The organism is Microbulbifer maximicatervae (SeqCode), from assembly GCF_052467955.1.
Genome location: NZ_CP174329.1, coordinates 402,865 through 459,921 on the forward strand (window position 1 = coordinate 402,865; position 57,057 = coordinate 459,921).

54 protein-coding genes (2 of these 54 cut by a window edge) are annotated in these 57,057 nt (G+C 52.7%); 27 read left to right on the forward strand and 27 right to left on the reverse strand.

The features are described 5' to 3' along the window. Nucleotides 1-435, forward strand: partial view of a glutathione transferase GstA gene (gene gstA, locus ACJJI5_RS01670; RefSeq protein ID WP_445355367.1) — the 3' portion only. Its footprint begins 171 nt before the window's first position; 435 of the gene's 606 nt are visible here — the last part of the coding sequence; its start codon lies beyond the left edge, outside the window; it ends in the stop codon at nucleotides 433-435. Between the two features lie 10 nt (nucleotides 436-445). Here gstA and ACJJI5_RS01675 read toward each other — a convergent pair whose 3' ends face one another. Continuing rightward, complete coding sequence (locus ACJJI5_RS01675; RefSeq protein WP_282930601.1) at nucleotides 446-1,705, reverse strand: multidrug effflux MFS transporter; 1,260 nt, start codon at nucleotides 1,703-1,705, stop codon at nucleotides 446-448. Between the two features lie 117 nt (nucleotides 1,706-1,822). Next, entirely contained in the window at nucleotides 1,823-2,677 is an 855-nt protein-coding gene (gene hexR / locus ACJJI5_RS01680; protein ID WP_282930602.1) for a transcriptional regulator HexR, read from the reverse strand. Nucleotides 2,678-2,821: 144 nt separating this feature from the next. Between hexR and uvrD the strand changes: the two genes are divergently transcribed. Beyond that, complete coding sequence (gene uvrD, locus ACJJI5_RS01685) at nucleotides 2,822-5,026, forward strand: DNA helicase II (protein WP_445355368.1); 2,205 nt, start codon at nucleotides 2,822-2,824, stop codon at nucleotides 5,024-5,026. A gap of 232 nt (nucleotides 5,027-5,258) precedes the next feature. Then, on the forward strand, nucleotides 5,259-6,392 hold the full coding sequence (locus ACJJI5_RS01690; protein WP_445355369.1) for a TRAP transporter substrate-binding protein: 1,134 nt from the start codon (nucleotides 5,259-5,261) through the stop codon (nucleotides 6,390-6,392). Nucleotides 6,393-6,461: 69 nt separating this feature from the next. Here ACJJI5_RS01690 and ACJJI5_RS01695 read toward each other — a convergent pair whose 3' ends face one another. The 5 genes from ACJJI5_RS01695 to ACJJI5_RS01715 form a co-directional block, all read right to left on the reverse strand. Continuing rightward, the gene (locus ACJJI5_RS01695; RefSeq protein ID WP_445355370.1) at nucleotides 6,462-6,860 is read right to left on the reverse strand and encodes an acyl-CoA thioesterase; all 399 of its coding nucleotides are present in this window, start codon (nucleotides 6,858-6,860) and stop codon (nucleotides 6,462-6,464) included. Between the two features lie 152 nt (nucleotides 6,861-7,012). Beyond that, entirely contained in the window at nucleotides 7,013-10,594 is a 3,582-nt protein-coding gene (locus ACJJI5_RS01700; RefSeq protein WP_445355371.1) for an ABC transporter permease/M1 family aminopeptidase, read from the reverse strand. Nucleotides 10,595-10,613: 19 nt separating this feature from the next. Further along, entirely contained in the window at nucleotides 10,614-11,507 is an 894-nt protein-coding gene (locus ACJJI5_RS01705; protein ID WP_445355372.1) for an ABC transporter ATP-binding protein, read from the reverse strand. 298 nt (nucleotides 11,508-11,805) lie between these two features. Continuing rightward, on the reverse strand, nucleotides 11,806-13,167 hold the full coding sequence (locus ACJJI5_RS01710) for a TRAP transporter large permease (protein ID WP_444926290.1): 1,362 nt from the start codon (nucleotides 13,165-13,167) through the stop codon (nucleotides 11,806-11,808). Beyond that, entirely contained in the window at nucleotides 13,164-13,736 is a 573-nt protein-coding gene (locus ACJJI5_RS01715) for a TRAP transporter small permease subunit (RefSeq protein ID WP_444926289.1), read from the reverse strand. The genes ACJJI5_RS01710 and ACJJI5_RS01715 overlap by 4 nt, the downstream gene beginning before the upstream one ends. Before the next feature lie 183 nt (nucleotides 13,737-13,919). On the opposite strand from ACJJI5_RS01715, the gene ACJJI5_RS01720 reads away from it, so the two are divergent. From ACJJI5_RS01720 to ACJJI5_RS01750, 7 genes are all read left to right on the forward strand, one after another. Continuing rightward, nucleotides 13,920-14,972: a PstS family phosphate ABC transporter substrate-binding protein gene (locus tag ACJJI5_RS01720; protein WP_282930607.1), complete on the forward strand. Its 1,053-nt coding sequence runs from the start codon at nucleotides 13,920-13,922 to the stop codon at nucleotides 14,970-14,972. 161 nt (nucleotides 14,973-15,133) lie between these two features. After that, the gene (gene pstC / locus ACJJI5_RS01725) at nucleotides 15,134-16,513 is read left to right on the forward strand and encodes a phosphate ABC transporter permease subunit PstC (RefSeq protein ID WP_444892394.1); all 1,380 of its coding nucleotides are present in this window, start codon (nucleotides 15,134-15,136) and stop codon (nucleotides 16,511-16,513) included. After that, nucleotides 16,506-17,792 carry a phosphate ABC transporter permease PstA gene (gene pstA, locus ACJJI5_RS01730; RefSeq protein ID WP_282930609.1) on the forward strand — a complete coding sequence of 429 codons (1,287 nt, stop codon included), beginning with the start codon at nucleotides 16,506-16,508 and terminating at the stop codon, nucleotides 17,790-17,792. Before pstC ends, pstA begins: the two co-directional genes overlap by 8 nt. 102 nt (nucleotides 17,793-17,894) lie before the next feature. Then, nucleotides 17,895-18,704 carry a phosphate ABC transporter ATP-binding protein PstB gene (gene pstB, locus ACJJI5_RS01735; RefSeq protein ID WP_282934617.1) on the forward strand — a complete coding sequence of 270 codons (810 nt, stop codon included), beginning with the start codon at nucleotides 17,895-17,897 and terminating at the stop codon, nucleotides 18,702-18,704. Between the two features lie 23 nt (nucleotides 18,705-18,727). After that, the gene (phoU, locus tag ACJJI5_RS01740; RefSeq protein ID WP_282930610.1) at nucleotides 18,728-19,429 is read left to right on the forward strand and encodes a phosphate signaling complex protein PhoU; all 702 of its coding nucleotides are present in this window, start codon (nucleotides 18,728-18,730) and stop codon (nucleotides 19,427-19,429) included. An 84-nt stretch (nucleotides 19,430-19,513) separates the two neighbouring features. Beyond that, a complete protein-coding gene (locus tag ACJJI5_RS01745; RefSeq protein WP_444895645.1) occupies nucleotides 19,514-19,828 on the forward strand; it encodes an antibiotic biosynthesis monooxygenase family protein in 315 nt (104 codons plus the stop codon). 290 nt (nucleotides 19,829-20,118) lie between these two features. Further along, a complete protein-coding gene (locus ACJJI5_RS01750; protein ID WP_444895646.1) occupies nucleotides 20,119-20,970 on the forward strand; it encodes a putative porin in 852 nt (283 codons plus the stop codon). A gap of 89 nt (nucleotides 20,971-21,059) precedes the next feature. Here the strand turns inward: ACJJI5_RS01750 and ACJJI5_RS01755 are convergent, their stop codons facing one another. After that, a complete protein-coding gene (locus tag ACJJI5_RS01755; RefSeq protein WP_444895647.1) occupies nucleotides 21,060-22,346 on the reverse strand; it encodes a M48 family metalloprotease in 1,287 nt (428 codons plus the stop codon). 72 nt (nucleotides 22,347-22,418) lie between these two features. On the opposite strand from ACJJI5_RS01755, the gene ACJJI5_RS01760 reads away from it, so the two are divergent. The 4 genes from ACJJI5_RS01760 (at nucleotide 22,419) to ACJJI5_RS01775 (ending at nucleotide 24,724) form a co-directional block, all read left to right on the forward strand. Then, nucleotides 22,419-22,898, forward strand: a complete 480-nt coding sequence (locus ACJJI5_RS01760) for a DUF4265 domain-containing protein (protein WP_108735048.1) — start codon at nucleotides 22,419-22,421, stop codon at nucleotides 22,896-22,898. Nucleotides 22,899-22,977: 79 nt separating this feature from the next. After that, nucleotides 22,978-23,754, forward strand: a complete 777-nt coding sequence (gene yaaA, locus ACJJI5_RS01765) for a peroxide stress protein YaaA (RefSeq protein ID WP_282930617.1) — start codon at nucleotides 22,978-22,980, stop codon at nucleotides 23,752-23,754. After that, complete coding sequence (locus tag ACJJI5_RS01770) at nucleotides 23,751-24,362, forward strand: DUF938 domain-containing protein (protein ID WP_445355373.1); 612 nt, start codon at nucleotides 23,751-23,753, stop codon at nucleotides 24,360-24,362. The genes yaaA and ACJJI5_RS01770 overlap by 4 nt, the downstream gene beginning before the upstream one ends. A 2-nt stretch (nucleotides 24,363-24,364) precedes the next feature. Continuing rightward, complete coding sequence (locus ACJJI5_RS01775) at nucleotides 24,365-24,724, forward strand: hypothetical protein (protein WP_444915156.1); 360 nt, start codon at nucleotides 24,365-24,367, stop codon at nucleotides 24,722-24,724. A 12-nt stretch (nucleotides 24,725-24,736) separates the two neighbouring features. Here the strand turns inward: ACJJI5_RS01775 and phoR are convergent, their stop codons facing one another. From phoR to ACJJI5_RS01795, 4 genes are all read right to left on the reverse strand, one after another. Further along, complete coding sequence (gene phoR, locus ACJJI5_RS01780; RefSeq protein WP_445355374.1) at nucleotides 24,737-26,116, reverse strand: phosphate regulon sensor histidine kinase PhoR; 1,380 nt, start codon at nucleotides 26,114-26,116, stop codon at nucleotides 24,737-24,739. Between the two features lie 84 nt (nucleotides 26,117-26,200). Next, the gene (gene phoB, locus ACJJI5_RS01785; RefSeq protein ID WP_108735044.1) at nucleotides 26,201-26,905 is read right to left on the reverse strand and encodes a phosphate regulon transcriptional regulator PhoB; all 705 of its coding nucleotides are present in this window, start codon (nucleotides 26,903-26,905) and stop codon (nucleotides 26,201-26,203) included. Nucleotides 26,906-27,015: 110 nt separating this feature from the next. Next, nucleotides 27,016-27,897: a 4-hydroxybenzoate octaprenyltransferase gene (gene ubiA, locus ACJJI5_RS01790; RefSeq protein WP_445355375.1), complete on the reverse strand. Its 882-nt coding sequence runs from the start codon at nucleotides 27,895-27,897 to the stop codon at nucleotides 27,016-27,018. Beyond that, entirely contained in the window at nucleotides 27,894-28,571 is a 678-nt protein-coding gene (locus ACJJI5_RS01795; RefSeq protein WP_445355376.1) for a chorismate--pyruvate lyase family protein, read from the reverse strand. Before ACJJI5_RS01795 ends, ubiA begins: the two co-directional genes overlap by 4 nt. Nucleotides 28,572-28,645: 74 nt before the next feature. Here ACJJI5_RS01795 and ACJJI5_RS01800 point away from each other — a divergent pair, with 74 nt between their 5' ends. Beyond that, a complete protein-coding gene (locus ACJJI5_RS01800) occupies nucleotides 28,646-29,962 on the forward strand; it encodes a dicarboxylate/amino acid:cation symporter (protein ID WP_445356295.1) in 1,317 nt (438 codons plus the stop codon). Nucleotides 29,963-29,972: 10 nt separating this feature from the next. Here ACJJI5_RS01800 and recG read toward each other — a convergent pair whose 3' ends face one another. Both recG and ACJJI5_RS01810 read right to left on the reverse strand, forming a co-directional pair. Beyond that, nucleotides 29,973-32,078: an ATP-dependent DNA helicase RecG gene (gene recG, locus ACJJI5_RS01805; RefSeq protein ID WP_445355377.1), complete on the reverse strand. Its 2,106-nt coding sequence runs from the start codon at nucleotides 32,076-32,078 to the stop codon at nucleotides 29,973-29,975. Next, entirely contained in the window at nucleotides 32,057-32,980 is a 924-nt protein-coding gene (locus tag ACJJI5_RS01810; RefSeq protein ID WP_282930624.1) for a hydrogen peroxide-inducible genes activator, read from the reverse strand. Before ACJJI5_RS01810 ends, recG begins: the two co-directional genes overlap by 22 nt. A gap of 189 nt (nucleotides 32,981-33,169) precedes the next feature. Between ACJJI5_RS01810 and ACJJI5_RS01815 the strand changes: the two genes are divergently transcribed. Beyond that, nucleotides 33,170-33,430 carry a GlsB/YeaQ/YmgE family stress response membrane protein gene (locus tag ACJJI5_RS01815; RefSeq protein WP_108735039.1) on the forward strand — a complete coding sequence of 87 codons (261 nt, stop codon included), beginning with the start codon at nucleotides 33,170-33,172 and terminating at the stop codon, nucleotides 33,428-33,430. A 142-nt stretch (nucleotides 33,431-33,572) separates the two neighbouring features. Then, nucleotides 33,573-34,457: a sugar nucleotide-binding protein gene (locus ACJJI5_RS01820; protein ID WP_445355378.1), complete on the forward strand. Its 885-nt coding sequence runs from the start codon at nucleotides 33,573-33,575 to the stop codon at nucleotides 34,455-34,457. A 47-nt stretch (nucleotides 34,458-34,504) separates the two neighbouring features. On the opposite strand, the gene ACJJI5_RS01825 is transcribed toward ACJJI5_RS01820, so the two are convergent. The 8 genes from ACJJI5_RS01825 to ACJJI5_RS01860 all read right to left on the reverse strand — a co-directional run bounded on the left by ACJJI5_RS01825 (nucleotide 34,505) and on the right by ACJJI5_RS01860 (nucleotide 43,796). Beyond that, complete coding sequence (locus ACJJI5_RS01825) at nucleotides 34,505-34,888, reverse strand: Rid family detoxifying hydrolase (protein ID WP_282930626.1); 384 nt, start codon at nucleotides 34,886-34,888, stop codon at nucleotides 34,505-34,507. 155 nt (nucleotides 34,889-35,043) lie between these two features. Beyond that, nucleotides 35,044-37,161 (reverse strand): bifunctional GTP diphosphokinase/guanosine-3',5'-bis pyrophosphate 3'-pyrophosphohydrolase, encoded by a 2,118-nt coding sequence (gene spoT, locus ACJJI5_RS01830; RefSeq protein WP_282930627.1) that lies wholly within the window; start codon nucleotides 37,159-37,161, stop codon nucleotides 35,044-35,046. A gap of 51 nt (nucleotides 37,162-37,212) precedes the next feature. Then, on the reverse strand, nucleotides 37,213-37,476 hold the full coding sequence (gene rpoZ / locus ACJJI5_RS01835) for a DNA-directed RNA polymerase subunit omega (RefSeq protein ID WP_413663830.1): 264 nt from the start codon (nucleotides 37,474-37,476) through the stop codon (nucleotides 37,213-37,215). Between the two features lie 98 nt (nucleotides 37,477-37,574). After that, entirely contained in the window at nucleotides 37,575-38,195 is a 621-nt protein-coding gene (gmk, locus tag ACJJI5_RS01840; RefSeq protein ID WP_413663829.1) for a guanylate kinase, read from the reverse strand. A 223-nt stretch (nucleotides 38,196-38,418) separates the two neighbouring features. Then, nucleotides 38,419-39,663: a sterol desaturase family protein gene (locus tag ACJJI5_RS01845; protein ID WP_445355379.1), complete on the reverse strand. Its 1,245-nt coding sequence runs from the start codon at nucleotides 39,661-39,663 to the stop codon at nucleotides 38,419-38,421. A gap of 334 nt (nucleotides 39,664-39,997) precedes the next feature. Next, complete coding sequence (locus ACJJI5_RS01850; protein ID WP_445355380.1) at nucleotides 39,998-41,737, reverse strand: S8 family peptidase; 1,740 nt, start codon at nucleotides 41,735-41,737, stop codon at nucleotides 39,998-40,000. Between the two features lie 528 nt (nucleotides 41,738-42,265). Continuing rightward, nucleotides 42,266-42,820 (reverse strand): rhomboid family intramembrane serine protease, encoded by a 555-nt coding sequence (locus ACJJI5_RS01855; RefSeq protein ID WP_445355381.1) that lies wholly within the window; start codon nucleotides 42,818-42,820, stop codon nucleotides 42,266-42,268. An 88-nt stretch (nucleotides 42,821-42,908) separates the two neighbouring features. Beyond that, complete coding sequence (locus ACJJI5_RS01860) at nucleotides 42,909-43,796, reverse strand: YicC/YloC family endoribonuclease (RefSeq protein WP_445355382.1); 888 nt, start codon at nucleotides 43,794-43,796, stop codon at nucleotides 42,909-42,911. 109 nt (nucleotides 43,797-43,905) lie between these two features. Between ACJJI5_RS01860 and rph the strand changes: the two genes are divergently transcribed. Continuing rightward, nucleotides 43,906-44,625, forward strand: coding sequence for a ribonuclease PH (rph, locus tag ACJJI5_RS01865; RefSeq protein ID WP_413663824.1), 720 nt, complete (start codon nucleotides 43,906-43,908; stop codon nucleotides 44,623-44,625). A gap of 66 nt (nucleotides 44,626-44,691) precedes the next feature. On the opposite strand, the gene ACJJI5_RS01870 is transcribed toward rph, so the two are convergent. Then, nucleotides 44,692-45,459: an exodeoxyribonuclease III gene (locus ACJJI5_RS01870; protein WP_413663823.1), complete on the reverse strand. Its 768-nt coding sequence runs from the start codon at nucleotides 45,457-45,459 to the stop codon at nucleotides 44,692-44,694. A gap of 114 nt (nucleotides 45,460-45,573) precedes the next feature. Here ACJJI5_RS01870 and pyrE point away from each other — a divergent pair, with 114 nt between their 5' ends. Further along, nucleotides 45,574-46,227: an orotate phosphoribosyltransferase gene (gene pyrE / locus ACJJI5_RS01875; protein WP_413663822.1), complete on the forward strand. Its 654-nt coding sequence runs from the start codon at nucleotides 45,574-45,576 to the stop codon at nucleotides 46,225-46,227. A gap of 47 nt (nucleotides 46,228-46,274) precedes the next feature. Then, a complete protein-coding gene (locus ACJJI5_RS01880; RefSeq protein WP_445355383.1) occupies nucleotides 46,275-46,871 on the forward strand; it encodes a hypothetical protein in 597 nt (198 codons plus the stop codon). Nucleotides 46,872-46,935: 64 nt separating this feature from the next. Here the strand turns inward: ACJJI5_RS01880 and slmA are convergent, their stop codons facing one another. The 4 genes from slmA to coaBC all read right to left on the reverse strand — a co-directional run bounded on the left by slmA (nucleotide 46,936) and on the right by coaBC (nucleotide 52,366). After that, entirely contained in the window at nucleotides 46,936-47,544 is a 609-nt protein-coding gene (gene slmA, locus ACJJI5_RS01885; protein ID WP_108735025.1) for a nucleoid occlusion factor SlmA, read from the reverse strand. Nucleotides 47,545-47,655: 111 nt separating this feature from the next. Then, entirely contained in the window at nucleotides 47,656-48,573 is a 918-nt protein-coding gene (gene argB / locus ACJJI5_RS01890; protein WP_413663820.1) for an acetylglutamate kinase, read from the reverse strand. A 146-nt stretch (nucleotides 48,574-48,719) separates the two neighbouring features. After that, nucleotides 48,720-51,095, reverse strand: coding sequence for a phosphomannomutase/phosphoglucomutase (locus tag ACJJI5_RS01895; RefSeq protein ID WP_445355384.1), 2,376 nt, complete (start codon nucleotides 51,093-51,095; stop codon nucleotides 48,720-48,722). Between the two features lie 65 nt (nucleotides 51,096-51,160). After that, nucleotides 51,161-52,366, reverse strand: coding sequence for a bifunctional phosphopantothenoylcysteine decarboxylase/phosphopantothenate--cysteine ligase CoaBC (coaBC, locus tag ACJJI5_RS01900; protein ID WP_413665903.1), 1,206 nt, complete (start codon nucleotides 52,364-52,366; stop codon nucleotides 51,161-51,163). 148 nt (nucleotides 52,367-52,514) lie between these two features. Between coaBC and radC the strand changes: the two genes are divergently transcribed. From radC to ACJJI5_RS01935, 7 genes are all read left to right on the forward strand, one after another. Further along, nucleotides 52,515-53,189 carry a RadC family protein gene (gene radC / locus ACJJI5_RS01905; protein WP_413663818.1) on the forward strand — a complete coding sequence of 225 codons (675 nt, stop codon included), beginning with the start codon at nucleotides 52,515-52,517 and terminating at the stop codon, nucleotides 53,187-53,189. Between the two features lie 215 nt (nucleotides 53,190-53,404). Then, the gene (gene rpmB / locus ACJJI5_RS01910; protein WP_020413982.1) at nucleotides 53,405-53,641 is read left to right on the forward strand and encodes a 50S ribosomal protein L28; all 237 of its coding nucleotides are present in this window, start codon (nucleotides 53,405-53,407) and stop codon (nucleotides 53,639-53,641) included. Nucleotides 53,642-53,677: 36 nt separating this feature from the next. Then, nucleotides 53,678-53,833, forward strand: a complete 156-nt coding sequence (gene rpmG, locus ACJJI5_RS01915) for a 50S ribosomal protein L33 (RefSeq protein WP_020413983.1) — start codon at nucleotides 53,678-53,680, stop codon at nucleotides 53,831-53,833. Between the two features lie 97 nt (nucleotides 53,834-53,930). After that, nucleotides 53,931-54,746, forward strand: coding sequence for a bifunctional DNA-formamidopyrimidine glycosylase/DNA-(apurinic or apyrimidinic site) lyase (mutM, locus tag ACJJI5_RS01920; protein ID WP_444911810.1), 816 nt, complete (start codon nucleotides 53,931-53,933; stop codon nucleotides 54,744-54,746). Nucleotides 54,747-54,817: 71 nt separating this feature from the next. After that, complete coding sequence (locus ACJJI5_RS01925; RefSeq protein WP_444895664.1) at nucleotides 54,818-54,970, forward strand: DUF5993 family protein; 153 nt, start codon at nucleotides 54,818-54,820, stop codon at nucleotides 54,968-54,970. Between the two features lie 11 nt (nucleotides 54,971-54,981). Then, nucleotides 54,982-55,530, forward strand: a complete 549-nt coding sequence (locus ACJJI5_RS01930) for a disulfide bond formation protein B (RefSeq protein ID WP_445355385.1) — start codon at nucleotides 54,982-54,984, stop codon at nucleotides 55,528-55,530. A gap of 237 nt (nucleotides 55,531-55,767) precedes the next feature. Further along, nucleotides 55,768-57,057: the 5' portion of an amidohydrolase family protein gene (locus ACJJI5_RS01935; protein ID WP_445356296.1), read on the forward strand. Its footprint extends 150 nt past the window's final position; 1,290 of the gene's 1,440 nt are visible here — the first part of the coding sequence; it begins with the start codon at nucleotides 55,768-55,770; its stop codon lies off the right edge, out of view.

A 57,057-nucleotide genomic window follows, 5' to 3' on the forward strand; every position in this document is an offset into this window, starting at 1 on the left:
GAAGGTGGGGAAGTGCTGACAGAAGGCCCGGCAATCGTCCAGTTTTTAGCGGAGCAAAAGCCCGACGCGCAACTGGCGCCACCAGTGGGCACCCTGGCCCATTACCGGCTTCTCGAATGGCTCAACTTCCTCAGTGCTGAAGTCCACAAGCTATTCAAACCACTGTTTTGGCATGGTACAGAAGAAGAACAGGAGGATTCCCGGGTTAGGCTTATCCGCTGGTTTGACTATATCGAAGGGCAGCTTGATAAAGACTACTTAATGGGAGACGGTTTCACGGTTGCCGATGCCTACCTGTATGTTCTCTCTCGCTGGCTAAAACATCAGCAGTTTGATATGCCCCGGTGGCCCCGGCTTCAAGCATTCCAAAATAGAATGGAAGAAAGGCCCGCAGTGCAGCGGGCGCTTCAGGAGGAAAGTTTAGAGCCGGTGTAAAGAGCTGCCATTAACGCGGGGTAAAGCGCCGGGTTGCAGGGATATCGGACTCGATCGGTTGGCGAACCTTGGCGACAAATAGTGCAGACAGCAGCGCTACAAAAGCACAGCCCGCCATAGATCCTGCAATAGGTGTCAGGGTTCCGGTGTGCAGGCTGCTCGCCAGTCCACCCAGTATCCCCCCGGTAATAAACAGGGCGGCGCCGTATAGCGCATTGGCACTACCGCTGATTTTGGGGAAGAATTCCAAATAACAGGCGGCGGCATTGGGGCCGGTAATACCGATACAGCTCATCACCAGTACCAGGGGAATCATCCACAGGGTAAGTTCTTTGACTCCTGTCATAGTTCCCAGCAGCAGCAGGCCGCAACCCAATAGCTGCAACACAATACCCGCCAGCAGGATATTGCGCGGCTCAAAAAAGTTCAGCAGGCGGATGTTCACCTGAACCATGCAAATAAGCCCGAGCACGCAGATACCGAAAAACAGTGGAAACTGATTTGCACTAACACCGAAGTAATCCATAAACACAAAGGGAGCGGTGGTGATGTAGATAAACATCGAACCGCTGACACAGGCCTGTGCAATCAGGAACCCAATAGCGCGGGGATTGCGCAAAACCTGGCCGTAGCTGCCCACGAGAGACTTTAGCGGCATCATCTGGCGGCGTGCGCGGGTAAAGCGGGAGACGGTCTCTGGTAGCAGCAACTGTACTAGTACGAGCATTGCAAGAGCGTACAGTAACAAAAAGACGAAAATACTTTGCCAGCCGCCAACGGCTAGTAGTGCAGAGCCGATCACCGGGGCGATCAGCGGTGCAATCAGCATGATGGTGCTAATCAGGGAAATAATTTTTGCCGCCTCACGGCCACTGTGTAGGTCGCGCACAATTGCAGCACATATTACTGTGGCAAAGCCGCCGCCAACTGCCTGGCAGAAGCGCAGGATAATCAGTTGGTCTACATGGTCGGTAAACAGGACTAACAGGGAGCTGGCTATATAGATACTGAGGCCGATGGTTCCTACAAGGCGCCGTCCCCAGCGATCTGATAATGGTCCGCCAAACAGTTGTCCGAGGGCAAAGCCCAGCAGAAAACTGGACACTGAGTACTGCATCCGCTCGACTTCTGTATCCAGGGCCGCCGCCATCGCCGGAATGGCCGGCAGGTAGCTGTCGATGGAAAAAGGTGTCAGAGAAACGAGTGCGGCCAGCCACACCACTAGCCAGCGCGGGGCTTTCTCGTCCGGGTTAGAAGCGATGGATGTCATTATGTTGCTCAGGTACAGCCTGGAAGGATCTTCCCGGCAAAGCCCAATTGGCGGGAAATGGCTTTGGTAGAAACGGGCGGGCACATTGTCCCTTGCCCGCTTTGGATATCAGGGAGTTTAGTGCTTGTCTTCCCGCAATGTGTACAGTCCCTGTTTCAGTTTCAACAGGTGCTCCTGTAGCTGAGGACCTTTGCGCTGGGCTACGCCGATAGCGAGGACATCGATTACCACCAGGTGGGCGATGCGCGAGGACAGCGGCGTATAGATCTCAATATCCTCTTCTACATCCACTTCCAGTGGGATGCTGGCTTGTTGTGCCACCGGCGAGCCGCTGGGTGCCAAACCAACCACCAGAGCGCCCTGCTCTTTTGCCATGCTCATGGAGCGAAGTAACGCCTTGGTGCGACCGCTCTGGGAGATAGCTACTACTACATCCCCCGCTTGCATGGACATGGCCGACATATTCTGGATGTGGTGGTCTGAGTGAGCAGCGGTGGCCAACTGTAGGCGGAAGAACTTGTGCTGGGCATCGGCAGCGACGGCACCGGAGGCGCCAAAACCGAAGAATTCCACCCGCTTGGAAGCGGCCATCGCAGTGACAGCGGCCTCGAGGGCACGGTCGTCAATTCTATCGCGGACTTTCAGCAGGGTATCCACCGTGGAGTCGAAAACCTTGCGCTTGTACTCGGCAATGGTATCCGTTTCCGTAACCGCAATCTGGCCGAAGCTGGGGCTGGAAGCCAGCTGCTGCGCCAGGTTCAGCTTGAACTCCTGGAATCCGGAGCAGCCCACGGCGCGACAAAAGCGCACCACGGTAGGTTCACTCACCTGGGCTTCAGTAGCCAGGTCGACGATGCGCATATGAATGATTTCATCGGGGTTGGCGAGAATATACTCCGCCACCTTGCGCTCTGATTTGCGCATGGATGACAGTTGTTCACTGATTCGTTGCGTTACTTCCGCCGGTTTCACAGGACTTCCTTCTCTATGCCAGATGGCGCAGTTTAGCCGCTGTGCCCTCTGCTGGCGAGCGACATCACATTACATTGTCAGGCGGGACAAAATCCTGTTTATTTACACAGGTCTTGTGCATCAGCTCTGGTACAATCTTCGCCCATGGACGTATCTCAGATTTTAGACCCCCTCAACGACGCCCAGCGCGAAGCAGTAGCTGCCGCGCCCGGCAATCAATTGGTTCTGGCCGGTGCCGGCTCGGGCAAGACCCGGGTGCTGGTACACCGCATCGCCTGGCTGATGCAGGTGGAGGGCGCCTCGCCCTACTCCATTATGGCGGTAACCTTTACCAACAAGGCGGCCCGCGAGATGCGCGCCCGTATCGAAGAGCTGCTGGGGGTGAATACCTTTGGCATGTGGGTGGGCACCTTCCACGGCCTGGCTCACCGCCTGCTCAAGGCTCACTGGCAAGAAGCCAAGTTGCCGCAGAACTTCCAGATTCTGGATTCCGATGACCAGCTGCGTCTGATCAAGCGGGTACAGGCAGATCTGGGGCTGGATGATAAAAAGTGGTCACCGCGTGAAACCCAGTGGTGGATTGGTGCGCAGAAAGATGAAGGTCTGCGCCCGCAATATATCAATGCCGGCGCCGATCCCTGGTTGCAGACCATGGTGCGAATCTATTTCGCCTATGAAGAGGCCTGTCAGCGCGGTGGATTGGTGGATTTCGGCGAGCTGCTGCTGCGGGCCCACGAGCTCTGGCTGAATAACGACGCTATTCTGGCCCACTACCGCCGGCGCTTCCCCCATATTCTGGTGGATGAGTTCCAGGACACCAACACGATTCAATATGCCTGGCTGCGCCTACTTGCCGGTGAGCAGTGCCATATCACCGCCGTGGGTGACGATGATCAGTCCATCTACGGTTGGCGCGGTGCCAAGATCGAGAATATCCAGCACTTTTCCACAGATTTACGAGAAGTGCAGACGGTGCGACTGGAGCAGAACTACAGATCCACCTCCACCATTCTGAACGCGGCTAATGCGGTGATCGCTAATAACAGTGGCCGCTTGGGCAAGGAGTTGTGGACCAAGGGTGAAGAGGGTGAGCCCATCGCCGTCTACGCGGCCTACAACGAACAGGATGAATCGCGCTTTATTGTCGAGCGCATCAATGACTGGGTGCGCGACGGTAATCGCCGCGACAGCATCGCTATCCTCTACCGCTCCAATGCCCAATCCCGGGTACTTGAAGAGGGGCTTTTGCGCGAGCAGGTGCCCTACCGTATCTATGGCGGCCAGCGCTTCTACGAGCGCCTGGAAATCAAGAATGCCCTGTCTTATTTACGCCTGATTACCAACCGCGATGATGATACTGCGTTTGAACGGGTGGTGAATACACCCACCCGTGGCATCGGTGCGCGCACTGTAGAGATGGTGCGTTCTTATGCCCGGGAGCAGGGCTGCTCCCTGTGGCAGGCGGCCAAGCTGATGTTGCAGCAACGGGTATTGGCTGCTCGCGCCGGCAATGCCCTGCAGAGCTTCCTGGACCTGATTAACCAGCTGGCAGCAAATGCAGAAGATAAAGAGTTGGATGCTATTGCTGAGGATGTGATCGAAAACAGCGGTTTGCTGGAGTTTCACGGCAAAGAGAAAGGCGAGAAAGGCCAAACACGGGTGGAGAACTTGCAGGAACTGGTCACTGCCTGTCGCGGCTTTACCGGTGCAGGCCTGCCCGAAGGAGAGGAAGATGAAGAGGAAATTCCGCTTCTTAACCAGTTCCTCGACAGCGCTGCCCTCGATGCCGGTGAAGGTCAGGCGGATGAGTTTGAGGATGCCGTCCAGCTGATGACCCTGCACTCCGCCAAAGGCTTGGAGTTTCCCCTGGTATTTATGGCGGGTGTGGAGGAAAACCTGTTCCCCCACAAGATGTCGGCGCAGGAGCCCGGCCGCATGGAGGAGGAGAGACGCCTCTGCTACGTGGGTATCACCCGCGCCATGCGCAAGCTATACATTACCTACGCGGAAAACCGGCGTCTGTTTGGCAGCGAAACCTATAACAGCCCTTCCCGCTTTATCGGCGAAATTCCGCCCAAGTTTGTACAAGAAGTGCGCCTGAAGACCGAAATTTCCCGTCCTCTCTATCAGGCGGACTACGGCAAGGTAGGCCAGTTTTCCGACCCGGCGCCAGACTTCGATGATTTGCCCCCGCTGGTCCTGGGCGGGCGAGTGGACCATGCCAAGTTTGGTGAAGGAACTGTCATTGAGTTTGAGGGAACGGGTCCTCGAATGCGGGTGCTGGTTAATTTTGACGATGTTGGCGACAAGAGGCTGATACTTTCAATGGCCAAGTTGCAGCCGCTTTGAGTGATGGCTTGAGCTGGCACTAAGCATTAAATACTGAGTGCGGGAGCATGTCGGTACTGAGAGGCATGCAGAATTGAAAGTTAGATAGTGGTGAATGGATTCCAGCGATAGCGGGAATCCATTCAAAATACCAGGGTCAGATCACAGGGAACTTCCCCTGAGGACCTAAGTTGGCGACCAAAGCGTCTGCCGATAATTTGTACAATACAAAAATAACGATAATTTAGTAGCAATGAAAAAACTCAATTGGTACCCGGCCATCATTCTCGGGCTCTTAGCCCTGCTCGCCATTACCTTCGCCGCCCTGGTAGCTTCCCGTGCATCAATGGGTCCTGCCCAGCACTTTTCCGCAGAGGGCAATAAAGAGCTGTTCGAGTGGAAATTAGTTACTACCTGGCCCAAGAACTTCCCTGGCCTCGGCAGTGCGCCGGAGCGTTTTGCCAAGAAAGTCGAGGCGATGTCAGCCGGGCGTCTCAGGATCAAAGTGTACGGTGCCGGTGAATTGGTACCTGCCCTGGGCGTATTTGGTGCTGTATCGGAAGGCGCCGCGCAGATGGGACACGGTGCTGCTTATTACTGGAAAGGCAAGGTGCCTGCAGCCCAGTTTTTTACTGCGGTGCCTTTTGGCTTGAATGCCCAGGAAATGAATGGTTGGTTGCATCACGGCGGTGGTCTCGAACTCTGGGAGGAGATCTACGAGCCCTTTAATCTGATTCCACTTGCGGGGGGCTCCACCGGCGTGCAGATGGCGGGCTGGTTTAACAAACCGATTGAGTCGGTGAAGGATTTAAAGGGCCTAAAGATGCGTATTCCCGGCCTGGGTGGTGAGGTTTTAAACCGCGCAGGCGGTACTGCGGTGACCATTCCCGGTGGAGAACTCTACACCGCCCTCCAGACTGGAGTGATCGATGCTACCGAATGGGTGGGGCCCTACAACGATCTCGCTTTTGGTTTCCACCAGGTCGCTGAGTATTACTACTACCCCGGGTGGCATGAGCCGGGCTCTATCCTGGAATTTATCGTTAATAAAAAGGCGTTCGAAAAACTGCCTGCTGATTTGCAGGAAATAGTGCGAGTCGCCGCCCGTGAAGCTAACCAGGATATGCTGGACGAATATACGGCACGCAATAACCGGGCCCTCAAGGAGCTGGTAGAAGTGCACGGGGTAAAAGTGGAGCGCTTGCCGGAGGATGTTCTGTCTCACCTGAAGAAGATCAACAACGAAATTATGCAGGAGACGGCGCAGCAGGACCCGGAGTTTGCCCGTGTTTACAAAGCCTTTAAGGAGTTTGAACGGGATGTGAAGCCCTACCACGAGATCAGTGAAGAGGCTTACTACCAGGCGAGAGAGTTAAAGGAAGATTAGCGCCCAACTACTGGGCCGATGATATTGCCGGCTGTGTTGCTCTACAGCCGGCGAACTCGAAACCTACAATCAGGGCAGCGGCCTGGTACGGCCGGCATCGTCGATAGCGACAAATACAAACTCACCTTCAGTGACCTTGACCTGCTCACCGGAATCCACCCGCGTCAGCCAAACCTCAACCATGGTGCGAATCGAGGAGCGCCCTTCTTCGATAGCTTCCGCATAGCAGCTGACTGTTGAGCCAACCGGAACCGGGCGCAGGAAAACCATGCTGCCCACCGCAACAGTTGTGACACGGCCGCGCGCCATGGTTTGCGCGAGAATGGCGCCAGCGAGGTCCATCTGCGACATCAGCCAACCGGCAAAAACATCCCCCTGCGGATTGGTATCGCGGGGCATAGCCAGGGTTTGCAGGGTTAGCGTGCCTGTGGGTTGCGGATCTTCATCGAGAGCTGAAAGTGCGGACATCAGGTACTCACAGATTGTTAGAGTTATTGGTTTCCACTACTGGAATGGTGGCGCATTCTAGCACAATTTGACCAGTAATTGACCAGAATAAATTTAGGCCTTCAGTCTCCCTCGGTGCAGTTAAGGCACCGGGGGAGACTGGGCCTGTGGAACTAAAGAGTCTCGATAGCCAGCAAGTTATCGTCCGGGTTTTTGTCGATCATCTTGATGTAGGGATCAAAGCCGGCAATGCTCGGTTTACCCTTCACCTCAAACTCCAGCAAGGTGGTTTCTTCACTGATCTCCTGTTTGGCGAAGTAGAGCACATTATCTGAACTGGTATTTTTGTCAGGATCTTCTACAAAAATGGCGACATCTATCCAGTTCTTCATGGGTATCTCTTTTTCCTGACCATCTCCATCGGCTTCGTATTTACGTGCCTCCAGTTCCAACAAGACGTGATAATTGCCATTTTCCAATAGCTCGGAGGTGGCACTTGCGACCTGAAGGTCAAAGAGGACCACTCGCTCCAGCATATCGGTGATCAGCTCTTGCTGAGAGGCTTCGGCTCGGGCCCGGAGTCTCGCCACTAAATCCATGCTGGTGGGGTAGGGGTCGCTGGAGAAGCCCTTTTCTTTTAACAGGGAAGCCAGAACCCCATTGACGGCGTCTTCACCCATCGCATCCTTAAGGGCGTACATCGCCAGGGAGCCCTTGCGGTAGTGGATATAGGATTGGTTCTCGTTGTGGGTTAAGGGCAGCTCTTCGAGCAACTCGGTACCCCGCGCACTCAGATAGCTATCCAGCTCATACTTGAGGAAGCGGCGCATCTTTTCCGGGCCGTATTCCCGCTCCATCACCATCAGTGCAGAGTACTGCGCGAGGGTTTCTGATAATAGGGTTGCACCCTGCACATTGGCGCCAATCAATTGGTGTGCCCACCACTGGTGTGCCACCTCGTGAGCGGTGACATAGAAGACGTAATCAATTTCATTCGGGTCCCGCAGGTCGGCGACAAAGCCGATAGATTCAGAGAAGGGCACGGTGTTGGGGAATGCCTGGGCAAAGGTTTCATAGCCCGGAAACTCGACGATACGCAGCTGGCGATACTGGTAGGGGCTGAATGCCTCGCTGAAGTATTCCAGAGACTTTTTTACCCCCTCGACCATGCGATCCACGTTGTAGTCGTGGGGCTTGTGGTGGTAAACCTCGATCGCGACATCCTGCCAGCGGTCTTTGACCACGGTGTAGTCTGCTGAAAGGTAGGAGAAAAAGTTGTGAATGGGCGCGTCCATCTTGTAATGGAAATAGTGGCGCTGTCCCTCCTGCCAGTCTTTTTGCAGGTAGCCGGGCGCCAGAGCTATCTGCCCCAGGGAAGTACTGACGGTGGTTTCAAAATTGATCCAGTCGGAGTCGCTGCGCAAATAGGACTCCCGGTAGTGGCCCTTGTCCTCCAGTTTGGGCATACGCTGCGGCGGCGGTAGGTCGTGCTTCCTGCGTAGGTGGCGGTCGGTCAGCTCAGCATTGCCGTTGTAACCAATAAACGGCAGCGCTTCATCGTTATTAAAGAAGGTACCGTTTTGTACCAAGGTGGTGGAGGAGCCGGAGTTCATAAAGCCGCGATTGATCCTGCTTAAATCAAACTCCAAGGTGAGAGATTCACCGGGTTGCAGAGGCCGATCCAAGTTAAAGAAATAGTGGCCGAACTGCTCGTCCTTGTCGCGCAATGTGGCCTGATCCAGGGATAGCTGGTTCACCCTAAGGCCGCGATCCAGCCCGACAACCACCTCTTCGATCGATTCGTTGCGTTTATTAACCAGGAAGTAACGGCCGCGCACTTCATAGCGACGCTCATCGGGGAAGATATCCACATCGACTTTGACATCGGTGATATGTGGTGCGGGTTTGTCCTCCAGGGCTTTGTACTTCTTCTCGTAGTCTGCGGCCAGCTGCTCCCGATCCTTGCTGGTTTCGTAGTGATTGAGAATATTGGTATTGTAGAAAATAAAGGCGCCACTGCTGATAAACAGCACTAGGGCGGTGGCGGCAGTTAAGCGGCTGGATAGCCCCAGTTGGCAGCGCAGGGCCTTGATCCGGCTCACGAGTGGAGCCAGAGTACCGCGCTGCCAGAGTCCGTAGCTCAAGATTGCCAGTATCAGGCTGAAGTTGATCCAGTAAAATGCAAACCAAGCCCGCCCCTGCTCAAAGTGACCATAGCCATTCATGTCTGAATAAGGTGCCGCGTTCCAACCGGCGAACTGATAGAGATTGTGCTCGAAACCGAGGCCATCGAGAATACTGGAGCTAATCAGGTAGCCCACCATCAGTAACATACCGAGGAATTTGTTGCGGGTTATTACTTGGGCAAAGATCGATAGGATTGCCATCAGGTAGAAAGGCATCGCGAACTGGTACCAGACACCGTAAAAGTACAGGCCCGGCTCAAGCGTTGTGTACCCCTTGCTCAGCTGTACAGCGACAGTGGTGAGCATGCAAGCAATCAGGATGCCAGCCAGAACCACCAACATCGCAATAAACTTGCTCGCGACAAAAATCCAACTGGGTGTGGGCACAGCATCCATAATTTCATGGCAGCCGGCCTGGCGCTCCCGCCATACCAATTCAGCTCCGTAGTAGATCAGGATAATCAGCATAATCAGGCTGAAGGCGCCCTGGATCAGACTGACCATAGAGCGGGTTACCGGGTATACCGCAGTGCCAAATATCGCTTCCAAATTTAGGGATGCGCTCAATACATTGAGAATACCCAGTGCCAGGATTACCCAAAAGGCCAGGCTTTTTACCACCGCTGTGACTTCAAAGCCGCAGCGAGCGCGAAATTGCTGCCAAACTGCAGCCGTGCCAAACCTGGGAGTGACTCGCGGTAGGGGCTTGTTATAGCGAGGTGCCTCATTCTCTTCTGCTTCCACAGTGCGTCGGCGCGACCAAAGCGGTTTGCGTTCGGTAAATGAAAAACATTTATAGCCCAAACCTATAAATAGTAAGCTGGCCCCCAGCCATATTAGGCGGTTGATAAGATAGTTTCCCTCCAGCGCGATCATGGACGTATTGCGATCGAAAGCGGTCCAGTAGCGAGTTGCTTCCTGGAAGGCCGCGAGACCAAAGGGGTCGGCCAGTGCTGCGGCACTGTGATAGGCGGGTTCATCCATCATTCCCTGACTGGTGAAATAGAGCACCAGGAAGGCGATCAACCCCACGTAAGTGGCCATCATGCTGCGAGTTATGGCTGCCAGGCTAAAAAACATGGCGCTGCAAAACAGCATGCTGGGAAGGATAAGTATGAATAAGGTGTGCAGATAGTGGGAGATTTGGGTGGGCCCCAGGCGCTCTGGGTCCAGCCAGGGCATCCAGGAGCCGAGCAGCATACCCAGCGCCGCAGTTGAGAAAGCCAGGAAGGCCACGATAAATGATCCAGTGAAGCGACCCAATAAATAGTCGCGCTTACTGATCGGGGTACTGAAGACAATACCTTCCATTTTTATATCGCGATCGCGTAGCACCGGGTTGGCTGCGAAGGCGGCAGTAATAAAAATGCTGAAAACGCACATTATTAATAGGGTCAGCATAATCGCGTAGGGGGAGTTGATCAGGGTGTTACCCCCACCGCCGCCGATCTGTATGTTGTCGACGGTCATAGCACCAAAAGTCAGTAGAAAAAATACCAGGCTGGTCACATAAAATAGCGGCTGGCGCAGCTGGTACTTAAGTTCAAACTTGGCAACCGATAAAAACATGTTGATATCCTCCCCTGTCTCAGGCGGCGCTAGCCATACGAGAGGCTTGATTGCTGAACAGGGTGGAGAAATAGACATCTTCGAGGTCGGGTTGCAGCAGCTCGAAGCCCTCGGCCGGTTGGCTATCTGCCAGTGCGTGTACAACATGGCGCCCAGCTAATAGGCGAGTGGAAATCACATCCAAACTATTGCGGTATTCTTCCAGTGCAGATTTGTCGACGGTACGCCGCCATACACGCCCTGCTAGTTTAGAGGTCAGCTCTTCAGGTTTGCCCTGGGCCACAATTTGGCCTGCGGCGAGGATAGCCATATTGGGGCATAAATCGGCAACATCCTCGACGATATGGGTGGAGAGAATTACCACTACGTTCTCGCCAATTTCACTGAGCAGGTTGTGAAAGCGGTTGCGCTCCTGTGGGTCGAGACCGGCGGTGGGTTCGTCGACAATAATCAGGCGTGGATCGCCGATCAGGGCTTGGGCGATACCAAAGCGCTGGCGCATACCGCCGGAGTAACCGCTGAGGCTTTTCTTGCGATCCTTAAATAAATTGGTTTGGTGCAGTAATTCCGCCACCATCTCGCGGCGTTCTTTGCGGTTGCCAATGCCTTTTAGTACCGCCATATGATCGAGCATATCCTCGGCATTGATTCTCGGGTAAACCCCAAAATCCTGGGGTAGATAACCCAGGGTACTGCGGATTTTCTGTGGATTGCTGGCCACATCGATGCCATCGAAAGTAATGGTGCCGCTGTCGGCAAATTGCAGCGTGGCAATAGTGCGCATGAGTGAGGACTTGCCGGCGCCATTGGGACCGAGCAACCCAAACATCCCCTTGGGAATCTCCAAGTTGACGTTATTGAGAGCGTGTACACCGTTATCGTAGGTTTTGGAAAGGTTGGCAATCTTTAGCATTTCTTAATTCCCTTTTATTTTTTATTCGCCCTTGAATATCGCCAATAGTAGTTAATACCTTTTGATATTTAAGAACAGATACCCACAGAAAAGTTTCGATGGATTGGCGAGAGAGTTAAATGTCGAGCGCCAAAGTAACAGGAGGTGGTGGCTTGCTGGGGGGAATCAAGGTGCGTTGATAAATTTAAGGGGTGAAGGGTTTATAGAGTGTCTGTGTTGGTACAGTCGTCTGAGGCTGGAGATTGGCTGCAAGCGGTAGTGATTCAAAATGCTATCGTACCATTTGCAGCCTCAGGGGTTACTGTTGAACCACCCCCGGCAGCCAAGTGGCCAGGGCCGGCCATATCGCCAGCAGGCACAGCAGTAAAAGTTGGATGGCAATAAAAGGCGCTACCCCGCGATAGATGGCCGATGTGGCCACAGAACTGGGGGCCACCCCGCGCAGGTAAAAGAGAGCAAACCCAAATGGAGGCGTTAGGAAAGAGGTTTGCAAATTGATGGCAATCATAATGCCGAGCCACACCGGATCGACGCCCATTGCCAGCAGTACCGGGCCCACAATTGGTACCACTACAAAGGTGATCTCGATAAAGTCGAGGATAAAGCCCAGCAGGAAGATTACCAGCATCACCAACAGGGTCGCGCCGATTACCCCTCCGGGCAGGCTGTGGAAAAATCCTGTCACTAGTTCTTCGCCGTTGTAACCGCGAAATACCAGAGAAAATAATGAAGCGCCAATCAATATGGCGAAAACCATTGCCGAGACCTGAAGTGTACTGCGGCCGATTTCCCCTGCGCGTTTGAAGTTGAGTGCTCCGCGACTGGACGCCAGTAACGCCGCCCCCAGTGCGCCGACGGCGGCCGCTTCTGTGGGGGTGGCAGCGCCAACGATGATTGATCCGAGCACAATCAGCATTAAGGCAATCGGGGGCAAAAGACTGCGAAGCAGTTGGGCCTTATCCACTTCTGGAGGCTCGCTGCTCCCTGTGGGTTTGGGGCGACGGGCAATAAATAATAGATAAATGATATAGGCGGCCACCAGCAGTAAGCCGGGAATAATTGCCCCTACAAACAGATCCCCTACGCTGACTGGCTTGGGATTGAAAATGCCTGCAGACAGTTGTGCCTGTTGATAGGCATTGGAGAGGGTATCCCCCAGTAGAACCAGGGCAATAGAGGGTGGAATGATTTGCCCGAGAGTACCAGTGGCGCAGATAGTGCCGGTGGCCAGTTTGGGGGAGTAGCCATTTTTTAACATGGTGGGCAGTGACATCAGCCCCATGGTGACTACAGTTGCACCGACGATGCCAGTACTGGCGGCGAGCAGCGCGCCTACTACCACTACGGAAATGGCGAGTCCCGAGGGAGCCCCCATAAAGGCTTTGCTCAGATTAACCAACAAATCCTCGGCAATCTTGGCTCGCTCCAGTATTACCCCCATCAGCACAAATAGCGGAACGGCAACCAGGGTGCCGTTTTGCATAATGCCGTAGAGGCGATCGGGGAAGGCGCGCAGCAACTCAGCATCAAATACGCCATACACAATACCCAGGCCCGCTGATAGCAGGGCGGTACCCGCGAGGGTAAAAGCTACTGGGTAGCCGAACATAAGCAGAGCGCAGACGGCTGCAAACATCAGAAAGGGGATTAGCTCAATCACACTTCGGCCCCTTCTACCTGCTTCAGTACAGCTTTTGACGACGACATTGGAGTGGACTGTTGTTGGGGCAGCATCAATTGCACCAGGGCGCGAATAAACTGGGCCAGCCCCGCCAGAGCCAAGGTGACTGCAGACAGAGGAATCAGGCTCTTCAGTAAAAATACCCCCGGCAGGCCGCCGGCGTTCGCACTGTCTTCAAAAACTGACCAGCTATTCAGTACAAAGTGCCAGCTGCTTATAAATAGAAAGACGCAAAGCGGTAAGAGAAATATCAGATAGCCAATTGCATTGACCCAGGCTTTGGCCCTGGCGCTCATCCTGCGGTAGAAGACATCCACCCGCACATGGGCATCGGTCTGCAACGCATAGGCCAGCCCCAGCATAAAGGCGGCACCGTGCAGGTAAATCACAGATTCCTGTAGGGCGATAGAACCGGTATTGAAGCCGTGGCGCATCACCACAACACAGCTTTGTAACAGGACCATGGCCCATGTGAACCAGGACAGCAGTTGCCCGGTATGACTGGTCAGGCGCTCGAGTGCCTGCGCGCTGCACAGCAGAAAACGCATGGGGGCTTCTCTCTTTACATCTTATTGTTATTTATGTTGCTCGAAGGTTAACCCTTTGCCCGCTCTCATGCCAGCAGGGTAAAAATACAGCTGTAACCTTTTTGTAATCTTTTGTTCATAGAATCGTCACCCGTTGTTCCTAGCATCGCCGCGTGAAATAAAAACACTCATCGGAGTTACACAATGAACAAGCAAATTCTGGCGACTTCTCTGGCAGCCCTGACCCTGGCAACTTCACAGGTTGCTATGGCAGCGCGCGATTACATTAGTGTTGTAGGTTCCTCTACTGTTTACCCGTTTACTACGACTGTGGCGGAGCGTTTTAGCCGAGCAACCCAGTTTAAAACTCCAGTCGTTGAGTCCACTGGTACTGGTGGTGGCATGAAGTTGTTCTGCCAGGGTGTTGGAGAAAGCACTGCGGATATCACCGGTGCCTCCCGTCGCATTAAGCAATCCGAATTGGAAATGTGTAACAGCAACGGTGTTGATGTTGTTGAAGTACAGATCGGTTACGACGGCATCGTTCTTGCGAATGCTAAGAAAGCAGCTCCCTTTAAGCTGACCCGCAAGGACATCTTCCTGGCCCTGGCTAAGGAAGTACCTAACCCAGATGGTTCTGAAACTCTGGTAGCCAACCCCTACAAGACCTGGAAGGACGTAAATCCAGCCCTGCCCAACACCAAAATCGAAGTTTTGGGCCCGCCCCCCACTTCCGGTACCCGCGATGCTTTCGCCGAGCTGGCAATGGAAGGTGGCTGTAAGAAGTTTGGCTGGATCAAAGCCATGAAGAAAACAGACAAGAGCGCTTACAAAGCGATCTGTCACAACGTTCGCGAAGACGGCGCTTATGTTGAGGCCGGTGAGAACGACAACCTGATCGTGAACAAGCTGGTTGCCAACCCGAACGCCCTGGGTATCTTCGGCTTTAGTTTCCTCGACCAGAATGCTGACAAGGTACAGGGCTCTCTAATCGAAGATCAGGCTCCTACTTTCGACTCCATCGCTGACCAGAGCTACCCGGTTTCCCGTCCGCTGTTTATCTACGTCAAGAAGCAGCACGCTGACGTGGTTCCTGGTGTTAAGCAGTTCCTGGCTGAATTCACCAATGAGCGCGCTTGGGGTGAAGATGGCTACCTGGCTGACAAAGGTATGATTCCTCTGCCCACCGAGAAGCGTCAAAAGATTGCTACTGATGTGCGCAAGCTGAACGCACTGAGTAATCTCGCAGCCAAGTAAAAAAATTCTGGAGTTGTACTGTCAAAGGGAATTGACGGCCAAGCTCGAAAGGGCTTGGCCGTTCTTTATAAGAAGACTCACAAATTGTCGCCCCCCTGTGATGGAACGCGGGGATAAAGTCTGGATAATGCCAGCGACGATATTTTTAGTACGGTAATTCAATGCAAACCCCCACACTGTTCGCACTTTTGCTGCTCCTGATATTAGTGGCCTACGGCACTGGCTTTCGCCGTGCAGTGAACGCTGCTCGCAGTCTTGGCGGCGTTCGCAATCTGGCCGCCCTGCCCAGTTACTACGGATTACTCACCGCCCTTTGGTGTGGTTTGCCAGCACTGATATTACTCTGTGGCTGGTTGGTGTTTGACGATTCGATCATCCGTGCGATGGTCATGAATAGTATTGCCGATAAGCCGGAGAGCATCTCCGGGCAGAACCTTCTCTACGCGCAGATCCAGAATCTCGCGGCGGGCCACCTGATAGGTGAAAAGTCGCCACAATTGCAGAGTGCTGCGGACTACCTCAGTCAGTTGCGTTCCAGCTCCAATAATTTACAGGCTTTCCTGAGTTTGGTGTTGGCCAGCGGCCTTGCCGCTTTTGCACTGCTGCGCTTTTCTCCCAAGCTGCGCGCTCGCGAAAAAGTTGAAAAAGTGCTGCGCACGGTGCTGATTGCCTGTGCCAGCGCCGCGATTCTAACCACTGTCGGTATTTTGTTATCGGTATTGTTTGAATCCCTGCGTTTCTTCCAGTCCGTGCCGGTGAGTGAATTCCTGTTTGGATTGCACTGGAGCCCACAGATGGCCCTGCGCGCAGACCAGGTGGGATCGAGCGGTGCTTTTGGTGCTGTCCCGCTGTTTACCGGAACCCTGATGGTGTCCGCGATCGCCATGTTTGTGGCGGTACCTGTGGGATTGATGGCGGCTATTTATCTGGCCGAGTACGCCAGTAAGCGCGTGCGTTCTCTGGCCAAGCCGGTACTCGAAATTCTCGCCGGTGTACCCACCGTGGTATACGGATTTTTTGCTGCCTTAACCGTTGCTCCATTTATTCGCGAGTTGGCCACTTCTATGGGCCTACAGGCCTCCAGTGAAAGTGCACTGGCCGCTGGCCTGGTGATGGGAATCATGATCATTCCCTTTGTTTCCTCTCTGTCCGATGACGTGATCAACGCGGTGCCCCAGTCCCTGCGCGATGGCGCCCTGGGTTTGGGTTCCACCCAGTCCGAGACGGTGCGCAAAGTTGTGATTCCTGCGGCACTGCCTGGCATCGTCGGCGGTGTATTACTGGCGGTTTCCCGCGCAATTGGTGAAACCATGATTGTGGTGATGGCCGCCGGACTCGCGGCGAACCTCACCGCAAACCCGCTCGAATCGGTCACGACTGTGACGGTGCAGATTGTGACTCTGTTGGTTGGCGACCAGGAATTTGACAGTCCCAAGACCCTCGCCGCTTTTGCTTTGGGCCTGATGTTGTTTATCTCCACTTTGGTGCTGAACTTTATTGCCTTGCACGTAGTGAAAAAATACCGGGAGCAGTATGACTGATCTTACTCAGGCGCAGGTTCGCGAGCGCATAGAAAAAAGCCTCGCCAGCCGTCATCGCAAAGAAAAGCTGTTTCGTGGGTTGGGTATCGGCAGTATTGCCTTTGGTGTACTCGCCGTACTGATTTTGTTCACTGACATTATCAGCAAAGGCAGTGGTGCCTTTGTGCAGACAGCTATCCAACTGGAGGTGCACTACGACGAGCAGGTTCTGGGCATCGATAAGGTCGATGATGAAAGTCTGACCTGGGCAAACTTCACCGGTGTTATTCGTCAGTCCCTGCGCGAACGCTTTCCCACTGTGACTGGTCGCAGTGACAAGCGCGAGCTCTACAGCCTGGTCTCCTCCGGAGCACCGTTTACCCTGCGCGATCGCTTAGCTGCGAATCCGGAACTGTTGGGTAAATCCGAGAAAGTCTGGCTGTCAGTCGATGACGATGTGGATACTTTCGTCAAAAGCCTGAAGGACTCCAAAGAGGGATTCCGTGGTCGCACCTCGGACCAGAAGGCCGGTTGGATTGAACAGCTGCTGGACAGCGGTGAACTGAAGAAGCGGTTCAATACCATCTTCTTTACCAATGGCGACTCCCGTGAACCAGAGCAGGCGGGCATCCGCGCAGCCTTGATGGGCTCCCTGTTTACCCTGTTGGTAACTCTGGCACTGTCATTCCCTATCGGTGTGGCGGCGGCGATTTACTTGGAAGAGTATGCGCCCAAAAACCGTTGGACCGATTTGATTGAGGTGAATATAAACAACCTCGCGGCAGTGCCTTCTATTGTTTTCGGTCTTTTGGGCCTGGCGATATTTATTAATTTCTTTGAGTTGCCGCGTTCGGCACCCCTGGTAGGGGGCTTGGTACTGACACTGATGACCTTGCCCACGATTATTATTTCCAGCCGCGCGGCTTTGAAGGCGGTGCCACCCTCAATTCGCGAGGCGGCAATGGGTATGGGGGCTTCACGTATGCAGGTGGTTTTCCACCATGTGCTGCCCCTGGCGATGCCGGGTATGTTGACCGGCGCGATTATCGGTATGGCCCAGGCCCTCGGTGAGACGGCGCCCCTATTGATGATTGGTATGGTCGCTTTTATTGTCGACGTACCTGCTGGGGTAACCGACCCGGCCACCGTGCTGCCTGTGCAGATTTTCCTGTGGGCAGACAGCCCGGAGCGCGCCTTTGTCGAGCGCACCTCCGCAGCCATTATGGTGTTGCTGAGTGTGTTGATTGTGATGAATACCAGCGCGGTATTGCTGCGCAAGAAACTTGAGCGCCGCTGGTAACAGAGCGCGGATTATCAGAAAGCGGGATATTATATGAGTACCATGACCCTGGATGCCGCCAGCCAAACTGATGCGGCGCAATCCGATGTTGCGGGTAGGCAAATGATGAATGATCGGGCTGATGTTAGAGAAACAGTTGGCCAACCCTTCTGTGACACCGCCAAGTTGCGTATGCGCAATGTGAATGTTTTCTATGGTGAAACCCAGGCGATCCACTCGGTCGGCCTCGATATTGGAAAAAATGAAGTGGTTGCCATGATCGGCCCTTCGGGCTGTGGCAAGTCGACGTTTTTGCGTTGCCTCAACCGCATGAATGACACCATTGAAGGTTGTCGCGTCGAGGGCGAGTTAAGTCTGGATGGTGACCCCATCTATGGCCCCAAAGTGGATGTGGTACCCCTGCGCGCCCGCGTCGGTATGGTATTCCAGAAACCAAACCCTTTTCCCAAGTCCATATACGAGAATGTGGCCTACGGCCCAAAAATCCACGGCATTGCCAGCCGCCGTGCCGATCTGGATGAGATCGTAGAGAACAGCCTGCGCCGCGCCGGTCTGTGGAATGAGGTTAAAGATCGTTTGGACAAGCCGGGCACGGGTCTGTCCGGTGGTCAGCAGCAGCGTCTGTGTATCGCCCGCGCTATTGCGGTGAGTCCGGAAGTAATCCTAATGGATGAGCCCTGCTCTGCCCTGGACCCGATTGCAACGGCGCGAATCGAAGAGCTGATCGATGAGCTGCGCCAGAACTACACTATCGCAATCGTTACTCACTCGATGCAGCAGGCTGCGCGGGTGAGTCAGCGTACGGCTTACTTCCATTTGGGGCATTTGGTGGAAGTTAACGATACTGAAACGGTGTTCACCAACCCCGAGCACGAACTCACTGAAGCCTATATCACCGGCCGCTTCGGCTAAGGTTCCTGCTCGGAGGGAAAACTATGGAAATGCATTTCGATCAACATATCTCACGCCAATTTAATGAAGACCTGGAAAGCTTAAAGACAGAGATGCTGGAAATGGGCGGTATGGTCGCCCGCCAGGTTGCCGATGCGGTTGATGCCCTGGCCAATGCGGACAGTGAGCTGGCCGAGGAAGTGCTGCGTATTGAAGAAGTCATCGATAAAAGTGAGATGGCCCTGGATGAGCATGCCACGCTAATTATTGCCAAGCGCCAACCGGCAGCATCCGACCTCCGTATGGTGCTGTCTGTCATTCGAATTGCCCGCGACCTGGAGCGCATTGGGGATGAGGCGAGCAAGATTGCCAAGATGGCCATAGCACTGACGGATGAAGGTACGTCGCCGCGCGGGTATACCGAAATCCGTCATATTGCCAATGCCGTGCGGAAAATGCTCAATGACGCCCTGGATGCCTATACTCGTTTCGATGTGCAGTCGGCTCTGCAAACTCTTGCTGAGGACCAGCAGGTTGATATGGACTACCGTACGGCCGTACGTGAGCTGGTGACTTACATGATGGAAGACCCGCGTAGTATTTCCCGGGTCATTAATGTGTTGTGGACCCTGCGCTCACTGGAGCGGATCGGTGACCATGCGAAGAATATTTGTGAGCAGGTTGTTTACTTGGTGGAAGGTGCTGATATCCGGCATGGGCACCAGGAAAATCTGCGCAAGTCCTAAAGGGCTTTGCTAATTTAAAAAGGTCGCCTAGCGCGGCCTTTTTTTTGTTGGAATCTAATTCTTAGTCGTCAGGTAGTACAGGGAATGAAATTTATCTTCGAAGTTCATCTACAAGATGGGTTTAAAGCTGAGGATTATGCCGATGCCTGGGTGCGTGCTTCCGAGATCATACAGCGCTCCCCGGGAGCGATGGGCACAGAACTTCATCGAAAAATTGATGACCCCAATGTGTTGATAGCCATTGCTAGCTGGCGATGTAAAAAAGATCGGGATGCTATGCAAACTGAACACAGTAAAAAAATTGATGAAATCATTGCCAGCGTGGCCCCTTTTGTAAAAATTAATCTAGTAGGGGAATTTTATGACCCGCAATGGGTCGTAAAAAATATAGAGGATTGATGTTAATCAGTTGAACCTGAATGAAGCCTGAATAAGTTTGCTTATTATAATTAAAATAAAATTTTTTATTTTAATGCTTTTAATAGATATGTTTGCGTTTCATGTATTACAGGTGATTACAGTTTTTATTTTTTGTTTTAAAAAAGTTATTCGTCGAAAAATAATATTCACTTTGCCGCAAATTTGACCTTAATTGCTTACCGTGTAATTTGCTGTTGTTGCGCACTTAAAAACTTTTGTTACAATCCGCAGCCCAATTTGGATCGCTACGTTAACGAAGGATTTATTCAATGAGATTCAAGCTTGCTGCTCTTCCCTTAATGCTTCTTGCCGCAACTGCTGGTGCCGAGGAGTATAATTCCATCACTACTTTGGATTATTCAAACCTGGATTTCGATGGAGCTGATGGCAATCAGTTTTCTGCTGAAACCACCTATTACTTCTCTGGTAAAGAGGCACTAGGTCCTCTAAAAGAGTTTGAATATATCAATAAGGCTAGCAATATATCTGCTGCTTACACTCACTACGATGTATCTAGCGAAGATTTAGATAACATTGCCATCGCAGGTGAATACTTCACTAGCTTTGGTCTGGTTTTAGGTGCGAGCCTAACTGAAACTGATGATGAAGGTGTTAATACAGCTTCTATCGGATACTTGTTTACTCCAAATTTCTTGGTAGAGCTGTCCCATACAGATTTTGATGGCACTGACGAGACTTTTGTTGAGCTTCGCTATAACCACCAATTGAGTGGTTCCGATTACATCGGTTTTGATTTTATCGCTGGCGATGATGCAGGTGTTTTTTCAACCAAGTACTTTGCTAACTTGGGTGGCGATCAATATGTGACCGCAGAATTTGCTTATGCCGATTATGACGATGGTGGCGACTACTGGCAGCTGGGTGCAGACTACTTCTTCTCCCAGAATACTTCTTTTGGTGCGAAGATTGACGAGAATGAAGATGTAAAAGTTGGATTCTCGCACTTCTTTAGCCGCAATGTTGCTGTTGAAGCTGGTTACAGCACTATGTTTGCAGATGGTCTGAATATCCGTAGCTTTGGTTTAAATACCTACGGTGTAGGTGGTAATGCAGATATTGATGTAGACAAGTTTGAGCTGGGTTTGACAGTTCAGCTGTAATTTGGCATAGAAAAGGGCTATCGTCGATAGCCCTTTTTGTGTCCATAGGTTTCTGAAAAAATAGGCAAATAAAATTTTTTGCTTAAAATTTAACCTTTGCCGGCTATCGCCTTAATTCTATTTTGAGCCATGGTGCCAATTTCCCCTCCAGCCCCGGCAGCCTCCTGATAGTGCTTGTAAGCACTTTGCTTATTTCCCTGCCTCTCATAGGTCTGGCCAAGGTAGTAGTGTGCGTAAGCGGTATCCAGATAGCGTAGTGATCTGGTTAGGTCGCCCTCTGCAGAGCTATAATTTTTTAATTGGATATTAGTGATTCCCCGCTTTAGCCAATACGAAAATAGCGCTGGATTCTTTTGAATGGCACTATCGTATGCCTTTCGGGCATTTTTATATTGTTTCTTTTGGCTGAGTAAATCTCCTTCTAGCGCAAAAAAGGCAGCTTCTTTGGGTTGCTGTTTTTGAGCTTTTCTCACCAGCTTTAGTGCAGAGTCAAACTTTTTATTATTGGCCGCGGCAACCGCATCGTCGTAATTCTTGTAAGCATCGGCATCGCGCTTTAATTGCGCTATGGCTTTTTGGTAGGCGGCCCGGTTGGTGATTCCCCCTTTGGGTAGAGATTGACTGTGCTTGATATTAGCGCTGACACGAGATTGGGAAGGGGGATGGCTGGCAAAGAGCGCTTCCAGTCCACCAGTTTGACGCCCCTCCGACAGTTCAACAAATTTTCTTTGCAGGCGTACGGCCCCCTGGGGATCATATCCCGCAGCGGCCATATATTTCATACCGTATTGATCTGAATCTAACTCATTGCCGCGACTGTAGCGGGCAATATAGGCGGAGCCCCCCAGTTGAGTCCCGGTGGCAATCAAGTCAGAGTAGCCAGAGTCCTGGGTGGCAGCTCCCACGATTGCCAGGCCTGCGCCCAATAATTGTTGTTGGGACATCGCAGTTGCGGAGTGGCGCGCAGCGGCGTGAACTATCTCATGGCTCAGTACGGCGGCGAGCTCAGCTTCGTCATCGAGTAACACCAGTAGGCCTCGATTGATGGCGATTTTGCCGCCGGGCAGGGCCCAGGCGTTGGGAACCGAGTTGTTCAGAACCACAAACTCGTAAGGTAGCTGGGGGCGGTCAGAGACCCGTGCCAGCTTTTGGCCAACCTGGCTGACGTAGTTTTGCAGGGCCGGATCAATGGTGTATTGGCCGCCCTGCTGTTGTTGGTTGGCAGTGTAGTGCTGTTGCCCCAGTTGAATTTCCTGCTGCGGAGATATCAGCGAAACCTGTTTCTCACCGGTGACTGGATTGACAACGCATCCTCCGAGAATCGTGGTCGTCCAAAACGCGACACATGCCGTAAGCGCTTGGGTACGCGAGATCATTGCCTCCCTCCCTGTATAATGTTGAGTCATTAGAATGGTTACTCATTGTACACAGTACAGGAACTGAGGTTTATGACGGCACTTCAAGTCATTGAGTTATTTGCGGGCAACAACCCCGAAGGTGAGCCTGTTGTGGAACGGCTACAGGTTCGTGTGAGCGAGGATGATAGCTGCCAACTGGTGCGATCCCCTGTCTTTATTAAGGGAATCGCCAGTGGGGATTACATTAAGGTCGATAAAGACACCCAGCAATTTGAGTTGGTAAAGCGCTCGGGCAATTTGGCGGTGCGTATTTTTTGTCGTGGCGATAGCACGGAGCTGTCTGATAAGTTGACCCCACAGCTGGAAAAGCTCGGGGGTGAGTTGGATCTCGAGGCACCGCGCGTATTGGTCTACAGCATTCATGTCAGCTGTGGATTCGATAAGATTGAGGAAATCCTCAACAGTGCCTGCGATGGGGCTAATAGCGTTTGGTATTACGGCAATGTTTATGACCCCAAAGATGGGCAGACACCGCTCAACTGGTGGCAGGACGTCCTAAAGCCAGAGTAAACATCCGCGATATATTTGGGTCAGCCACAATAGCTTGGTAGTGTGTGGTTGAGGCGATAGCGAAGCGAGAAGGCACCCGATGTTAATAGTTATTTCACCGGCGAAAACCCTGGACTATGAAAGTGATATTCCCTCACTGGAAACCACCCAGCCGGACTTTTTGAAAGAGTCAGCAGCCCTGATCAAAGAGCTGCGCGAACTGAGCCCGCAGCAGGTTTCCAGCTTGATGAAGATTTCAGATAAGTTGGGAGTCTTGAATTACGATCGCTTCCACACTTGGAAGCGCCCGTTTACCGATAACAACGCCCGCCCCGCCCTGCTCGCCTTTAAAGGTGATGTTTATACCGGATTGGAGGCGGAGACTATGGGTAAGCGGGACTTTGCCTATGCGCAAAAGCACTTACGTATGCTCTCTGGCCTGTATGGTTTGCTGCGCCCATTGGACTTGATGCAACCCTATCGCCTCGAGATGGGCACTAAATTTGAAAATGCCAAGGGTAAGAATCTCTATGAATTTTGGGGAGATAAGATTACCGAAGCATTGAATGCGCAGTTGCAGGGCGTGAAGAGTCGCGAGTTGGTAAACCTCGCATCCAATGAATATTTCAAATCAGTCAAAACCAAGCAGCTTGATGCTCAGGTGATCACCCCGCATTTTAAGGACCTGAAAAATGGTCAGTATAAGATGATTAGCTTCTTCGCTAAAAAAGCCAGAGGCATGATGAGTCGCTGGGCCATTGACCAGAGGGTAAAGAAGGCTGAAGAGCTGAAAGGGTTTGATGTGGCCGGTTATGTCTATAACCCGAATATGTCCACTGAGTGGGATTGGGTATTTACCCGGGATGAACCGCAGTGAGTAGTACTGAATTGCCGAATGCGCCCTCCTGCGGGCGCAATCGCGAGCCGATTCTCCAACAACTGACTCGCCTGTTGGCTTTAAGTCGCAAAGTGCTTGAGGTTGGCAGTGGTACTGGTCAGCACGCAGTATATTTTGCTCCGCATTTACCGCATCTTGAATGGCAAACTTCAGAGCGATCGCAACAGCTGGAGGCAGTAAAGTCCTGGCTGGCGGAGATACCCAATAGCAACCTGCCGCAACCGCTGGCGCTCGATGTTGGTGATTCTTGGCCCGAGATTTCGGCTGATGCTATTTTCACTGCAAACACCTTGCATATTATGTCGGCTGAACTGGTACAAAAGTTCTTTCTGCATAGTGCCGATGTTTTGGAGCCGGAAGGTTTGTTGATCGTTTATGGTCCCGTGAAAATTGCAGGAGAGTTTCTTGGCCCTACTAATGCTGATTTTGATATTGAGTTGAAGGAGCGTGACCCCAAGCGGGGGATTCGCGATCTCGAATGGCTCGATCAGCTGGCGGAGAGTGCGGGGTTCAGTCGCGTAGAACTAAATTACTTGCCAGCCAATAACCAATTAATGGTCTGGCGCAAAAGCGATAATAAGGAGTAACCATGCCCGAGTGGTTGGAAATAGTGGTAATCGTGGCTTTTGCCATTGGAGCGGTATTCTTTTTTGCCAAATACCGAGAGACAGCGGCGGCACTGCATGAGAGTGAGCGCATGAAAGCCCGTTTGTCGAATGACTTGAATCGCTATCGCGATGTGCCCAAGCTGCGCGCTCTGCGAGATGCCCTCATTGGTGTTAAGGCCCTGCCTACCGATGATGAGGGCAATGAGCACCTACTGCTGCGCGATGGGGATTTGCAGTTGCACCATTTGGTTTTGCGCCGGGAAGCAAACGCTCTGGGTAAAGAGGCCACGGCCAGCTATGTCAAAGACGGTAAAGAAGTAGAACTGCAGGAACTGGAGTAATCGAAAGCCGCTTTAATTAGCGGCTTCAGAACTCAACCTGGATGCTGGTTTTTGAGCCAGCTTTGCTGGCGGAAAGTGAAGCGTGAAGAGACTGCCCTGCCCGGGCGTACTTTCTACACTCATTTCTCCATTGTGTCGCAGCAACACATGCTTAACGATCGCCAGTCCGAGACCTGTGCCGCCACTATCCCGTGAGCGGCCTGGATCAACTCGATAGAAGCGCTCAGTCAGGCGGGGAATATGGATCGAATCGATACCGATACCGTTGTCCTCTACGGAAAAGTGCCCGCCTTTGTCATCCTGCCACCAGCGCAATTGAATCTCGCCTTCTTCGGGAGTGTATTTCACGGCATTTAAAACTAAGTTGGCAAAAGCACTGTGTAATTCGCCGGGGTCTCCATTGAGGTAGCAATCCCCTTTGCAATCAACTTCGATATGATGATGCCGATCGCCACTGAAGCTGCGCGCTTCCTGGGCCACCCTCTCAATCAGTTCTGGTACGGCTACAGCCATATCCCCGCTTTTGCGTTCTGAGGTCTCCAAGCGAGCCAATAGCAGCAGGTCATTGACCAGCGTACTCATGCGGCCAGTCTGCTCCTCCATTTGAGCCAGGGGTTTCCTCCAGGGAGGCGGTGCCATATCACTGCTTTGCAGTGTTTCCAGGTAGCCGGCAATTACCGTGAGGGGGGTGCGCAGCTCATGGGAAACATTGGCGACAAAATCCCGGCGCATCTGCTCGAGATTGTGTAAACGGGTGATGTCGCGAACAATGACCAAAGCCTCATCTTTACCGTAGCGGGTGACTTCCAGCTGTAACATGCGGGCTTCATTGCCAGGTGCGGGCAGAGTGAGGGGTTCTCCGCTGTTATCACCGTGCATATAGCTGACAAAGCCAGGGTCGCGGACAAAGTTGACTAATGACTGGCCGGAATCACTGGCTTGCAACCCAAGGAGTTCACCCGCTGCAGGGTTCCACCAAGCCAGGTTATCGCCGTCTTCCAGGGCTACAATGCCTTCGCGCAGTGCGCTGGTGCTGTCTTGCACTCGGCGCAACATCACGTGCAGCTTCTGCTTCTCGCGGCGGTGGCGCCGCTGCATACGGTAAAAGTCGTCGTAGATTTCGCCCCAAATACCAAAGGCGGTTGGGGCTGGGCCGCGTCTGCCGTTTGCCAGCCAGCGGTTGAAACGTTGCTGTTGCCACAGCACTGAGATCAGATAGCTGGCCAATCCCGCAATCAGGGCGATAGACCAGCTGCCGGAGGTGACACCGAGAATGGTGCATCCCAGGGCGATAATTACGAAACGCGAGAACTCGCCAATACTGCGATCCAACATAGAGTTGCCGTGTTGCCTGATAGATGGCGGCAGTGGCACAGCCTCTTCCGCCCGCATTCAATACCTCATGGAACCAGGCCCGCACCCGTTAAGCGCGGAGGTTTGATTCTGCAGGGATCGGTACCGATCCAGAGAGGATTGTCACACTTTTTCTGCGGTTTGCACAGAAAACCGATACCCGGTGCCGCGAACTGTCTGGATATAGCGGTCGTGGCCATCAATGGCCAGGGCTTTGCGCAGACGGCGGATATGGACATCCACGGTGCGCTCCTCCACATAGACATTCCCACCCCATACATGATCGAGGAGTTGGGTGCGTGTATAGGCGCGCTCCTGGTGGGAGAGGAAGAAGGTGAGAAGGCGAAATTCTGTTGGCCCCATATCCACCGGCTGCCCTTTGATAGTGACTCGGTGACTCAGTGGGTCCAATATCAGTGCGCCGGCGCTGAGGGGTTCTTCCGGGGTTGCCGGGCCCGCGCGGCGCAGTACGGCCTTTAAGCGTGCAACCAGCTCCCGGGGGGAGAAAGGCTTGGTGATGTAATCGTCGGCCCCGGTCTCTAACCCTTTGATTTTATTGTCTTCTTCACCTTTTGCCGTGAGCATGATGATCGGCAATGAGGTGGTGAGTTCATCGCGCTTGAGGCGCCTTGCCAGCTCTACCCCGGAAACATCCGGCAGCATCCAGTCGAGCAGCACTAAGTCTGGCTTCTCGTCGATAATCAGGGCGTGAGCTTCCTGGGCGTTTTCCGCCTCAAGGCAGCGGTAATCCGCCATTTCCAGTGCGACCCGCAGCATATCGCGCACTGCGGATTCGTCATCGACAATCAGGATCGTTTTACTGTGCATTTGCCTGCCATACCCGCTCTGTTGTCAGGGTTTCCCCAGTTATGGCCGAGGATTAAACGGGATTTATATGACAAATATATGACGCTCCACTTCTAGGGCCCACTCATCTTTCAATTCAGCAGAAAATGCAGCGATATGCCGGCGAAAATGGCAAACCCTACCCAATTATTGTTGATAAAAGCCTGAAAACAGCCCTCTCGCTCTCGGTCCCGAATCAGCCACTGCTGATAAACGAATAAACTGCAAACCGGCAATAGCGCCAAGTAGTAAAAAATACCGAGTGAGAACCTTGATCCAATAAGCAGTAGGGCAATTAGAACTAAAAGTTGTAAGGTTCCGGTGATGACCTTGTCCATTTCCCCAAACAAAATGGCGGTGGATTTAACGCCGATCTGAAGATCGTCATCGCGGTCCACCATCGCATAGAAAGTGTCATAGCACAGGGTCCAAACCAAGTTGGCGGTATAGAGCAACCAGGCCTCTGCTGGTACTTCTCCTGTAACCGCTGCAAAAGACATGGGGATTCCCATACTAAAGGCGGCGCCCAGGACCATCTGGGGTAGGTGTGTGTGGCGTTTTGCAAAGGGATAGCCGAATGCCAGAGCCAGAGCTAAAAACGAGAGGAGAATTGTGAGTGTGTTGGTGGTGAGTACCAGAAGGAAGGCGGCAGCGCTGAGGCTGGCGAAAAGCGCCAATGCAGACTTTGGCGTCAGTGCGCCGGTGGCCAGAGGACGCTCCGCAGTGCGCTTTACATGGGCGTCAATTTTGCGATCGGCGAAATCATTGACTGCGCAGCCAGCCGCTCGCATCAGGATCACACCGAGTGTAAATACGATAAACAAGTGGAAGCCCGGCCACCCCTCAGCGGCTAGCCATAGTGCGCACCAAGTGGGCCAGAGTAACAGCAGTGAACCTATGGGTTTATCCATCCTCGCTAATTGCCAGTAGGGCAGCGCGGTGGGCCAGCGTTGTGCGATCTGTTGGCTGATCACAGTGAATCCTCAGTTGCGATAGTTTTGGCTGCTTCTTGCGCTATGGGGTCACCTGTCGGTGTGAAGTTGGGAAGAAAAGCCTCTGACACCAGTAAAGGCTTGTCCCGCAGCCAGAATACCGAGCGGCGACCCCAGACTTCAGAATCCTTTTCCCCAAGTTCACGATCGGCGCAGCCAGGGGATTTCTGCAGCAAATTTAGGGTGATCTCCCCCCTGCGAATGTCCGGCTCACTAAACAGCAGCTCCCCCAGCGGGCGGGTATCCAGGCTGCGCAGATTGCGAGATTTTCCTTGCAGGCTGCGCTCGGGCAAAACGCTGCGGGCATACACCCAGGGCTGTCCGCAACCGTAGAGCAAAACTTCCCGAATCAGGGCCCGGTTACCATTGTGCAATCCCAGTACAAGGCATTCTTCAGGGCGAGGTGTCTGCCAACCCTGATACAGCACGCGAACATAAAAGTCCCCGTCACTTTGCTGCTTGAGAGCGGCGGTGAGTGATCCGGAATAGGTCAGCCAGGGCACCAGATTTTTGGGTGGTTGCTGCTGGGTTTCAAGAGGCAAACTCTGCCAATCGCCAGAGGGCACAAATGGTGATTGGTGCAACGATAACTCCGCAGTCTGGATAAAGGCCCCATTGTATCCCGGCCGGTGGCAACAGGTCTCTCCCTGTTGCATTTTTGCTCCCCAGCACGGCAATGGATATAGTGCTCACTGCAATGAAAACAACGATTCATAAAGAGAAGCTTGTTATGGGGCTTACTACCAAAATCTTAGTGGGAATGCTTGCGGGCATTGCCGTGGGGTGTTTATTTAATTACTTGAATATGAGCCAGCTGTTCGGTGCTGGTGTGAACAGTGCTATTAATCTCTATCTGACTGAAGGCCTGTTCGATGTTATCGGCCGTATCTTTATCGCGTCGCTGAAGTTGATGGTGGTGCCTTTGGTGCTAGTTTCTCTGATCAGCGGAGCCTGTGCCCTGTCGGAAGGCAGCCGAATTGGGCCGCTGGCGGGTAAAACCGTCCTTCTCTATATGGTGACAACGGCCATCGCCATTACTCTGGCATTGTGTCTGGCATTGATCTTTCAGCCTGGAGTTGGTGTTAATGAGACTGCAGCTGAAGCCGCTTCAACATTTGTGCCGAAGGAGTCCCCACCGCTTTCCGAGGTGCTGGTCAATATATTCCCGACCAATCCTGTAGCCGCTATGGCTGAGGGAAATATGCTGCAGATTATCGTATTTGCCCTGTTGATGGGCTATGCGATTTCCCGCTGTGGCGAACCGGGTCAACGTATTGCCGCTTTCTTTAATGACCTCAATACCGTTGTTTTGCGCATGGTCGGTGTATTGATGGTATTTGCCCCCTATGGCGTTTTTGCGCTGTTGGCGAAAACCTTTGCCGACCTTGGGTTTGGAGGTTTGGTACAACTCGGAAAGTATTTCCTGGTCGTGCTCTGTGCCCTGCTTCTGCATGCATTGGGGACTTACTCGGTGATTCTGAAGCTGCTGAGTGGGCTTAACCCCTTAGAGTTACTGAAGAAAATGTGGTCGACCATGGTTTTCGCCTTCAGTACCGCTTCCTCTGCTGCCACTATCCCGGTGACTTTGTCGACGGTAGAGAAGCGCCTGGGTGTGGATAATAAAATTGCTGCATTCACAGTTCCTCTGGGTGCGACTATCAATATGGATGGCACCGCGATTATGCAGGGTGTGGCTACGGTCTTTATTGCCCAGTTCTTTGGAATTGAGATCGGCCTGACCGGCTTTCTGACGGTGATCCTGACAGCAACTCTGGCGTCTATTGGTACAGCTGGAGTGCCCGGCGTCGGCCTGATTATGTTGGGTATGGTATTGCAGCAGGTGGGTCTGCCACTCGAGGGGATTGCCATTGTGATCGGCGTAGATCGCCTGCTGGATATGGTGCGTACGGCGGTCAATATTACCGGTGATGCGGTAGTAAGTAGTGTGGTGGCGAAGAGTGAAGGTGCCCTGGACGAAGAGACCTACTACGATGCCAATTACAAGAGTGTCAGCATTAACGACAACAACACAGTAGGCGCCCACTAGGGCGCTTTCCTCAAGCCTCGGCAAATCGGGGCTTGTTCTGTAACCAGCGTTTAATCAACTGTTGTCGCATGCCCTCTGTCAATTGAGGGGAAATAGCAATTTTTTGCACTTGCGGCAGCAGCTCAGCATCCCTCTGCAAGTCTGCGATACGGTGCTGGATCTCCCCTGTCTGACGGGTACCGAGGATTTCCCCGGGACCTCGCAGACGCAGGTCTTCCTCTGCAATAGCAAAACCATCACTGTGTTGACGCAACGCTTGCAAGCGGGCGCGGCCATTCTGCGATAGCGGTGTGCCGTACAGCAGCACGCAGTGGCTGGCGATGGAGCCGCGTCCGACCCTGCCGCGCAACTGGTGCAATTGGGCCAGGCCCAGGCGTTCGGGGTTTTCGATAATCATCAGGCTGGCATTGGGCACGTCGACGCCCACTTCAATGACCGTGGTGGCCACCAGCAAATCCACTTCCCCGGCCTTGAAGGCGCTCATCACCTGCTCTTTTTGCTCTGGCTTCAGGCGGCCGTGAACCAGGGCCACGCGAACGCCTTCGAGCATTTCGGCGAGCTCTTCAGCGGTGGATTCTGCGGCCTGGGCCTGCAGGCTTTCCGACTCCTCGATAAGGGTGCAAACCCAGTAGGCCTGGCGGCCCTCGGCGATGGCGCTTTGCACCCGTTCCATAACCTGGTCGCGCCGATCATTGGCAATGGCAACGGTGTTGATGGGTTGTCGCCCCGGCGGCAGCTCATCGATGATTGAGCAATCCAGGTCAGCGAAGGCGGACATCGCCAGGGTCCTGGGAATCGGTGTAGCGGTCATAATCAGCTGGTGGGGTTGCAGCCTGCCGGTAGCTCCACTTGCCGCCCCTTTCTCACGCAGCTCCAGACGCTGCTGTACGCCAAAGCGGTGTTGCTCATCGATAATCACTAATACCAGGTTGTGGAAAGCCACCTCTTCCTGAAAAAGTGCGTGGGTGCCCACCACTAACTGGGCATCGCCACTGGCGATCTTGCCCAGCTGTTTACGCCGCTCGGCAGCCTTTAAGCTGCCCGTTAGCTGAGCAACTTCAATACCCAGAGGTTCCAGCCAGTTACAAAAATTGATTCGGTGCTGCTCTGCCAGGATTTCTGTCGGTGCCATGACTGCTACTTGGGCGCCGGCCCCGATACCCTTGAGGGCAGCCATAGCGGCGACCAGGGTCTTTCCCGCGCCCACATCTCCCTGCAATAGGCGCATCATCGGGGTTTGCTGAGCCAGATCCTCAGCGATTTCCTCGCAAACTCTCTGCTGTGCTCCGGTGAGGGAAAATGGCAGACGCGACAAAAAGTCTCGCTCCAGGGATCGGTTAACGGACAGAGGTGGTGCCGCTACCCTAGCGCTATTGCGCCTCAACTCCAGCAGACTCAGATGGTGTGCCAGTAACTCTTCCAGGGCCAGACGCTGCTGGGCGGGGTGAGTACCTGCTGCCAGTTGATCTAGTTGGGTGCCAGCCGGAGGGGCGTGCAAATACAGCAAGGCGTCCCTGAGGGGGTAGCGCAGAGATTTGGGTAATAGCTCTGCCGGCAAGAACTCGGTAACAGCACCGTTTTTCAGTAGAACCAGTGCCTGCTCTACCAATCCTCGCATACGGGCCTGGCTCACACCCTCTGTTAGCGGGTAAACCGGCGTAAGGGTATCTGCGGTCTCCGCGTTTTCGATACCGACGATTTCCGTTTCCGGGTGGTAGAGCTCCAGGCCGTTGGCTCCGCGACGGGCCTCCCCAAAGCAGCGTATTCGGGTTCCTCGGGCAAAGCGGCTTTTCTGTGCGGCGGAAAAATGAAAAAAGCGCAGGGTTAAGGTGCCGCTGCCATCCTGTAATCTGACCACCAGGCTGCGGCGGCGGCCGAATACGACATCGGCGGCACTGACCTCCCCTTCGATTACCACATCCATACCAGCGGTGAGGCCGGAAATAGGCACTACCCGGGTGCGGTCTTGGTAGCGTAGCGGCAGGTGGAAAACCAAATCCTGTAGGGAGTTGATATGGAGTTTGGCCAACACCTGGGCAAATTTATCCCCCACGCCTTTGAGGGTGGTAAGGGGCAGCTCGGCCAGGTTGTTATCTATCCCACGGTCAGGTGACACTGGCTGATGGCCTCTCGCAGTATGTCGATTGCGCGGTGTCGGGGGAAGCTTGCCCGCCAGGCCAGTGCTACAGTGCGGCGTGGGCCCGGTGCGGTAAAGGGGCGGGTCTCCAGCAGGCCACTGGCGTACTGTGATGCGGTGGCGGCTGAGAGTGGCAATACGGTAATTCCAAGCCCTGAGGCCACCATATGGCGGAGTGTTTCCAGTGAGCTGCCATCTGCGGCTGTGCGTATGCTGCCGCCGCCGGCTTCTTTTTCCATGGTTAGTTGCAGGTGCGGACAAGCTTCCAGTACCTGATCGCGGAAGCAGTGACCCTCACCCAGCAGAAGCACATTGTCTTCAGTGAGTTGATCCGGGGAGATAACCTCCTGCTTTGTAAGTGGGTGCCCCGCGGGCATCAATACAACAAATGGCTCGTCGTACAGGGGTTGGGTGACAACGTCGGGCTCGGTAAAGGGGAGCGCGATAATGATGGCATCCAGTTCGCCCTTGCGTAGCCTCTGTCTCAGCGTGGCGGTATATCCCTCCTCAACATAGAGTGGCATTTCTGGTGCCAAATGCTGTAGTTGGGGAATAAAGTGTGGGAACAGGTAGGGCCCAATAGTAAAGATGGCGCCAACTGACAGGGGGCTCGCCAGCTGGTCCTTGCCGGCGCTGGCGATGTCTTTGATGGCTGCTGATTGTTCCAGAACCAGCTGGGCCTGGGCGACAATTCTCTCGCCCAATGGGGTTGCCTGCACTCGAGTTTTTGAGCGCTCAAACAGGGCGACACCGAGCTCTTTCTCCAGTTTCTTTACCGCGATAGAGAGTGTCGGTTGGCTGACGTAACAGCGCTCGGCGGCACGGCCAAAATGCTGTTCCTGGGCGAGAGTTACGATATAGCGCAGTTCATTGAGAGTCATGGTCGAGGCAATTAGATGGCCATTAGTAATAGTAATTATTCATAAATAATCGCCGCTGGCCAATACCCTGTCTCAATCTGTAAGCTGAGAGCGAATATTGGGAAAATTTACTAGTTTTGGGAATTCAGGTGGGATTGAGGCGCAAAATTTTGCTATATCTGTAAGGGGCACACCGAACGGAGATACGTCATGGGAGTTCTGTCCTGGGTCATTCTCGGGTTGATTGCCGGCGCTTTGGCAAAGTGGATTATGCCCGGGAGAGATCCTGGTGGTTGGATAGTCACTATGGTCATCGGCATTGTCGGTGCCTTTATTGGAGGCTGGCTCGGTGCCCTGATTGGGTTCGGTGGCCCAGTGACTGGTTTCGGAATAGGCGACATAATAACGGCTACGATTGGTGCGATAATTTTTCTTGCGATCTATCGCATGTTCAAAAGGCGTGGCAACTAGTCCGCCTTTGGGGAGAGCCTCGGCGGCGAACTATAAGCATTCCGAATTTGATATTTGCCCAAATGACCCCAGCACCTTAGGACTGAATAGCACTGAATCAAGGGAATAAGGTGGACAGCAAAGATTGTTCACCGGGAACTATATGACACAACAAGAAAAGCTTTGGATCCTTGGGTGTGGTGACCTCGGGGCGAGACTGGCACTGCATATAGACCGAAAGCAATACGCGGTTTATGGGATGCGGCGCAATCCCCTGGTAGCTCTGGCGAGTAAGCGCAGGGCAGATGTGGTGAATTGGCGCCGGGGGGATGCCACTAAGAAAGAGGATATTGAACGCTTGTTGTCTACGGGGGCGGATATCATTCTCGCAACATTTACCCCCACTGAGCACACGCCAACCGGCTATCACCGCGCCTATGTGGAAACGGCAAAGGCAGTCGCTGAAGTTGTTCCGCACCTTCCATCCCCACCGCGCTTGGTTATCTGGGTTTCATCTACTCGTGTTTATGGCCAGAGCGGCGACGACTTTATCGATGAGCAAACTTTACCTATGCCCAGTGGTTTTCAGGGAGATAGTTTGCTGGCAGCTGAAGAGATCATTCACAACGCAATTCCCAACAGTTGCATTGTGCGCTTTGCGGGAATTTATGGGCCTGGTCGAGATCGCTTGTTGTCGCAGGTTCGCGCTGGTCGCTGCGCTCCTCCCCAGCCACCGCAATATAGCAATCGCATCCATGTCGATGATTGTATTGGTTTTTTATTGCACCTTATTGAAAGGCACAAACAGGGGTGGGTCCCGGAGCCCCTTTATATAGGCGCCGATAGCCAGCCTGTGCCGATGTACGAGCTGCAACAGTGGTTGGTAAAAGCGATGGGATATACCAGTGCCCACCTGCGCGAGATTGTGCAAACGAGCGAGCGCCGCTCGAAAAAGCTCAGCAATCAGTTGATGCTGTCCAGTGGTTACGAATTGAAATATCCAGATTACAAGGTGGGCTATAGCGCTCTGTTGGAGTCGGAGGGCTGAGCTGCCCTCCTCAATTATTGCCACAGCATCGGCGAGAACTTCTTGCCTCAGGTCACCATAATTGCTTCGGCTTCAAAAAGGGCTCCCCGCGGCAACTCCTTGACGACGACGGTTGCCCTGGCGGGATAAGGCTCTTCGAAAAACTCTGCCATTATCTCATTTACAGCGGCAAAGTTGCTGCTGTCGGTAATGTAGAGATTGAGTTTCACAATATGCTGGAGCGATCCGTCAGAGGCCTCACAGACTGCGCTGAGGTTGCGAAAGACCTGGTGGACTTCATCGCTAAAACCTCCGCTAATCATCTGTTGTGTCTCTGGGTCCAGAGCGATTTGTCCCGACAGGTAAACAGTATTATCCACTTTTACTGCCTGGGAATAGGTACCAGCTGCGGCGGGTGCCCGGTCGGTTTTAATAACGGCTCGATTGGGCATGGGGTACTCCATTACTTATCAATATTGTTGAAAAGGAAGACCTATACGGAACTTCCGAATAATCCCTTACTTATTTGCGGGGCTTTCAGAAGTCGGTTAAATATATCGCGCTTTGAAGCCTAATGGCAGTTCCCAGTGGGATTCCCTTGTGTTCCTCAAGGGCGGGCGATGCGTATGACAGAAGGGAGGTTGCGCAGGCGCTTCATAACCCGTGCCAAATGTACACGGCCACTGACTTCTAGGGTCAGGGAGATCACGCTGTTGTGGGCATCCTTCTCATCCACATTGATCTGCTCGATACTGGCGCCCTCTTCCGTAATACGAGTAGCCAGTCGGGCAATAATCCCTCTCTCTGACTCGACTTCTACCCGCACATCACCGAGGAACTCCCCTGTCACATCTGGCGACCAGTTCACCAGCATGATATTTTCCGGGTGCTCGCGAAAATCACCGGTATTGCGGCAGGTGTCGCGGTGTACTACTACGCCTTTGCCCGAGCTGATATGGCCGATAATGGCATCCCCGGGAATGGGGCGGCAACAGCGAGCAAAACTGATCATCATGCCCTCTTGGGCATCGATCGTTAAGGGTGAAGAGATATTGCTGGCTTCAGTCTCTTCACTGGTGACGGGCGCGAGTAATTTAGCGGCAGAGAAGGCCACTTTACTGCCCATACCTATCTCTTCCAGCAGTTTGTCCAAAGTTGCGCATTTCGCTTCTTTGAGGCCCGCTTCTAATTGCTCTGGTGATAGCGCGTCTAGGCTCGTGTCGAACTTACTGAGTGCTTTTTCCAGCAGGCGCCGTCCCAGGGTAATGGAATCGTGGTGACGCTGGTGCTTAAGGAAGTGACGGATAGCACTGCGCGCTTTGGCGGTTACTACAAAATTGAGCCAGTTAGGGTTTGGCTGTGCAGTTTTGCGCGTGAGAATCTCGACTTTTTGCCCGCTCTCCAGAGGTTGGGACAAAGGGGCCAGGCGCTGATTGATACGCACGGCAACACAGGAGTTGCCGATATCCGTGTGTACGGAATAGGCGAAGTCCACGGCAGTGGCTCCTGCGGGGAGGTCGACGATCTGCCCTTTAGGGGTAAAGACGTAAACTTCATCCGGGAACAGGTCAATTTTTACGTTTTCAATAAACTCTAACGAGTCGCCGGCGCGCTGCTGCATCTCTAGCAGTCCCTGGACCCAGCGCCGTGCGCGCACTTGGCTGGTGCCACCGGTATTGATCACCTCATCGCCGGAGGCTTTGTACAGCCAGTGGGCGGCAATGCCACTGTTGGCCATTTCATCCATTTCCTTGGTGCGGACCTGAACTTCAATGGGCACCCCGTGCATACCCAGCAGCACTGTGTGCAGTGACTGGTAGCCATTGGATTTGGGGATAGCGACGTAATCTTTAAACTCGGAGATTACCGGTTTGTACAGGCTGTGCATAACACCTAGAACCCGGTAACAGGTATCCACACTGTCCACAATGATGCGGAAAGCGTAGACATCCATTATCTCCTTGAAGGACTTCTTCTTGGCGCGCATCTTTTGGTAGATGCTAAATAGGTGCTTTTCCCGGCCAATCACCAGAGAGCTGATGCCCTCCCGCTGCAAGCGCAGTTCTATAGCATTCTGAATTTGTTCCAGCAGCTCTTTGCGATTGCCGCGGGCGGCGACCAGGGCGGCGCGCAAGCGGCTGGCACGCAGTGGGTAGATGGCAAAAAAAGCGCGATCCTCGAACTCGATACGAACGTCGTTCATACCCAGTCGGTGGGCGATGGGTGCGTAGATCTCCAGCGTCTCGCGGGCAATACGGGCACGCTTCTGCGGTTTCAGCGCGCCGAGAGTGCGCATGTTGTGCAGGCGGTCGGCCAGTTTGACCAGAATCACGCGGATATCGCGGGCCATGGCTAGCGCCATCTTCTGGAAGTTTTCCGCCTGCTTTTCTGCAGGGCTGTCGGTCTCGAACTGGGTTAGTTTGGAGACCCCATCGACCAGGTCGGCAACCTCTCCACCAAACTGCTCAGCCAGAGCTGCCTTGGGGATACCCGTATCCTCGATCACATCGTGCAACATGGCTGCCGCCAGGCTCTCGTGATCCATATGCATGCCCGCGAGAATAGTGGCAACTGCCAGCGGGTGGGTGACATAGGGCTCGCCGGAACGGCGCTGCTGACCATCGTGAGCCTGCTCCGCGTAAAAATAGGCGCGGCGGACGATTTGGATCTGGTCGGGGGGAAGGTATGAGGAGAGGCGGTGGGCCAAACTATCTATGGTGTGCAATGCCGCGCGCGCCTCTCATAAAACTCAAAAAGTACCCAGTAAGAGACCTGATCAGACTTGCTGATCTGTTAGGTAGTTGGGGGCAACGATAGGAGCAGGTGCCTCTTCGCGTTCCGGCTCGTCGAGGATGGCGGCATCCACCAGGCCCTCTTCGATTTCGCGCAGGGCAATTACCGTGGGCTTATCGTTTTCTTCGGGAACCAATGGATCCCTGCCGCCTGTAGCGATCTGACGGGCGCGTTTGCTGCCGACGATAACGAGCTCGAAGCGGTTGTCCACATGCTCAAGGCAATCTTCAACGGTAATACGTGCCATAAACTTTCGTTTCCATTTGCTGTGCCCGAAGGCAAATTCTGTACAGGGGACCGGCTATTTTACCGGACCGGGAAATGTATGCAATTCGATCAATTGGTTCAGTGGCGCAACAGTGCCTGAAGTAGATCGCCGTGGCGCAGTTGCTGCAGCTCTAAGCGCTGTCGCTGGGCAACGATAATGGCACGCAGCTCTGTTAACGCTTGGTCGAAGTTGTCGTTGATTACCAGGTAATCTGCGGCGACATAATGGGTCATTTCGTCGATGGCCTGGTCCATACGGCGATCAATGACCGCTTGATCGTCCTGACCGCGTCCGGTGAGGCGCTCGCGCAGGGCTTCCTGGGACGGAGGCAAAATAAAAATACCCACTGCATCAGGGCGCAGGCGACGAACCTGTTCGGCCCCCTGCCAATCGATTTCCAGGATAACATCGCGACCACTGGCAAGAGTCTCTTCGATCTCAGCTTTGGCGGTGCCGTAATAATTATCGCCATAAACTTGGGCGTGCTCAAAAAAAGCATCGCGCTCCAACATTGCCAAAAATTCTTCTCGCTCGACAAAGTGATAGTCAACGCCGTGAGTTTCGCCTGGGCGCATGGCACGAGTGGTATGGGAAACCGATACGGTAACCTGGCTGTCGCTGTCTACCAGCGCTTTGACCAAGCTGGTTTTTCCTGCACCGGAGGGAGCGGAGACGGTGTAGAGGGTTCCTGTTTGCACAACTGATCCTGTTCGCGAGCAAAGAGCCCATTATAACCGAAGCTTGCGTCTGGAGATGAAAGAGTGTCATGAAGGGACAAGGCTAGCCCCCGACCGGAGTGGGGGTATCTGTTGGGAGATTCAGGGCGCGTTACCACCTGCGCGCCTGGGCCCGGCCGGGATAGCCTCGCGGGAGTTTCTCAATCACCGCCAACCACCTGTGATTAAGGGGACCTCCCTGTTGTTAATCGCTAACGAAAGTGACTCTATCCTCTTTGCGCCGGGTTGCCAACCACCACCATACCAAAGAGCTTGCGAGCAAGTAGGATATGAAGAGTGGTACATATGTATTGTTTAGTAGCGGAATAGCGCAGATGAGTGCTGCGAGTCTCAAAGTTTCGAGGCGCCCTGAAATAGGATGACCATCCAGTATCCTACCATTAATTGCCAGGCAAATAATCAAGGCAATAACCGAGCCCATAAGTTGCCAGAAACTCAATACGCTGGTGAACCAGAGGAGAGATAAGGTTGTGGCGGTGTAACAGAGGTGTTGTGCGAATGCGTAGTTGCGCAAACCAGGGCTAATTTCAGGGTTGAAACGTTTAAAGTTTGTCAGATCGGTAGAGGCTACTGGCATGGATTTTTCTACATCTGCGGGCCTGTAGCCGGTGGGGCGGAACCAAAGAGTGCACTTGTCCCACCAGCTTTTCGTATGCCAGGCATCAATTGCCATGCGCTTTAAGTGTTGTAAATTGGCTGCTACAGGATCAAAGGTATTCAGGGGCTTACGCACACCGTAAAGACAGGGCTCAGTTTCGAGTTCCTGCTGGTAGGTGCCAAATAAGCGATCCCAAAGTATTAATATTCCGCCGTAGTTTTTATCTACGTAGACAGCGTTCTGGGCGTGGTGTACCCGGTGATTCGAGGGGGTAATGACAAACCACTCCAACCAGCGGATCTTGGGTATTTTTTGTGTGTGAACCCAAAACTGGTAAATAAGATCAATTGCGCCGGCGACAATAACAATTTCTGCCGGCAAACCAATCAATAGAAGTGGTAGATAAAATATCCAATCCAGCTGTAGCCCCCCCGAAGACTGGCGCAATGCTGTGCTCAGGTTGTAGTCCTCACTCTGGTGGTGCACCAGGTGTTCTGCCCAAAAGATGTTTACCTCGTGACAGATACGGTGCTTCCAGTAGTAGCAGAAGTCGTATGCGAGAACCGCCAGGGCCAGGTGCCAGACATTGTCGATAGACCAGTTGAAACCAACCCATTGATAGTAGGGTTGTAGCAACGTAAACAGCGGGATATAGATAACGAGGAATAAGCTTTTATAGGTAAGCCCGATAATACGATTGAGAATCCCCGTGCTGAGATTGCCAATAGTGTCATTCAGCCTGTAGAGCCCCCAGCCTTTCCAGCGATCCAGGGCGAACTCCATAAGCATGGCGGTCAGAAAAAATGGAATAGAGAAAGTAAGCAGGTCCACAGAAACCCCATATTTTTATTATTAGATAGCGTATCTATTGAACTCTGCCACACGGCTACTGGGCCGCATATGCCAGTGATGTATGGATTCTGAAATCAGTCAGTATTCGCTGAAGGGATTTTGACGTAATTAACTTTCAGGTTTACAAAAGTGGTGCCTGATTGGCACTAACCAAAAGATTGGCAAGAGCATGCGATACGTCGAATTGGTACCACGGCTAGGTGCGACTTTCGATGTTTAGTCATGGTTTTCTTCGTGAAAGGATTTTCTTTGGAGTTTATAAATAGAAAGACCGGCAAATGCCGGTCTTTTTTTACTCTGAACGGGTCGCTATTTACTCGCTAGCTTCCGCTTCCAAAGTCACACCGCTGTAGGATTCATACCCATAGACACTGATGTACCAGGTGCCGGAATCCGGGTTGCTAATGGTGCAGCTCTCCTCGTTACCCCAGAGGTATGGACGACAGTCATATCGACGCAGGGTAGGATAGTTACCGTGGCGCACGTAGAGATCAACTTCGCCGGAGCCACCGGACATCTCTATAGTAAGGGTGGAAGTCCCAGACTCAACATCAATGGTGAAGTCATTCCAGCTGCCCTGGCTACCAGAAAGGTTAGTTTCTGTCCAACCTGAACCATTGCTGCCACTGTCGTCATCGTCGTCGTCGCCATTACCACTATCGTCGCCGCTCGCCATAGCTACAGCTGCTGCCGCGTCCACAATACCGGAGCCGCAGTTGTTGCAAGAAGAGGGGAAGCTGCGAGCAGTGCTGGTGAGGATCGACTCAACTTCATCCGGAGTAACGTCGGGGTTAACCGAATAAATCAGCGCAGCTGCGCCGGCGACATGGGGGGCCGCCATACTGGTACCCTGGCTGTAATAGTAGCTATCGCTGCCCGCATCGGTAGAGCCGTTGTTGTAGGTGGAAAGGATACCGTCGGAATCGTTTGCGAAGCTCTGTGCGCCACCGGGTGCAGCGACATCAACTACATTGCCATAGTTGGAGTAATAAGAGCGGCCGCCGGTACGGTCAGTTGCCGCAACGGTAATAACCCCATCACAGCTGGCGGGCGAGTATTGGCTTGCGTTGGCACCACTGTTACCAGCGGCGACAACCACGGTAGCGCCGAGGCTGCGCGCAGTGTCGATAGCACTTTGCGTGGTAGTGTCGCAGCTACCGCTACCGCCGAGGCTCAGGTTCAATACTTGGGCCGGGTTTTGGTTGCTCGGTAATCCGCTGACAGAACCGCCGGCACCCCAGATGATTCCGTCGGCAATATCCGAGGTATAGCCACCACAGCGTCCAAGTACGCGCACGGGCACGATCTTCGCATCGTAGGCAACACCGGCGATACCCATGTTGTTGTTAGTAACCCCGGCGATAGTGCCTGCTACATGGGTGCCGTGCCAGCTGCTATCGCTCTCAGAGGTATCGTCGCAAGTGCCGGCTTCATACCAATCACCTGGGTCAGTGGGATCGTCATCACGTCCATCTCCATCTACGGAGACGAAAGTGTCAGAAATCATATCGTAGCCTGGCAGGATATTGTCTACCAGATCGGCGTGGGGGAGATAACCGGTATCGAGTACGGCAACCACTACGCCATCGCCCTGGGTAACGTCCCAAGCTGAGGGCAGGTTCAATCCGCCGGTGGACTCGTAGTAATGCCACTGGCTGAGATAGCTCGGGTCATTGGGCTCGGCCATCGGTTTCATAATCAGGTCCGGCTCTGCGTATTCCACATCCGGATCCTGTTTCAGGCGATCGATGATCGCGCTTACTTCAGCTCTACTTTTACGGCCTTCCAGGCGCATTACCTGGGCGCCAGTGGCCATACGGCGGAGGTGGCGCATCTTGTGGCCGGCGCGACGGGAAGCTTTTTCGACCGTCTCTGTGGCCATGGTGGCCGCCTTCCCAACTTTAGCGCTCTCCTTGTACTTTACGATGATGCGGTCGGTTAGCAGTGTTTTTTCCGCGTCCGCTGCGTGAGTAGCGAAAGGGGTAGCACACAGTAACGAAAACGCACTCGCCAGAGTCGTCTTTTGCAAAAGACTTTTCAATGATGATTTCATTATTGTTATATCTCCGAGATATTTTAAATCCGGCTATCAGTATTCCGATAGACCGGAGACTCCTGAAAAACTCCGCACTAACAAAATAAATTTGCTTAACGGATAGGCCTAGAAACTGTCTTTCTCACAGTCGGTAAGTCAGTTTGACCAAAATTGGTACCAAAGTTTCAAAATGGTACTTCTTTATAACGTTCGTGAAATTATTATCCTCAGCTTAAGCCTTTAAATTTGTGTGGCTTTTGGCGACAAATTTATAAGTTTTGGGAAAAAAATCTGATAGTGAGAATTTATCTACGGGAGAGATGTGGAGGGGTTCACAGGGGGAAATTGGTTAATAAGCGAATATTTTCAGATAAAAGAATTATCGTGCGTAGAAAAGATGAATCGCTAAACGCTTCTTAGTGACGTGTACGTAGCATTTACGTAGCTTGGCTTTGGGGCCTGTTTCCTGAGGGTACCCCAGTAATGAAAACCTTTGCTGGCTACTACTGGGGTTTGAGGTTGAAAGGTTGGTGTTAGGACTTGTGTTTATCTGGCCTTGCTATAACTGGGAACTTTGGCCCACAGCTTTGCAGCCAGCAACCCAAAGATAAATCCAAATAGGTGGGACTCCCAGGAGATAAAACCACCCCGTGGCAAGACACCGAAAATAAGCCCTCCATAAAGGACGGCTACCACAATAGATATTAATAAACGGCTAAATTTCCTACTGATAAATCCCGCAAGAAGCAAAAAGCCGAAATAGCCATAGATAACTGAGCTAGCTCCCAAATGATTGCCCCTGCCAGCAAAAAGCCAAACGGCCAGTCCGGTGGTGATCACAATGAACAGGGTCACTTTAAGGTAAGTTTTTACCCCGTACTGCAGCACTAAGAAACTGAAGATGCACAGAGTGAATATGTTCGAGAAGAAATGCCAGCTATTTCCATGCAGTAATGGTGCAGAAAAGATATGGGGGAGGTGGTTGATTGAGCGGGGAACAATACCAAAGTAATTAAGCGATCGGCCGCTAAGAATATTAATAATTTCAATTGCAGCAAGCACTAAAAAAATAGCGCCGACCCACTTCAGGTTTTGTCGCATAAATATTCCTTAAAAGGTGAGCTATCACAAATCCCCCTGTCTGGTGGTAGAGGGGCATCCGCAGTCTCGGTGAGAATGCCCCAGAGGATTACTCGATGTTTTGTACTTGCTCGCGCATCTGCTCGATCAATACTTTGAGCTCTACCGCAGCTTGGGTTGTGTCGGTAACCACAGACTTTGAGGAGAGGGTGTTGGCTTCGCGATTAAACTCCTGCATCAGGAAATCCAGCCGCCGGCCGATTGATCCACCGCCGGCTAAAACCCGACGTGTTTCAGAAGTGTGCGCACTGAGGCGGTCGAGCTCTTCATCCACATCAGCCTTCTGGGCCAACAGGACGATCTCCTGCTCGAGCCGGTCCTTGTCCAGCTCCACTTGCAACTCTTCCAGGCGGCTGCGCAGCTTGTCTCGCTGTGCCTCAAGGATTTGGGGAAGCAGTTCTCGAACTTTGGCCACCTGCTCTTCGATTCCCTTGAGTCGGGCCTCAATAAACTTGGCTAGCTCAGCGCCTTCGCGTTCACGGTTTGCGCGCAGCTGTCCCAGTGCCTCGCGAAAAGCCTCCAATATCGTTGCCGACTGTTGATCGGTATCCGCCTCCGGTTCACTGATAACACCGGGCCACTGGAGAATTTGCAAGGGATTGAGCGGTTGAATATCCTCGCCACCCGCTACCTGTTTTGCCGCTTGAATCAGTGCCTGGGCGAGGGGTTGATTGATTTCCAGCCCAGTGTCTTCGGCGCTATTGGTCTTCAGGCTCAAGGTCAGTTCAATTTTGCCGCGGGACAGCGTCTTGCGCAGCGTATCGCGCAGTTGTGTTTCCAGGGAGCGAGCCGCTTCGGGCAAACGGAAATGTGGTTCCAGGTAGCGATGGTTGACCGAGCGCAGTTCCCAGATAGCGGTGCCGTTTGCGTAATTGGCCTCGGCGCGTCCAAAGGCTGTCATGCTGCGCACTTTGTTCTGTTCCCGTTGACTGGCCATAGCTGATCCCCTACAGGCGTATTAATCGGCCCGGCATAATAACACAGCGTTTGGATAGCCATGCTGGGGTATATAATGCGGGGCTTTCATTCAATATTTGAGGTGGACTATGCAGCGTCCCAGTGGCCGCGCCCCTGCGCAATTGCGCCCGGTAAAAATTACCCGCAACTATACCCGTCATGCGGAGGGGTCTGTGTTGGTGGAGTTCGGTGATACCAAGGTTTTGTGTAATGCCTCTCTCTCCAGTGAAGTCCCAAGGTTTTTACGCGGCCAGGGCAGCGGTTGGATTACTGCAGAGTACGGCATGTTGCCACGCTCCACAGGCTCTCGTATGCCCAGGGAAGCGGCCAAGGGCAAGCAGAGTGGCCGCACCGTGGAAATTCAGCGCTTGATCGGGCGCTCACTGCGAGCGGCGGTAGACCTGGAGAAGCTAGGTGAGAATCAAATCACCGTCGATTGCGATGTTATCCAGGCCGATGGCGGTACCCGAACCGCAGCAATCACAGGTGCTTGTGTGGCACTGGTTGACGCCCTGCGTCATATGCAGAGGGAAAAAATCATTGCCGAAGATCCGCTTAAGAATATGGTAGCGGCGGTATCAGTGGGAATTTATGAGGGGGAGCCGTTACTGGACCTGGATTACCCGGAAGACAGTTCAGCGGATACCGATATGAATTTGGTGATGGCCGAAGATGGCGGCATGATCGAGGTTCAAGGCACTGCAGAGGGTGAGCCATTTACCGAAAAGCAGTTTGCTCAGATGCTGGGGTTGGGCAAGGCGGGCATCGATGAATTGATCGCTTTGCAAAAGCGGGCGCTGGACGAGTAAAGCAGCCACCCCTTGGTTTGTATCCGGCCCTCTCTCAATAGGGAAGGGGCCGGAACTCCGTGCGATTCAGACTTCGATTTCGTAGTCCATGATGACCGGCAAGTGGCTGGAGAATTTCACATTCTTATTGATTGCACCGTACTCAATGCGATTTTTTAGACCGTGAGAAACGATCTGCATATCAGTACGCCAGCCATCTCCTTCTCCGACAGTACCGCTGGGCCACCAGCTAAATTCGTCGGTATCTTTTACTACACGGCGAAAAGCATCGACATAACCAACATCATTAAACAGTTGGTCCAGCCAGCGCTGTTCGTGACGCATAAAGCCGGGAGAATCCTGGTGATCCTGCCAATTCTGTACGTCTGCACGACGGTGAGCCATGCCCCAGTTACCACAGAAAATAAAGTCGCGGCGTTTGCGGCTTATTTTTAGCAAGTGCGCCTGCATGTCCTCAAAGAATTGGACTTTTTTCTCTAACGACGTCTCATCTGAGGCGACTGGCGCGAGCAGGGAGCCAACGCTCAGTCGCTCGAAATCCGCCTGTAGGTAGCGGCCGTACATATCCTCACCATTGGCGAAGCCCATGCCGAATATGATGGCTTTGGGCTGGCTTCGGGTGTAGATAGCCACACCATTTTCGTGGGGAGTTCCCGAGTCGAAAAAGTAACTGTAATAACCGTCGGGGTGAAATATTGGGTGGTCCAATTCGGGCTCGAGAGAGCGCAGGTCCTGAAGGCAGATAATATCTGCGTCCTGCTCCGCCAACCAATCGTAGAGACCGCGTTGGGCGGCCTGATGAACGCCGTCTACCGACAAGCTTACTATTCGCATTATTAGCCCCTTACCAGCGGACTGTGTATCATTAGAAACATTATATGCATGCCTACCCCCGGGAATGCTACGGGGAGGTCTCCCTTCACCTTAGCCAATAGTTAACAATTTTCCATGCAGCAATATCAGCGCGATTTTATCCAACTTGCCCTGGATCATCAGGTTTTGTGTTTCGGCGACTTCACATTGAAGTCGGGCCGTCAAAGCCCCTACTTTTTCAATGCCGGCCGTTTCCACACCGGTGCTGCACTGGCAGCGCTGGGGCAGGCCTATGCCGAGGCGATAATCGCTTCGGGAGTGGAGTTCGATGTCATTTTTGGGCCGGCCTACAAAGGTATCCCGCTGGGTGCGGTGACTGCTGTGGCTCTAGCCCAAAAGGGGATCGATAAGCCTTTCTGTTACAACCGAAAAGAAGCCAAGGATCACGGTGAAGGCGGAACCTTAGTGGGTGCGCCGCTTAATGGCAAGGTTTTGATTATCGATGATGTTATTACTGCGGGCACAGCCGTGCGCGAAGTGATGCAAATTATCGAATCTCATGGCGCAGAGGCGGCGGGAGTTGTGATTGGTCTCAACCGCCAGGAAAAGGCTAGCGAAGATTGTGAATTCTCCGCTATTCAGCAAGTTGAGAGACAGTACAATATTCCTGTGGTCGGCATCGTGCAGTTAGACGATGTGATCAGCTTTCTCGAGCAGGAGTCGAATGATAGCGATACTCTGCAGAAAATTGTGGACTACCGGCAGCGCTACGGTGTCGCGGGTCAATAAATATTGCCCCCCCTAGCCGTGGGCCGGTTAATTCAGAGAGAAGAGCGATGCGAGTCGCCCCTTTAGTACCTCTATTGGTCAGCACCCTTTTGATGTTGGCTGTAGAGGCTTATGGTAACAATAGCCGGGTTTTGTATCGCTACACTGATCACCAGGGAGTCCTGGTGATCAACGATGCTATTCCACCGGAATTTGTTCCAAATGGATATGAGATTCTCACTCTTACCGGTCGTGTAGTTGAAGTAATCGCACCGCAGCTCAGTCCCGAAGAGTACCAAGCCCAGCTTAAGTTGGAGGCCCAGCGTGAGGCGGATCGTAAGTTGCTCAAGCGCTATAACAGTATTGCGGATATTGAGAGTGCTCGGTCGCGCAAGTTGGCTGTCGTAGAACAGGATATGGCTATCATGCGGTCAAATATCAGCAGTCTGCGCCGGCAAATTGCCCAGGAAGAAGCCTCTGCTGCACGAACGCAGCGGGGCGGCCGTGAGGTGGCTCCCGAATTGTTGCAGAGAATTGCAGATCTACAAAAAGAAATGAAAGTGCTTGAGGAGCGCCTCAGTCGGCGTGCGGCTGAAGCAGATACCATAGGGGTTGATTTCGATAAGGCGGTAGCCCGCTACACAGAGCTTAATGTTGAGAGCTAACTGATTTTTCAATGCCTGAATAATTTCGGAGGGCTACCGCTAAACAGCCCTCATGAGGAAATGGTTATCTGGCTGCCGCCACTGTCTCACGGAAGAAACCAGCCGTTAATACGGGCCACTGTTCTGCCCAGTACTCTGTAGGCTTACGCTTAAAACCGCTGCGCACGTATTGGACGATACGCCCCTCCGCGCTCGCCAAAAGCAGGTTGGCAGCACCACCGAGAGGAAGAGTTGGGCGCAGGTGTTCGCGCAACTCGGCTTCGCGCAAGATCTGTCTAATTTGGGTTTCCAGTCGATCAAATAACTGCAGGATTCGTCCATGCAGCCTTTCAGTTTCACCGGTAAGCGCGTCGCCTGTGAGCAGGCGAGTGATTCCAGGGTTTCGCTCACAGAAAGCTAGCAGGAGCTGCAGAATTTTCTGGCAGCGATTGAGAGCCGAGGGCTCCTCCTGCAGGATCATTGCGATACGGCTGAAAATGGTCTCCTCAATAAATTCGATCAGCCCTTCAAACATCTTGGATTTACTGGGGAAGTGACGATATAGCGCGGCTTCAGAGAAACCAACTTCCTTGGCCAGTGCTGCTGTTGTAATACGTGCGCCGGGACTGACTTCCAGCATATGTGCTAGAGCTTCCAGGATTTGTTGACGCCGATTGATTTTTTCGCTGCTCATTGACTGCCTTTGGTCCGCTTGGGGGGCGGAATTTAGTTTTGCTCTTGTCGTCTTATTTTGACGGCGGCGGAATCCTACCGATTCGCCGGGCTGTCTTCAATTGCCAAGGGGCTAGTGGTCCACAGTTTGCGCTTCTATGTTGGTAATCAGGGTACCCACGCCTCGATCTGTAAATATCTCGAGCAATATGGCGTGGGGCACACGGCCGTCGATGATGTGAGCGGAATTTACCCCATCCTGAACAGCGTCCAGAGCGCAGGTGATTTTTGGCAGCATGCCGCCATAGATGGTGCCATCCTGAATTAAGCTCTCTACTTCATTGGTAGTCAGTCCGGTGAGAACCTCCCCCTCCTTATCCTGCAGACCGGCGACGTTGGTGAGTAACATCAGCTTTTCTGCTTTCAATTCCTCGGCGATTTTTCCAGCGACGAGATCGGCATTAATATTGTATGAAACCCCATTGCCGTCGACTCCGATCGGCGCGATAACCGGGATAAAGTCGCTGTGAACCAGCATATTGATCACATCAATATTAACTTTCTCGACTTCCCCTACCTGGCCGATATCAATGATTTCAGAGGCATGTAGTCCCGCACTCTCATTTTTTCGGGTCAACTTTCGCGCTTTAACCAGCAATCCGTCTTTACCGGTGATACCTACCGCGCGGCCCCCATTTTTGTTAATCAAATTGACGATCTGTTTGTTGACGGTGCCCCCTAACACCATCTCTACAACATCCATGGTTTCGCTATCGGTGACTCTCATTCCGTCTACGAATCGGGACTCAATACTGAGCTTGTTTAGCAGCTGCCCGATTTGAGGTCCGCCACCGTGCACTACCACTGGGTTCATACCTACCAGCTTCATCAGGATAATGTCTCGCGCGAAACTGTTTTGTAGTTGCTCATCCACCATGGCGTTGCCACCGAACTTGACCACAATAGTTTTGCCTGTAAAGCGCTGGATATAGGGCAGTGCTTCATTGAGGACCTGGGCACTTTTCAGCGCAGAGTTTAGATCTAGGGACATGGGCAGTTCCTTACACAGGGCGAAAGGGAATCAGGTTTGGGGTCCTGAATTGAGTCGCCAACGATTTAAAGCAAATGTGGTGGATTGTTTTCTAAGCAATAGGGGCAGTGGCCCGATGGCGGCGCAGTCTATTCCGCCGTTTTATCTTAATCGAGCAGCTGCCAGTCGGGTACAGTAATTGCGGGAGCAATCTTTCTGAGCTGTCCCATCACCTCAGTACGGATGCGCTCCAGGGCCTGTTCATTTTCAGCCTCAAAGCGCAGGGTTAGTGCGCTAGTGGTATTGGAGGCACGTACAAGCCCCCAGCCATCGGGAAACTCTATACGCAGGCCGTCGATAGTATTGATATCGGCATTGCCAAAATTCCCCTTATCGCGCAGCTGGTCTATCAGTGAAAACTTCTCAGTTTCCTCTACTGGTAGCAGGATCTCAGGGGTGCTGTGCATTTTCGGCAAGGTGTCGAGGAGTTCATCAAGACTTTGTTCGCGCAGTGCCATAATTTCTAGTACCCGCGCAGCAGCGTAGATACCATCGTCGAAACCAAACCAGCGGTCCTTAATAAAGATATGTCCGGAAAGCTCGCCGCCCAAAATGGCTTTGGTCTCCAACATCTTGGCTTTCATCGGAGAGTGTCCGGTCTTCCACATAATGGGGCGGCCCCCATACTGGCTGATTAGCTGGGATAAACTGCGACTGCTCTTAACGTCGAAGACAATATTTTCTCCCGGATTGCGCGCAAGGATATCCCTTGCCAGCAACATAACCAGTTGGTCTGCCCAAGCGATACGGCCGCTGCTTGAAATTAGGGTAACACGATCACCATCACCATCCAGGGCCACGCCCAGATCTGCTCCTGTAGCCAGAACCTTTTCAGTCAAGGCTTCGAGGTTTTCTGGCCTGGAGGGGTCCGGTGCGTGATTGGGGAAGTTGCCATCCACCTCACAATAGATCGGTGTTACTGCACAGCCGAGCTGCTCAAAGAGGCGGGGAGCCAGGTTAGAGGTGGCGCCATTGCCAGCATCGATAACCAAGTGCGGTTGCCCGGCGAGGGCGACATTATTGAAAACTTCATCGATATATTTATCGGTGATTTCTTGCTCCCGATTGGCGCCTTCCCCACTTTTGAATGGGCCTTTTTTCATCAACTGGTAGAGCCCCTGTAGCTTGTCTTCCGCCAGGGCGCGACCTTTCAGTACGATCTTAAAGCCGTTGTATTCCGCAGGGTTGTGGCTTGCGGTAACAATGACCCCGCTACTGGTATTTTTTCCTTTCGCACAAGCGTAATAGAGAAGTGGTGATGGAATCAGGCCGAGATTAATAGAGTTGCAGCCACTATCTAGAATTCCCTCAATCAGGCACTGGCTAAGTGTCTCACTGCTATTGCGTCCATCTCGGCCAACTAGTAAGAGATGTTCTCCAGCGTGCTGTGCCAGGGTGCCGAGCGCTCTACCTAGTTGATAGGCAAAAGGTTCGTTGATTTCCTGCCCGGCGATTCCACGGATATCGTAGGCACGGAAAACATGCTGGGGATACTCAGAGGTCAGAGGCAGCTCGGGCTTGTCATCGTCACTTTCTGGCAAGTCCTTTGAACTATTTTCTTTTTCTTCGCTTTCTGAGTTCTCCGAATCAGAGTCCGAGATACTGGGTGCTGAGGCCAAGCTCTGCGGCAGAAAATCTGTATTGGAAGCCTGTGTAGTTCCTCCATCAGAGGCTTGTGGGTGTGCCTTATTAAGCTCGCTGCCACTAGCATCCTTACTTCTTTCCCATGGGGCTCTCGAATCGCGAGGTAGGAATTTCAGTAGGGCGAATAGGCTCACCAATATTCCAATACCGGCTCCGATGTAAATCCAGGATGTGGGCAGACTGTGCTGTTCGACAAAGGTTTGGGAGGGACTGAAGTGGAGGCTTAAATAGCTGTCCTCAAGTTGCTCTACAGTGTTGTAGCCTTTTCCTATGCCTGCGCGCCACAGTGTTTGTCGGTGGGCATCGGGAAACTTCTGCATTAACTGAACTTGTCCATGACTACCGCCCAGACTTTTTAAAATGTTTTCCAGCACGGAAAAGGGTTGGGTAGCCAGTAGTTGTTCATTTTCCAGGGTGATAACACTATGAAGTTGCCAGCTATTTTCCACACCTGTACGCAGTACTTCCATCGGTTGCTCAGGTGTTTCCTGACTGCGCTTTAACAGATCGATCAAGGCAAAGTTCAGGGAGGGATTTTGCCCTGAGCCCACTCGAACCTGTTCGGAAGAAAAGGCCTGGAGGGATACCTGCTCAGGTAGTTTGGTAGATTCAATCAGTGTTGCTGCAGGGAGCTTCCTTGATCCAAGGGCCTGCAGGCGCTTCGAATAGTCTGCGACGTAAGACTGCACGACTTCAGCTAGTTCGGCAGTTTTTTGCTTGGCGGCTAGCTCAATCTGCGAATGATTGTGGGGTATTACAAGATACTGGATTAACAGATAGGCACCGCCCAGCCAAGCGACAACTACTAATAATAACGGTAAAAATAACCCTTTCTGCATGGTACCGCCTGGTTTCTTTTTGTTGTTGGAGCCCACAGATATCCCTGATTTGAGCGTAAATGTTGTCACTGAGCCTTGGAGGCGATGAGTTCAATGAGCTGTCGGGCTAGGTCGGTCTTTAATGCGGGAGCCAGTCGGCTCTGACCATCCGCATCTATCACAGTGACAGCGTTGTGATCGCTGTTAAATCCCGAATCCGATTGGCTCACATCGTTGGCAATGATCATATCGAGGTTTTTCCGCTGCAGCTTGCTCTGGGCGTGGGCGAGAACCTGTTCTGTCTCTGCGGCGAACCCGATAGTGAAAGGCCGTAGCTCAGTACGCGTGGCTATGGCTGCAACAATATCGGGATTTTTGATGAGGGCAATTGCATCATCATCTTGCCCGTCTTTCTTTTTGATTTTCTGCTCAGCGACTTGGGCCGGCCGGAAATCAGCAACGGCTGCTGCACTGATAAAGATATCGCAGTGATCGGCGGCACTTTTGGCGGCCTCATACATATCCTGGGCGCTGATAACATCGATACGATTGACCTTTGGCGGCGTATCCAAATTTACGGGGCCGGCAATCAACGTCACTTCGGCACCGGCACTCTGCGCCGCCGCAGCCAGGGCGAAGCCCATTTTTCCAGAGCTGTGGTTGCTGAGGAATCTCACTGGGTCAATGGCTTCCCTGGTAGGGCCGGCAGTGATTACTACTTTGCGGCCCTGCAGTGAGTGGCTTGTGTGAAAAAGGGATTCAGTGTGTTCCGCCAGGTTTTCTGGTTCCAGCATACGGCCGGGGCCCACGTCGCCACAGGCCTGGCTACCCGCGCCTGGGCCCCAGAATATGACTCCGCGCTCCTTTAGGGTCTGAGCATTGGCTGAGGTAGCTGCGTGGCGCCACATGGCTTGGTTCATGGCTGGTGCCAGGGCCAGGGGGGCTTCGCTGGCCAAACAAAGGGTGGTTAAGAGGTCATCAGCCATACCGGCAGCCAACTTTGCCATTACCTGGGCACTGGCTGGAGCAATCAGGATAAGATCAGCCCATTTCGCCAGTTCGATATGACCCATAGCGGCTTCTGCCGAGGGATCCAACAAGTCTGTATGCACCGGGTTAGCGGATAGCGCCTGAAAGGTCAGTGGCTGTACAAACTCCTGTGCTCCGGCGCTCATTACCACTCGGACATCGGCACCGCGCTCTTTGAGCCGGCGAACCAGGTCGGCACTCTTATAGGCGGCAATTCCACCGCTGATACCTAAAAGTATGCGTTTGTCGGCCAGAGAGGACATAAATGCTGTTTCCGATTTGGTGCGAGCCGGTAAGATTAGCATTTCTGTGTCGTTTCTTATAAGACTGCAGTAGTGCTACAAAGGTGCAGCGTGGAAGAGGTGTTCAGTAGATGTGCGATAGATAAGACACTGACTAACTGGGCTACAAATGAAAATAAAGGACTGGCCGGCAGGTGAGAGGCCTCGGGAAAAGCTGTTGGAGAGAGGGGCTGAAGCCCTGTCGGATGCAGAGTTGTTGGCAATTTTTCTGCGCGTGGGGCTACCCGGCCTCTCAGCAGTGGATCTGGCCAGGAGACTTCTCAATGATTTTGGTGGCTTGCGCCCTCTATTAGAGGCCGAGCGAGATGACTTTTGCCGCGCGCGAGGGCTCGGCGACGCCAAGTTTGCACAGTTGCAAGCGGCGCTGGAAATGGCCAAGCGGCACTTGGCGGAGACGATACAGCACGGCAGCGCACTGTGCAGTCCCGGGGCGGTCAGGGATTACCTGGCAATCCAGCTCAGGCACCGGCGCAGGGAAGTGTTCTGCTGCCTCTACCTGGATAATCAACACCGGGTGATCGCTTTTGAGGAGCTGTTCGAGGGGACTCTGAATGCAGCGAATGTCTACCCGCGCGAAGTAGTACAGCAAGCGCTGTTGAAGGGAGCTGCGGCGGTTATTTTGGCGCACAACCACCCGTCTGGTGTCAGTGAGCCCAGCCAGGCAGATATCTGGATTACCGAGCGTTTGACCCAGGCACTAGAGCTGGTGGATATCAAGGTTCTGGACCATTTGATCGTCGGTGAGGGCAAGGCGCTATCCTTTGCAGAGCAGGGATTGATGTAAAGGTGTCGTTCCCGGCGTTGAAATGTTGTACAAAACTTGCTCCCTACGGGCTCTTTTGGTATAAAACGCCGCTCTTTGCGGCCGGGCCAGATTCTGCACAGGTTCCGCCGCCATCCAGGAACCGGATTAGAATCCCGATTTTTATGTTCCCGCACTACCTTTTCCTCTTCAGGATTGGCGCCATGCGGGCACAAGCGTTTTGAAGAGGCCAACAGATGTCCAAGGTATGTCAGGTAACCGGTAAGCGTCCGGTCACCGGAAACAATGTATCCCACGCTAAGAACCGCACCAAGCGTCGCTTTGTGCCGAACCTGCACAGCCACCGTTTCTGGGTTGAATCCGAGAAGCGTTTTGTGAAGCTGCGTGTTTCCGCGAAAGGCATGCGCGTTATCGATAAGAAAGGTATCGACGCTGTGCTGACTGAGCTGCGCGCCCGCGGCGAAAAAGTGTAACGGCTGTAGCCCAGCTAATAGATTGGAGATAGAGCAATGCGTGAGAAGATTCGTCTGAATTCCAGCGCCGGTACTGGCCATTTCTACACCACTACCAAAAACAAGCGCAACATGCCTGAGAAAATGGAGATCAAAAAGTACGATCCCGTTGTACGCAAGCATGTAATGTACAAGGAAGGCAAAATTAAATAATTGCCTACCGCTACTGTACAAAAAGCCCGGTTCTAACCGGGCTTTTTTGTGCGTATTGGAAATTGAGCAGCCAGTTTACACAGGGTAACTCCAGAAGATGCCAGAGCTCCCAGAAGTAGAAACCACTCTCAGAGGCCTGCAACCTCACCTGGAGGGGCATAAAATTCGCTCCGCAAAAGTGCGCCAGCACCAGTTGCGCTGGCCCGTGGAAGCAGACTTTGAGCGCCGTGTCCGCAATGCCCGGATACTGAAGCTGGAGCGCCGCGCCAAGTACCTGCTGGTGCACACCGATAAAGGCTGCGCTATCTGGCACCTGGGGATGTCTGGCAGCCTGCGAATGGTCGAGGCTGCACAGGCACCGGAAAAGCATGATCATATCGACTGGCGCCTGGATAGTGGTCTCACACTGCGTTACCGCGACCCGCGCCGTTTTGGTGCCCTACTGTGGACAGTGGCGGACCCACTGGCCCACGACTTACTCAGCCATTTGGGCCCAGAGCCTCTCTCGGAAGAATTTAGTGGTGACTATCTGTTCGAGACTTCGCGCAAGCGTAAGCAGTCTGTCAAAACCTTCGTCATGGATGGCCGTATCGTTGTGGGGGTGGGTAATATTTACGCCAGTGAATCTCTTTTCCTGGCGGGCATTCGCCCAGATCGACAGGCCGGTTCTATTTCCAAAGCCCGATACCAGCGCTTGGCTGAGTCCATAAAGCAGGTTCTCAGTCAGGCAATCGCCCAAGGTGGGACTACCTTGCGGGACTTTATTGGCGGCGATGGAAAACCTGGCTATTTCGCCCAACAGCTAAATGTTTATGGCCGTGCGGGTGAGTCCTGTCCCTCTTGCGGCCGAGCAGTCAAAGATATGGTTTTGGGCCAGAGAAATACCTTTTTCTGCTCTAGCTGCCAACGTTAAATCGCATCCTTCTGGCAGCTTTAGGCAATACTAATATCATCGTATTGCCGATAAGGAGCTGCTTAGTGGTCATGATATTGCCTTTTCTTACGGTCACCCTGTCGATTTGGGCCGTTTGGAATGGTCGTCGCGGCTCTGCAATGGGCTGGTGGTTGTTGACCTTGCTAATCTTCATTATGTGGTGTGGATATCATATGACGCGAGCACTGTCGCTGTCTTTCTAGGGACCGTGCCCATGATGGTGTTTATGGTCAGAAGGCTGGATAGCTTGGCGCTGTTAGCGGTAAGCATAATCCTATGGATTGCCTTGATCATGGAGTTGGTATCTCACCAACACCCCTGCCCTCTCTGTCTCTTACAACGTGTTGCCTTTGCCATGATTGGCATGGGATTGATGTTGAACCTGCGCTTTAGTATTCGTGCAGAGCATTACGGCGTTGTTATTCTTTCGTGTCTGGCCGGTCTGGCTGCTGCTGTCAGGCAGGTATTGCTGCATATCACCCCTGGCGATCCAGGGTTTGGCAGCCCAGTATTTGGCTTACATTTATACACTTGGTCTGCGCTGATTTTCTTTGTCTTACTGATCTACTGTGGCGTTGCATTAATGTTTGGCTTTAAGCGGCGAAGTTTTGCCACGAGAGAGTTTACTTTGATTGAAAAGTGCATTGCCATCTCGTTCTTCACTGTCGTGTTGGCCAATTTAATCGCGGTTCTCCTCGAGTGCGGTCTGGGTCCCTGCACCAGTGGGTCATTTGGGTATCACTGGTTGTGGTCTCGAGGTTAGGCACACAAATGTGTCCGAGCTTTCTACACTTTTCCTGATAAGACCCGAGTCCCGGGGAATTGCGGAAAACTGTGAGGTATCCCTATGCGCCTGGCCTGCCTGCTCATTTCACTATTGTTAATTGCTTGTGAACGAGCTGAATCCCCCTCGCCGGCCACCAGTGTTGAAACCGCCCAGCACGTTTTAAGGAATGCGTATATCTATACCGTCGACCCGGCCCGCAGTGTTGCCTCGGCAATGGCTATCCGCGATGGGCGCATTGTTTATGTGGGTACAGATCGGGGGGCAGAAGCCCTTGTAGGAGAGGGAACAAAGGTCACTGATCTCAGTGGAAAAATGGTATTGCCCGGTTTTATTCAGCAAATACCTGATGTTGGTATCAGTGACAGTTTGGATTTATCCACATATAAAACTGTAGAGGGGTATGAGAATAGCGTTCGTAAATTTATTCAGGCCAACCCCGAGAAGCAGCTTGTCGTTGGCAGCGGCTGGCGTCATGTCATTTTTGCACCACACAGACCACATAAAGCAATATTGGATCAAATAAATGATTTGATCCCCATTATTCTTTTCTCAGAAGATGGCGCCAGTGTATGGACTAACTCTGAAGGTATTGCCGCAGCTGGGATTGATATGGAGTCTAATTTTTCTGGGGGCGGTAGAATCGAAAAAGATGAAGATGGTCTTCCCATCGGTATTTTTCATGGTCGTGAAGCGGTGGAGGTTTTTTCCCGTCTGATACCCGTAAATAATGAGGGTGAAAAACCAACTCGAAGTTTTTCAGAGATTAAGAATATTGCGGCCCAGAGAGGCGTAACTACTTTTTTTCAGGCTGTAATGCCGCTCAATGATTTAAATAAATATCTCAGCGCTTTCGATCGCCCACTATCGTCAGAGAAATTGAGTTTGCGTATCCGGGCATCCTTTGAAATAGCGATGGATGTTACTGGTAAAAAACTTAGAGAATTACAGAAGGTTGCAGAAAAATATTCTGACGATGATTTCAAGATCAATTCGGTTAGCTTGAAAGCTGACAAGTTAGGTTTAGGTGATCAACGTGATTCAGGTCTATCGAGTGAACTTATTTCCAAGATAATTGCTCGTGCTAATTCATATAATTTCCAGTTTTACCTGGATGCTAAGAGTAATAAAGAGTTGGCAGATCTACAAAAACTCATACAGATATCCCTGGATGGTGGCAGGGAGTTGGGATTGCGTAACACCCTGCTTAATATCAGTTCGGATAATGCTGGGAGTGTATTGTCAGCTGATAAGGAAAAACCGATTTTATTGCTGTCAGTAGCAGCGCGCTCAAAAGTTTCTCCAGATGATAAAAGTCAATTAACTGAAAGTCGAAAATCTAATACAGAGCCTCGTCATATAGCCGTGGTTATGGACTCGGGATATGTTGCCGGGCGAGAGGTGTCACCAATCCAGAACATCCATGCTGGAGTCAGTAACCAGATATCATTGGAGACAATGATTGAAATGTTCACTTTTACCGGTGCTGTTACGAATCACCTGGAG

Coding starts and splice junctions, on each gene's coding strand:
- ACJJI5_RS01880 (WP_445355383.1), top strand. CDS start 46,275: ATGCGAGTCGCCCCTTTAGTACCTCTATTGGTCAGCACCCTTTTGATG.
- phoU (WP_282930610.1), top strand. CDS start 18,728: ATGGAAATGCATTTCGATCAACATATCTCACGCCAATTTAATGAAGAC.
- pstC (WP_444892394.1), top strand. CDS start 15,134: ATGCAAACCCCCACACTGTTCGCACTTTTGCTGCTCCTGATATTAGTG.
- ACJJI5_RS01675 (WP_282930601.1), bottom strand. CDS start 1,705: ATGACATCCATCGCTTCTAACCCGGACGAGAAAGCCCCGCGCTGGCTA.
- ACJJI5_RS01860 (WP_445355382.1), bottom strand. CDS start 43,796: ATGGCCAGTCAACGGGAACAGAACAAAGTGCGCAGCATGACAGCCTTT.
- ACJJI5_RS01745 (WP_444895645.1), top strand. CDS start 19,514: ATGAAATTTATCTTCGAAGTTCATCTACAAGATGGGTTTAAAGCTGAG.
- rpmB (WP_020413982.1), top strand. CDS start 53,405: ATGTCCAAGGTATGTCAGGTAACCGGTAAGCGTCCGGTCACCGGAAAC.
- ACJJI5_RS01895 (WP_445355384.1), bottom strand. CDS start 51,095: ATGCAGAAAGGGTTATTTTTACCGTTATTATTAGTAGTTGTCGCTTGG.
- ACJJI5_RS01715 (WP_444926289.1), bottom strand. CDS start 13,736: ATGCGTTTTCTGCTGTGCAGCGCGCAGGCACTCGAGCGCCTGACCAGT.
- argB (WP_413663820.1), bottom strand. CDS start 48,573: ATGTCCCTAGATCTAAACTCTGCGCTGAAAAGTGCCCAGGTCCTCAAT.
- ACJJI5_RS01695 (WP_445355370.1), bottom strand. CDS start 6,860: ATGTCCGCACTTTCAGCTCTCGATGAAGATCCGCAACCCACAGGCACG.
- ACJJI5_RS01810 (WP_282930624.1), bottom strand. CDS start 32,980: ATGACTCTCAATGAACTGCGCTATATCGTAACTCTCGCCCAGGAACAG.
- rph (WP_413663824.1), top strand. CDS start 43,906: ATGCAGCGTCCCAGTGGCCGCGCCCCTGCGCAATTGCGCCCGGTAAAA.
- ACJJI5_RS01870 (WP_413663823.1), bottom strand. CDS start 45,459: ATGCGAATAGTAAGCTTGTCGGTAGACGGCGTTCATCAGGCCGCCCAA.
- ACJJI5_RS01925 (WP_444895664.1), top strand. CDS start 54,818: ATGATATTGCCTTTTCTTACGGTCACCCTGTCGATTTGGGCCGTTTGG.
- yaaA (WP_282930617.1), top strand. CDS start 22,978: ATGTTAATAGTTATTTCACCGGCGAAAACCCTGGACTATGAAAGTGAT.
- mutM (WP_444911810.1), top strand. CDS start 53,931: ATGCCAGAGCTCCCAGAAGTAGAAACCACTCTCAGAGGCCTGCAACCT.
- coaBC (WP_413665903.1), bottom strand. CDS start 52,366: ATGTCCTCTCTGGCCGACAAACGCATACTTTTAGGTATCAGCGGTGGA.
- ACJJI5_RS01690 (WP_445355369.1), top strand. CDS start 5,259: ATGAAAAAACTCAATTGGTACCCGGCCATCATTCTCGGGCTCTTAGCC.
- ACJJI5_RS01820 (WP_445355378.1), top strand. CDS start 33,573: ATGACACAACAAGAAAAGCTTTGGATCCTTGGGTGTGGTGACCTCGGG.
- pstA (WP_282930609.1), top strand. CDS start 16,506: ATGACTGATCTTACTCAGGCGCAGGTTCGCGAGCGCATAGAAAAAAGC.
- ACJJI5_RS01755 (WP_444895647.1), bottom strand. CDS start 22,346: ATGATCTCGCGTACCCAAGCGCTTACGGCATGTGTCGCGTTTTGGACG.
- ACJJI5_RS01800 (WP_445356295.1), top strand. CDS start 28,646: ATGGGGCTTACTACCAAAATCTTAGTGGGAATGCTTGCGGGCATTGCC.
- ACJJI5_RS01815 (WP_108735039.1), top strand. CDS start 33,170: ATGGGAGTTCTGTCCTGGGTCATTCTCGGGTTGATTGCCGGCGCTTTG.
- rpmG (WP_020413983.1), top strand. CDS start 53,678: ATGCGTGAGAAGATTCGTCTGAATTCCAGCGCCGGTACTGGCCATTTC.
- ACJJI5_RS01720 (WP_282930607.1), top strand. CDS start 13,920: ATGAACAAGCAAATTCTGGCGACTTCTCTGGCAGCCCTGACCCTGGCA.
- pyrE (WP_413663822.1), top strand. CDS start 45,574: ATGCAGCAATATCAGCGCGATTTTATCCAACTTGCCCTGGATCATCAG.
- ACJJI5_RS01850 (WP_445355380.1), bottom strand. CDS start 41,737: ATGAAATCATCATTGAAAAGTCTTTTGCAAAAGACGACTCTGGCGAGT.
- phoB (WP_108735044.1), bottom strand. CDS start 26,905: ATGCACAGTAAAACGATCCTGATTGTCGATGACGAATCCGCAGTGCGC.
- slmA (WP_108735025.1), bottom strand. CDS start 47,544: ATGAGCAGCGAAAAAATCAATCGGCGTCAACAAATCCTGGAAGCTCTA.
- ACJJI5_RS01825 (WP_282930626.1), bottom strand. CDS start 34,888: ATGCCCAATCGAGCCGTTATTAAAACCGACCGGGCACCCGCCGCAGCT.
- ACJJI5_RS01795 (WP_445355376.1), bottom strand. CDS start 28,571: ATGCAACAGGGAGAGACCTGTTGCCACCGGCCGGGATACAATGGGGCC.
- ACJJI5_RS01700 (WP_445355371.1), bottom strand. CDS start 10,594: ATGTTTTTATCGGTTGCCAAGTTTGAACTTAAGTACCAGCTGCGCCAG.
- pstB (WP_282934617.1), top strand. CDS start 17,895: ATGATGAATGATCGGGCTGATGTTAGAGAAACAGTTGGCCAACCCTTC.
- ACJJI5_RS01705 (WP_445355372.1), bottom strand. CDS start 11,507: ATGCTAAAGATTGCCAACCTTTCCAAAACCTACGATAACGGTGTACAC.
- ACJJI5_RS01930 (WP_445355385.1), top strand. CDS start 54,982: ATGATGGTGTTTATGGTCAGAAGGCTGGATAGCTTGGCGCTGTTAGCG.
- rpoZ (WP_413663830.1), bottom strand. CDS start 37,476: ATGGCACGTATTACCGTTGAAGATTGCCTTGAGCATGTGGACAACCGC.
- ACJJI5_RS01750 (WP_444895646.1), top strand. CDS start 20,119: ATGAGATTCAAGCTTGCTGCTCTTCCCTTAATGCTTCTTGCCGCAACT.
- ACJJI5_RS01760 (WP_108735048.1), top strand. CDS start 22,419: ATGACGGCACTTCAAGTCATTGAGTTATTTGCGGGCAACAACCCCGAA.
- uvrD (WP_445355368.1), top strand. CDS start 2,822: ATGGACGTATCTCAGATTTTAGACCCCCTCAACGACGCCCAGCGCGAA.
- ACJJI5_RS01855 (WP_445355381.1), bottom strand. CDS start 42,820: ATGCGACAAAACCTGAAGTGGGTCGGCGCTATTTTTTTAGTGCTTGCT.
- phoR (WP_445355374.1), bottom strand. CDS start 26,116: ATGCGGGCGGAAGAGGCTGTGCCACTGCCGCCATCTATCAGGCAACAC.
- radC (WP_413663818.1), top strand. CDS start 52,515: ATGAAAATAAAGGACTGGCCGGCAGGTGAGAGGCCTCGGGAAAAGCTG.
- ACJJI5_RS01775 (WP_444915156.1), top strand. CDS start 24,365: ATGCCCGAGTGGTTGGAAATAGTGGTAATCGTGGCTTTTGCCATTGGA.